At 66.2% G+C, this 48265-nt stretch carries 42 protein-coding genes (1 of these 42 only partly in view); 33 read left to right on the plus strand and 9 right to left on the minus strand.

Annotated elements, in window-relative coordinates; translation table 11 throughout:
- The 4 genes from CXQ90_RS11110 to CXQ90_RS11125 all read left to right on the plus strand — a co-directional run.
- Positions 1–344, plus strand: partial view of a DUF4118 domain-containing protein gene (locus CXQ90_RS11110; RefSeq protein ID WP_104139128.1) — the end only. It extends 1687 nt beyond the left edge of the window; only the last 344 of its 2031 coding nucleotides appear in the window; the start codon falls outside the window, past its left edge; the stop codon is at positions 342–344.
- On the plus strand, positions 341–1015 hold the full coding sequence (locus tag CXQ90_RS11115) for a response regulator (protein WP_104139130.1): 675 nt from the start codon (positions 341–343) through the stop codon (positions 1013–1015). The genes CXQ90_RS11110 and CXQ90_RS11115 overlap by 4 nt, the downstream gene beginning before the upstream one ends.
- 92 nt (positions 1016–1107) lie before the next feature.
- Positions 1108–1545, plus strand: a complete 438-nt coding sequence (locus tag CXQ90_RS11120) for a VOC family protein (RefSeq protein WP_104139131.1) — start codon at positions 1108–1110, stop codon at positions 1543–1545.
- A gap of 174 nt (positions 1546–1719) precedes the next feature.
- Complete coding sequence (locus CXQ90_RS11125) at positions 1720–2394, plus strand: hypothetical protein (protein ID WP_104139132.1); 675 nt, start codon at positions 1720–1722, stop codon at positions 2392–2394.
- A 31-nt stretch (positions 2395–2425) separates the two neighbouring features.
- Here CXQ90_RS11125 and CXQ90_RS11130 read toward each other — a convergent pair whose 3' ends face one another.
- A complete protein-coding gene (locus CXQ90_RS11130) occupies positions 2426–4822 on the minus strand; it encodes a phosphoketolase (protein ID WP_104139134.1) in 2397 nt (798 codons plus the stop codon).
- A 232-nt stretch (positions 4823–5054) separates the two neighbouring features.
- Here CXQ90_RS11130 and CXQ90_RS11135 point away from each other — a divergent pair, with 232 nt between their 5' ends.
- The 5 genes from CXQ90_RS11135 (at position 5055) to CXQ90_RS11155 (ending at position 8680) form a co-directional block, all read left to right on the plus strand.
- Positions 5055–5924, plus strand: coding sequence for a universal stress protein (locus tag CXQ90_RS11135; RefSeq protein ID WP_104139219.1), 870 nt, complete (start codon positions 5055–5057; stop codon positions 5922–5924).
- 15 nt (positions 5925–5939) lie between these two features.
- Positions 5940–6446: an HAD domain-containing protein gene (locus CXQ90_RS11140; RefSeq protein WP_104139135.1), complete on the plus strand. Its 507-nt coding sequence runs from the start codon at positions 5940–5942 to the stop codon at positions 6444–6446.
- A 164-nt stretch (positions 6447–6610) separates the two neighbouring features.
- Positions 6611–7846, plus strand: coding sequence for an inorganic phosphate transporter (locus CXQ90_RS11145; protein ID WP_104139137.1), 1236 nt, complete (start codon positions 6611–6613; stop codon positions 7844–7846).
- Complete coding sequence (locus CXQ90_RS11150; protein ID WP_104139138.1) at positions 7843–8064, plus strand: hypothetical protein; 222 nt, start codon at positions 7843–7845, stop codon at positions 8062–8064. The genes CXQ90_RS11145 and CXQ90_RS11150 overlap by 4 nt, the downstream gene beginning before the upstream one ends.
- A gap of 64 nt (positions 8065–8128) precedes the next feature.
- The gene (locus CXQ90_RS11155; RefSeq protein WP_104139140.1) at positions 8129–8680 is read left to right on the plus strand and encodes a dihydrofolate reductase family protein; all 552 of its coding nucleotides are present in this window, start codon (positions 8129–8131) and stop codon (positions 8678–8680) included.
- 69 nt (positions 8681–8749) lie between these two features.
- Here CXQ90_RS11155 and CXQ90_RS11160 read toward each other — a convergent pair whose 3' ends face one another.
- Positions 8750–9232: a hotdog fold thioesterase gene (locus CXQ90_RS11160; RefSeq protein WP_104139141.1), complete on the minus strand. Its 483-nt coding sequence runs from the start codon at positions 9230–9232 to the stop codon at positions 8750–8752.
- A gap of 19 nt (positions 9233–9251) precedes the next feature.
- On the opposite strand from CXQ90_RS11160, the gene polA reads away from it, so the two are divergent.
- The 3 genes from polA to rpsA all read left to right on the plus strand — a co-directional run bounded on the left by polA (position 9252) and on the right by rpsA (position 15168).
- A complete protein-coding gene (gene polA, locus CXQ90_RS11165; protein ID WP_258064492.1) occupies positions 9252–12053 on the plus strand; it encodes a DNA polymerase I in 2802 nt (933 codons plus the stop codon).
- Positions 12054–12173: 120 nt separating this feature from the next.
- On the plus strand, positions 12174–13463 hold the full coding sequence (locus CXQ90_RS11170; RefSeq protein WP_104139220.1) for a GNAT family N-acetyltransferase: 1290 nt from the start codon (positions 12174–12176) through the stop codon (positions 13461–13463).
- Positions 13464–13692: 229 nt separating this feature from the next.
- The gene (gene rpsA, locus CXQ90_RS11175; protein ID WP_104139144.1) at positions 13693–15168 is read left to right on the plus strand and encodes a 30S ribosomal protein S1; all 1476 of its coding nucleotides are present in this window, start codon (positions 13693–13695) and stop codon (positions 15166–15168) included.
- A 131-nt stretch (positions 15169–15299) separates the two neighbouring features.
- On the opposite strand, the gene CXQ90_RS11180 is transcribed toward rpsA, so the two are convergent.
- Together CXQ90_RS11180 and CXQ90_RS11185 are read right to left on the minus strand one after the other, a co-directional pair.
- On the minus strand, positions 15300–15866 hold the full coding sequence (locus CXQ90_RS11180; RefSeq protein ID WP_104139146.1) for a type 1 glutamine amidotransferase domain-containing protein: 567 nt from the start codon (positions 15864–15866) through the stop codon (positions 15300–15302).
- A gap of 103 nt (positions 15867–15969) precedes the next feature.
- Positions 15970–16674: a YigZ family protein gene (locus tag CXQ90_RS11185; protein ID WP_258064493.1), complete on the minus strand. Its 705-nt coding sequence runs from the start codon at positions 16672–16674 to the stop codon at positions 15970–15972.
- Between the two features lie 22 nt (positions 16675–16696).
- On the opposite strand from CXQ90_RS11185, the gene coaE reads away from it, so the two are divergent.
- The 4 genes from coaE to CXQ90_RS11205 all read left to right on the plus strand — a co-directional run bounded on the left by coaE (position 16697) and on the right by CXQ90_RS11205 (position 22852).
- Positions 16697–17950: a dephospho-CoA kinase gene (coaE, locus tag CXQ90_RS11190; protein ID WP_104139147.1), complete on the plus strand. Its 1254-nt coding sequence runs from the start codon at positions 16697–16699 to the stop codon at positions 17948–17950.
- A gap of 40 nt (positions 17951–17990) precedes the next feature.
- Entirely contained in the window at positions 17991–20090 is a 2100-nt protein-coding gene (uvrB, locus tag CXQ90_RS11195) for an excinuclease ABC subunit UvrB (RefSeq protein ID WP_104139149.1), read from the plus strand.
- Between the two features lie 259 nt (positions 20091–20349).
- Positions 20350–21375: a TerC family protein gene (locus CXQ90_RS11200; protein ID WP_104139150.1), complete on the plus strand. Its 1026-nt coding sequence runs from the start codon at positions 20350–20352 to the stop codon at positions 21373–21375.
- Positions 21376–21472: 97 nt separating this feature from the next.
- Positions 21473–22852 (plus strand): MFS transporter, encoded by a 1380-nt coding sequence (locus CXQ90_RS11205; RefSeq protein WP_104139152.1) that lies wholly within the window; start codon positions 21473–21475, stop codon positions 22850–22852.
- Between the two features lie 48 nt (positions 22853–22900).
- On the opposite strand, the gene CXQ90_RS11210 is transcribed toward CXQ90_RS11205, so the two are convergent.
- From CXQ90_RS11210 to CXQ90_RS11220, 3 genes are read right to left on the minus strand one after another with little or no spacing between them, the layout of a single operon-like run.
- Positions 22901–24181, minus strand: a complete 1281-nt coding sequence (locus CXQ90_RS11210) for an alpha/beta fold hydrolase (protein WP_104139223.1) — start codon at positions 24179–24181, stop codon at positions 22901–22903.
- 55 nt (positions 24182–24236) lie between these two features.
- Positions 24237–24737, minus strand: coding sequence for a GNAT family N-acetyltransferase (locus tag CXQ90_RS11215; RefSeq protein WP_104139153.1), 501 nt, complete (start codon positions 24735–24737; stop codon positions 24237–24239).
- 40 nt (positions 24738–24777) lie between these two features.
- On the minus strand, positions 24778–27324 hold the full coding sequence (locus tag CXQ90_RS11220; RefSeq protein ID WP_104139155.1) for an RNA helicase: 2547 nt from the start codon (positions 27322–27324) through the stop codon (positions 24778–24780).
- Positions 27325–27464: 140 nt separating this feature from the next.
- Between CXQ90_RS11220 and CXQ90_RS11225 the strand changes: the two genes are divergently transcribed.
- The 17 genes from CXQ90_RS11225 (at position 27465) to CXQ90_RS11305 (ending at position 47232) form a co-directional block, all read left to right on the plus strand.
- The gene (locus CXQ90_RS11225; RefSeq protein ID WP_104139156.1) at positions 27465–28241 is read left to right on the plus strand and encodes a trans-aconitate 2-methyltransferase; all 777 of its coding nucleotides are present in this window, start codon (positions 27465–27467) and stop codon (positions 28239–28241) included.
- Positions 28242–28465: 224 nt separating this feature from the next.
- On the plus strand, positions 28466–30328 hold the full coding sequence (locus CXQ90_RS11230) for an ABC transporter ATP-binding protein (protein WP_104139158.1): 1863 nt from the start codon (positions 28466–28468) through the stop codon (positions 30326–30328).
- Positions 30325–32184, plus strand: coding sequence for an ABC transporter ATP-binding protein (locus CXQ90_RS11235; protein WP_104139159.1), 1860 nt, complete (start codon positions 30325–30327; stop codon positions 32182–32184). The genes CXQ90_RS11230 and CXQ90_RS11235 overlap by 4 nt, the downstream gene beginning before the upstream one ends.
- Positions 32181–32561 carry a GntR family transcriptional regulator gene (locus CXQ90_RS11240; protein ID WP_104139161.1) on the plus strand — a complete coding sequence of 127 codons (381 nt, stop codon included), beginning with the start codon at positions 32181–32183 and terminating at the stop codon, positions 32559–32561. Before CXQ90_RS11235 ends, CXQ90_RS11240 begins: the two co-directional genes overlap by 4 nt.
- A gap of 47 nt (positions 32562–32608) precedes the next feature.
- Entirely contained in the window at positions 32609–35536 is a 2928-nt protein-coding gene (gene uvrA / locus CXQ90_RS11245) for an excinuclease ABC subunit UvrA (protein ID WP_104139162.1), read from the plus strand.
- Positions 35537–35655: 119 nt separating this feature from the next.
- The gene (locus CXQ90_RS11250; RefSeq protein WP_104139164.1) at positions 35656–36372 is read left to right on the plus strand and encodes an HAD hydrolase-like protein; all 717 of its coding nucleotides are present in this window, start codon (positions 35656–35658) and stop codon (positions 36370–36372) included.
- The gene (locus tag CXQ90_RS11255; RefSeq protein ID WP_104139165.1) at positions 36359–37027 is read left to right on the plus strand and encodes a 1-acyl-sn-glycerol-3-phosphate acyltransferase; all 669 of its coding nucleotides are present in this window, start codon (positions 36359–36361) and stop codon (positions 37025–37027) included. The genes CXQ90_RS11250 and CXQ90_RS11255 overlap by 14 nt, the downstream gene beginning before the upstream one ends.
- Positions 37028–37097: 70 nt before the next feature.
- Positions 37098–39140 (plus strand): excinuclease ABC subunit UvrC, encoded by a 2043-nt coding sequence (gene uvrC / locus CXQ90_RS11260; RefSeq protein WP_104139167.1) that lies wholly within the window; start codon positions 37098–37100, stop codon positions 39138–39140.
- Between the two features lie 113 nt (positions 39141–39253).
- Positions 39254–40177, plus strand: coding sequence for an RNase adapter RapZ (gene rapZ / locus CXQ90_RS11265; protein ID WP_104139168.1), 924 nt, complete (start codon positions 39254–39256; stop codon positions 40175–40177).
- Complete coding sequence (gene yvcK, locus CXQ90_RS11270; protein ID WP_104139170.1) at positions 40177–41190, plus strand: uridine diphosphate-N-acetylglucosamine-binding protein YvcK; 1014 nt, start codon at positions 40177–40179, stop codon at positions 41188–41190. Before rapZ ends, yvcK begins: the two co-directional genes overlap by 1 nt.
- Positions 41191–41199: 9 nt before the next feature.
- Complete coding sequence (gene whiA, locus CXQ90_RS11275) at positions 41200–42180, plus strand: DNA-binding protein WhiA (protein WP_056627051.1); 981 nt, start codon at positions 41200–41202, stop codon at positions 42178–42180.
- A 179-nt stretch (positions 42181–42359) separates the two neighbouring features.
- Complete coding sequence (locus tag CXQ90_RS11280; protein ID WP_104139171.1) at positions 42360–42983, plus strand: superoxide dismutase; 624 nt, start codon at positions 42360–42362, stop codon at positions 42981–42983.
- Positions 42984–43249: 266 nt separating this feature from the next.
- On the plus strand, positions 43250–44260 hold the full coding sequence (gene gap, locus CXQ90_RS11285; RefSeq protein WP_104139173.1) for a type I glyceraldehyde-3-phosphate dehydrogenase: 1011 nt from the start codon (positions 43250–43252) through the stop codon (positions 44258–44260).
- 10 nt (positions 44261–44270) lie between these two features.
- The gene (pgk, locus tag CXQ90_RS11290) at positions 44271–45497 is read left to right on the plus strand and encodes a phosphoglycerate kinase (protein ID WP_104139174.1); all 1227 of its coding nucleotides are present in this window, start codon (positions 44271–44273) and stop codon (positions 45495–45497) included.
- Between the two features lie 101 nt (positions 45498–45598).
- On the plus strand, positions 45599–46414 hold the full coding sequence (tpiA, locus tag CXQ90_RS11295; RefSeq protein ID WP_104139176.1) for a triose-phosphate isomerase: 816 nt from the start codon (positions 45599–45601) through the stop codon (positions 46412–46414).
- A 49-nt stretch (positions 46415–46463) separates the two neighbouring features.
- Complete coding sequence (gene secG / locus CXQ90_RS11300) at positions 46464–46721, plus strand: preprotein translocase subunit SecG (protein ID WP_104139177.1); 258 nt, start codon at positions 46464–46466, stop codon at positions 46719–46721.
- 133 nt (positions 46722–46854) lie between these two features.
- Positions 46855–47232, plus strand: coding sequence for an RNA polymerase-binding protein RbpA (locus tag CXQ90_RS11305; RefSeq protein ID WP_104139179.1), 378 nt, complete (start codon positions 46855–46857; stop codon positions 47230–47232).
- On the opposite strand, the gene pgl is transcribed toward CXQ90_RS11305, so the two are convergent.
- Positions 47203–48021 carry a 6-phosphogluconolactonase gene (pgl, locus tag CXQ90_RS11310; protein WP_104139180.1) on the minus strand — a complete coding sequence of 273 codons (819 nt, stop codon included), beginning with the start codon at positions 48019–48021 and terminating at the stop codon, positions 47203–47205. The genes CXQ90_RS11305 and pgl overlap by 30 nt on opposite strands.
- Positions 48011–48265, minus strand: a 255-nt coding sequence (locus CXQ90_RS11315) for an OpcA/G6PD domain-containing protein (protein WP_181038530.1), incomplete at its 5' end; no start/stop codon positions are given. The genes pgl and CXQ90_RS11315, both read right to left, overlap by 11 nt.

The following is a 48265-nucleotide window of genomic DNA, read 5'->3' on the forward strand; positions in this document are numbered from 1 at the left end:
AGCTGAGGATCATTGACCACGGAAGCGGCGTGCCGGCCAGCAACGTCGTGGCGATGTTCCGGCCGTTCCAGCGCCTCGACGACATTGCGCAATCCACCGGCGTGGGCTTGGGTCTGGCCGTTGCCAAGGGATTCGTCGCCGCGATGGGCGGGAGCCTGACGGCGCAGGAGACCCCCGGCGGCGGCCTGACCATGGTCATCCGGCTGCCGCTGTCGACCGGCAGCACTGCCGGCCCGGACCCGGAACCTCCTGGCTCCGCCGGCTCACTTTCCGCCGGCTCCGCCCGCTCCGGTGCTACGACCCGCAGTGGCGCAGCGGACCATCGTGCGGAGGCGGCCCCGTGACCGGCATCCTCGTTGTGGACGATGACCCCCACCTGCTCCGGGCCTTGAGGATCACCCTGCAGGCGCACGGGTACAGAGTGGACACCGCGCCGGACGGCCGCTCGGCCCTGTTGGCGGCCGCGCGCAACCCGCCCGGCCTGGTGGTCCTGGACCTCGGACTTCCCGACATGGACGGGGCAGCGGTGCTGACGGAACTCCGGCGCTGGAGTAGTGCCCCCGTGCTGGTGCTCTCGGCGCGGCACGGGTCTGCCGACAAAGTCGATGCCTTGGATGCCGGGGCGGACGACTACATCACCAAGCCGTTCGGTTTGGAGGAACTCCTGGCCAGGCTCCGTGCGCTCCTGCGCCGTGCTCCGGACGCCGACGAGTCATCCACGGTCACCACGGCCGAATTCACCGTGGACCTTGGCCAGCGCGTGGTTACCCGGAACGGCGAATCGGTGCGGCTGACCCCCACCGAGTGGAGCATTTTGGAACTTCTGGTCCGCAACCCCGGAAAGCTCATCACGCAGCAGCAGATCCTGTCGACGGTGTGGGGTCCCGCCTACGCGAAGGAAGCAAACTACCTGCGGGTCTATATCGCCCAGCTCCGCCGCAAACTGGAAGCCGACACCGGCAATCCCCGCCACCTGCTGACTGAGGCCGGAATCGGCTACCGTTTCCTGCCCTGAACCCTATGAAGGGTCCCCGGATTCGGGCAACATGTGTAGTGCGGTGCGCCAGACAAACGGCACCCAACAAGTTCAGCAAAGGAGAACCGATCGTGTCCACCCTGCTCAACCCGTACATCAGCTTCCGTGACAACGCCCGTGAGGCAATGAACTTCTACCAGTCTGTTTTTGGCGGCCAACTGACGCTGAGCACCTTCGGGGAGTTCCATGCCAGTGAGGACCCGGCCGAGGCGGACAAGATCATGCACGGGATGCTGACCTCGGACAGAGGCTTCATTCTCATGGGGGCTGACACTCCTAACTCCATGGACTACTCACCCGGAAACAACATCTCGGTATCGCTCAGCGGCGAGGACGAGGGCGAACTGCGCGGCTACTACGACAAGCTGTCCGGCGACGGCGGCACGGTCACCGTCCCGATGGAAGCGGCGCCGTGGGGCGACATCTTCGGCATGTGCACCGACAGATTCGGCATTACGTGGCTAGTGAACGTCAACGCCCAGGGCGGACAGGCAGCACCGGCTTCCTAGCGACGAAATGGGCATTGAAAGGTCCGCATCCGCTTCTGCGACCTCCACGTTGTTGAATCCGGCGCCACGCGCCAGGGAGTCGGCCCGGGCACGCACACCGTGCCCGGGCCGGTACCGTCCTGGCATGGCCGCCGCGCCCTTGAGGTGCTTGCCGGGCGGTGCGACTATGGACGGGTGCAGCCCATTCTCGACTTCGTAGGCCACTTCTGGTGGCTCATTTTCCCGTTGAGCGGAATTGTTGGCGGCTGGAGCAAGGCGTGGTCGAAGGCCGGCGAACGGCGGCACCAGCGCAGGGTGGAGCTTTACCGGCTCCGGAACCAGGCGCTGTCCGTTGAGCAGGCGGGCGAAGCCGAGGTTGCGGCGCTGCTGGCGGCCCACGATGACGTGAACCGCCGCTGGCTGGACTACGAGCTCGATGTGGGCAAGCTCATCGATTTTCCGGTCATGACGGATGTCCGGGAGCCCCTCACGGTGGCGTTTCTGCGCGCCAAGCGTGAAGCGGACGGGCTGCGGCCGGCAGGTCCCGCCGGCATACGCAGCAGGACGCGCTTGGATGAATACCGGGCCGCCGTGCGCAATTTCGAGGTCGCCTTCGACGTCGCTGAGCGGGAAGCCCGGCGCATCCGGGACAGCAACTTCTCGGCTGAGGAACGCCAGAAGCTGGCAACGGCGCGGAAGCTGCTGCGGATCGCCGAAGATGAGGCAGCCACTCCCGCCGAACGGCAGACAGCGTACAAACGCGCCCGGCACGAGCTCGAGGGCCTGATAGTCCTGCCCGAAGCGACCCGGGCGGCGCTCGAGGAGAAGGTGGCCCGGATGCTGGGGGCAGGTCCGCCGGCCGCGATGTGAACCGCGGCAGTCCGCGCAGTGACCCGCCGGCCTAGTCCGGCGGTGTCCAGACCCACTCACGGACCTCGGGGAGGTCCTCGAAGTGCTCGCGGATGTAGTCGGCATGGGCGTCGAGCTGCCGGTTGCAGTGGTCGGTGAGCGCTTCAGCGCCGGGAAGTTGCCGCGGCATCCGCCGCAGCGCCTCCAAGGCCAGGTGATAGCGGCTCATGCGGTTGACCACCACCATGTCGAACGGCGTGGTGGTGGTTCCCTGCTGGCTGTAGCCGCGGATGTGGAACCGTTCCGGGTTCGGGCGGCCGTGCAGCAGCTGGTGGAACGAGCGGGCGTAGCCGTGCCACGCCACAACCACATCGCAGCTGTCCGTGAACAACGAACTGAACGTCCCGTCGTCGAGACCGTGCGGGTGCGTGTCCCTTGGCGGAAGAACCATGGCGTCCATGACGTTGACCACCCGCACCCGCGCGTCGGGGACGTGCCGCTGAACGAGCCACGCGGCGGCCAGCGTCTCCTCTGTGGGAATGTCCCCGGCACAGGCAAGGACAATGTCCGGGTCGGCGGTGCCTCCCGTGTCCTCGTTCCCGGCCCAGTCCCAGCGGGATGCCCCGGCTTCGGCATGGGCGCGTGCTTCCTCAAGGGTGAGGTACTGGGGATGGGGCTGCTTGTCCACCACCACGAGGTTGACGTAGTCCGTGCTGAGCAGGACGTGCTCCGCCGCCGCCAGCAGGGTGTTGGTATCCGGCGGAAGGTAGATCCTGGTCACTTCACCCGAGAGGGAAAGCACGGTGTCGATCAGGCCCGGACCCTGATGGCTGAACCCGTTGTGGTCGTTTCGCCAGCAGGTTGACGTCAGCAGGATGTTCAGGCTCGGGACAGGCGAGCGCCATTCGAGCTCGCGGGCGTGCTGCAGCCACTTGGCATGCTGCACGGTCATGGATGCGCTGACCATAGCGAATGCCTCATAGCTGGCGAAGAACCCGTGCCTTCCGGTCAGCAGGTAGCCCTCCAGCCATCCCTGGCACAGGTGCTCGGAGAGTACCTCCATGACCCGCCCGTCTGCGGAGACATGATCATCAGCGGGGTCGCTGCCCCGCGGCGGGAGGAGAAGGCACCGGTCGGTGGCCTCGAACACGGCGCCCAGCCGGTTGCTGTTGGTCTCATCCGGGCAGAAGAGCCGGAACCGCGGGTTGTCCGCGGTGTCGCGGTACAGGTCCCGGAACAGCTCACCCAGCGGTTTGGTGGTCTCGCTGCTGGTGGAGCCGCGCTCGCCGGGGTGGACGGCATACTTGCCGAGGTCAGGGATTGCCAGCGGGACGGACGGCTGGCCGTTGGCCGGGGGCACCGCCCCCATTCGCAGCCGGCCCTCCGGCGCAAGGGCTGCCAGTTCCGGCACAAGCCGGCCGCCGTCGTCGAAAAGGGTTTCCGGTTGGTAGGAACGCAACCACTCTTCCAGCAGCGCCAGGTGCTCGGGATGGTCCTTGACACCGGAGAGTGGCACCTGGTGTGAGCGGAAGGTTCCCTCGACGGGGCTGCCGTCCACCGATTCCGGACCTGTCCAGCCCTTGGGTGTCCGCAGGATGATAGCCGGCCAGCGGGCAGCGTCCGCGGCGCCGCCGCTGCGGGCCCGCTCCTGGATTCCCCGGATCGCAGCATACGCTCCATCCATGGCCGAGGCCATCGCCCGGTGGACGTCAAGGGGCTGGTCTCCGGACACCGTAACGGGGTCCCAGCCGTGCGCTCGCAGGAGCACTTCCACGTCTTCGTCGGAGCGGCGGCCGAGCACCGTGGGCCCCGAAATCTTGTGTCCGTTGAGGTGCAGGATCGGCAGGACGGCGCCGTCCCGTGCCGGGTTGAGGAAGAACGGCGCCGCCCAGGACGCCGCCAGCGGCCCGGTTTCCGCTTCGCCGTCGCCAATCACGCAAGCGGCGATAAGCCCGGGGTTGTCCATGACCGCCCCGGTGGCGTGCATGAGCGAATAACCCAGCTCGCCGCCTTCATGGATGGATCCCGGCGTGGCAGGGCCCACGTGGCTGCCCACGCCGCCGGGAGTCGAAAATTGCCGTGCCAGCTGCCTCAGCCCGGCAACGTCCTGCCCGACGTCCGGATATATCTCGGAGTACGTGCCCTCGAGGTAGACGTTCGCCACCACGGACGGTCCGCCGTGCCCCGGGCCGGCGACGAACAAGACCTCTGCCGATGTCCGCCTGATCAGCCGGTTGAGGTGCACGTACACCAGGGACAGGCCCGGCCCGGTTCCCCAATGCCCCAGCAGCCTCGGCTTGATGTGGTCCGCCTTCAGCGGTTCCCGGAGCAGCGGATTCTCCTGAAGGTAGATCTGGGCAACGGTCAGGTAGTTCGCCGCATTCCAGTACCTGTTCAGCAGTTCAAGATCTTCGGCAGAGGTTGCCTGGCCCGCCGCGGTGTTGCCCATGCAAGTGCCTCTCGTCGGTACTGCTACAGCGCTGACGGGCACAGTCTACTTGGGAGGAACAGGAGCGCTCCCGGAATCCGCCTCGTGGTTGGAAGCACCGGGAGGGGAGCTCCGGGGCCCTTACCCCGGTACTTCGTGCGGAGGAGAATGGAGGTGTCACCGGCCTGTAGGCGGGCTGATCGGAACGGCGCGATGAAGCAAAACAATGCGATGGAGCAAGCAGGTCGCCGAAATGAACAAACCAATCGTCGTGGGCATCAACGGCTCGGCCAGCAGCGAGGCCGCAATGGCCTGGTCCCTCAACCGCGCATCCCGGCTCAGGCTTCCGGTGATCGCCATGCATGCCGTCGATGACCGGTGGGTGGCGCAGGAATTCCAGTATCACGAGCTGATCAAGGAATCCGCGCTGCAGCTGCTGCGGCAGGTGCAGCAGGACGCCGCCAAGCGGCAATCGGACGTCGACGTCGATATCCAGCTGCGGCACGGCGGCACTGCGGTGGCGCTCAAGGAGATGTCCAGGGACGCGTCCCTGCTGGTCATCGGGTCGCACCACAGGTACTGGGCGGACGGCGGACGCGTGACCGACCGGGCGCTGCAGATTGTCACCGCCTCGGACAGCCCCGTGGCGGTGATACCCAGCGTCCCGGCGACGGAACGGCGGGGAGTGGTTGTGGGCGTGGACGGCTCTGAGGAGTCGAGCCAGGCGGTTGCACTCGCGGCCGCCGAGGCCGACCGCGAAGGGGACGAACTGACAGCGGTCCTGGCCTTCCGGCATCCCGCCAGATGGACCCGGCGCGGACTGCCCTCCAGCAGAGTGGCCGAGGTCATGGAAGAGGAAGAGAAGGTTGTCCTGGCCGAAAGCGTGGCCGGGCTGGGGGACAGGTACCCGGACCTCGTGGTGCATCAGCGGCTCGAAAGCGATACCGACCCGGCCAAGGCACTCGTTGAGATCGCGGCGGACGCCCGGATGCTGGTGATCGGCAGCCGCGGCCGGGGCGGCTTCAGCAGGCTCCTGCTCGGTTCGACGGCGCACGCGGTCCTGACCCGCGTGCCGTGCCCCACGGTTGTCACCAGAGTCCGCAAGGCCCACCACGAGGAGTAGCGGACTGGAAACGCCGTGGGAAATGTCTCACTGTACCTGGACGTGGACGGCGTGGTGTGTCCGTTCGGTGCGACCGGCGGCACGCCGTGGGGGTCCGCCTGGCAGTACGCATACGCCGGAATGCTCGAGGTGGCGTACGCGGGGGAGCTCGTGGAGGCCCTGAACCGGCTTGCGCCGGTGTGGGGTCTGCGATGCGTGTGGCTGACCAGCTGGGAGGAACTGGCCCCGACCGTCCTGTGCCCGGTCACGGGACTCAACGGCAGCGGATGGCCTGTGCTCACCGCGGACGGCGCGGGAAGCGGGGCGGAGTGGTGGAAGCTGGAAGCAATCCAGGCCGACGTGAGCATCTCCGCGCCCGAGCGGATCATCTGGGTGGACGACCAGCTCGCCTACGAGGGCCGCGCACAGGCCTGGGCCCGGATCCTGGGAGCGCGGGCCCTGCTGGTGTCGCCGGATCCGCGGACCGGCCTGTCGCCGCAGGAGCTCGAGGCTATCCGGAGCTTCGCGCAAGGCCAGCCGTGACGACAGGTTTGACCTCATAGCCGAGCCGCGTACGATCTATAGGGTTTCAAGCCCGTTCCGCAGCTTTGCAACTCCCACCGCATGAACATTAGGTGAACTATGCTGTGCAAGGCGGGCCGGGGAAGTGGAACTGCTGAACGTCGACTCTGCAGATTGGGCAACAGGTGGATATCACCTTCATGGTGGCGCTGGTCATCGCGCTGGCACTATTTTTCGACTTCACGAACGGTTTTCATGACACCGCGAACGCGATGGCCACGCCCATCGCCACGGGTGCCATCAAGCCGAAGACTGCAGTTACCTTGGCGGCGATCCTGAACCTCGTGGGAGCGTTCCTGTCCACGGAAGTGGCCAAGACGGTTTCCGGCGGCATCATCCGCGAAGGCTCCGGCGGCGTCCAGATCACGCCGGACATCATCTTTGCCGGCCTCATGGGCGCCATTCTGTGGAACATGATCACCTGGCTGAAGGGGCTGCCCTCAAGTTCGTCGCACGCACTCTTCGGCGGTCTCATCGGCGCCGCGGTCGCCGGCATCGGGTTCAACTCCGTGAATCTGGAGACCCTCCTCCAGAAAGTCATCCTTCCGGCAGTCTTCGCCCCCCTCATCGCCGCGATCGTCGCCTACATCTGCACGCGCCTGGCCTATGCCCTGACCTCCCGGCACGATCCAGAGACCGGCACCAAGCTGACCCAGAAGCGAGGCGGCTTCCGCACCGGCCAGATCTTCACTTCCAGCCTCGTGGCCCTCGCCCACGGAACCAATGATGCCCAGAAGACCATGGGCATCATCACGCTGGTCCTCATTGCGGCCGGCACTCAGACCCCCGGTTCGGGCCCGCAGCTGTGGGTCATCGCCGCGTGTGCGTTCGCCATTGCCATCGGCACATATGCCGGCGGTTGGCGCATCATCCGGACAATGGGGGCGGGGCTCACCGAGGTGAAGCCCGCACAGGGCTTCGCGGCCGAGACCAGCACGGCGTCCGCCATCCTCGCTTCCTCGCACCTCGGCTTCGCGCTGTCCACCACGCAGGTGGCCTCCGGGTCCGTCATCGGATCGGGGCTGGGCCGGAGAGGTACGTCGGTCCGCTGGGGGATGGTCGGCAAGATTGCGCTCGGCTGGCTCTTCACCCTGCCCGCCGCAGGCATCGTGGGCGCCCTGACAGCCCTGCTCGTCAAGACGGGTGTTGTGGGCGTCGTCATCGCCGCCGTTGCAGGAACGGGCGCCGTGCTCTACATGTTCCTGGTGTCCCGCCAGTCCAAGGTGGGCCACCACAATGCCGTGGAAGTCGAGGAAGCCGGACAGGCCGTCCGCTTCGCGAAGAAGAAGGCCTTCGCCCGGGCGCGGGCCAGGGCAAACGAGTCAGCCAGGGCAAACGAGCCGAAGGATACAGAGCGATGAAGTGGTTGGAACTCCTCACCGTAGGCGGTGCCACCCTGGTGTCCGCGGTGACGGTAGTGGTCCTCTATTCACTCGGCGTCCGCCTCACCGCCATGGGCGGCGACCAGCGCGCCGCCGCGCCCGGGTGGCTCCGCTCCCTGGCCTACGCGTGCTTCGCCCTCTGCGGCCTCGCCGTGCTGTTCGGGTTGTACCTGATCATCCCGTACTTCAGCGGCTAGCCTGCCCCCGCAGGTCCTTAATTGACCTCTGGGAACAGGGAGGCGGAATCGCTAGGCTTTAGCCATGTCCAGTGTCCAGTACTACGTGGCGTCGTCCCTCGACGGGTTCATCGCCACCCCTGACGACGACCTTGCGTGGCTGCTGCAGTTCGACGGTTTCGAAGGCGGCAAGGAGAGCTACGACGCCTTCATGGCAGGCATCGGCTGCATCGTCATGGGCGGGACCACCTATCAGTGGCTGATGGACCACGAGCCCGGCAACTGGCCGTACCCCGACACGCCCTGCTGGGTCTTCACCCACCATGAGTTCAGGGCTCCGCCCGGGGCGGACGTCGCTTTCGTGCGCGGCGACGTCGGTGAGTTCGCCGACGACCTCAGGAGGGACGCAGCCGGCAAGAACATCTGGGTGGTGGGCGGCGGGGACCTTGCCGCCCAGTTCGCCGGCGCCGGGCTCCTGGACGAGCTGATCGTTTCGGTCATTCCGGTGGTGCTCGGGAACGGCAAGCGGCTGCTTCCGCTGGAAGGTCCGACGCCGCCGCTTGAGTTGGTGGAATCGCGCACCCAAGGGCGGGGAATCGTGGAGCTCCGGTACCGTTTCGGCGCCGGCTCAGGATAAGCGCCGTCCCAGGAATAGCGCCGTCCCGGATCAGCCGGGCTCTGCCGGACGGCTTTCCGCCGCCGGCGCTTACGCGCCGATGTCCCGGATGAGGTTGGTGATGCGCGCGGTCGAGAGCCGACGGCCCTGTTCGTCAGTCATGACGATTTCGTGCGTGGCGAGCGTGCGCCCCAGATGAATGGCCGTGCACGTCCCGGTCACGGTGCCCGCCGAGATGGCCCGGTGGTGGGTCGCGCCAACCTCGATGCCGAGCGCCTGGCGCCCGGTTCCGGCATGCATGCCTGCCGCAAAGGAGCCCAGCGTTTCCGCGAGGACCACATGGGCCCCGCCATGGAGGATTCCCGCCACCTGGGTGTTGCCTTCCACCGGCATGGTGGCCACCGTCCGCTCCGGACTCATTTCCAGGAAGCGGATGCCCATCTTCACCACCAGCGCCCCGATGCCGAATCCGCCGAGCCAGTCGTGGAGGTGTTCGGGGACTCCTGCAGCGACCAGCTCTTCCTTGAACCGCGCCTCGTCGGCGGACCGGTCGGGCGTGAAATTGTCCATCATGGCAACTAGGCTGGCACCTGTGAGTGAAACTACCAAACCGGCCCCTTTCCCGTCCGCAACCGAAACACTGGAGGAAGTTGCGGTCCAGTCACCGGCCAGCCGGTCGGTCTCGGCGACTGAGGCCCCGGTCATTCCCCTGACAGACCAGCCCCGCCTTCTGGTGCTTGACGGGCACTCCATGGCGTTCCGGGCCTTCTTCGCCCTGCCGGCGGACAAGTTCTCCACTGCCAACGGGCAGCACACCAACGCGATCCACGGATTCACGTCCATGCTGATCAACCTGATCAAGGAACAGAAGCCCACCCACATCGCCGTGGCCTTCGATGTCTCGGATGAAACCACCCACCGCAAGGCCGAGTACAGCGAGTACAAGGGCGGCCGGAACGAGACACCCCGGGAGATGAGCGGCCAGATCGACCTCATCGACAAAGTCATGCAGGCGTGGGGCATCAAGACCATCAAAATGCCGGGCTATGAAGCTGACGACGTCCTGGCAACACTCGCCGCCATGGGAGAAAAGGCCGGCTACGAGGTGCTCCTGGTGACCGGTGACCGTGACGCTTTCCAGCTCATCACCGACAACGTGTTTGTGCTGTACCCCAGGAAGGGAGTCAGCGACATTCCCCGGCTGGACGCGGCCGCCATCCAGGAGAAGTACTTTGTCACCCCGCCGCAGTACTCGGACCTCGCCGCCCTCGTGGGGGAGTCCGCGGACAACCTCCCGGGCGTTCCCGGCGTCGGCCCCAAGACGGCGGCCAAATGGATCAACCTGTATGGCGGGCTGGAGGGGGTTCTGGAGCACCTCGACGCTATCGGCGGCAAGGTAGGGGATGCCCTGCGCGAGAACGTCGAGGACGTCAAGCGCAACCGGAGGCTGAACCGGCTCCACACGGACCTGGACCTCCCCGTAACGCTGGACGAACTCGCGGAACCGAGGCCGGACGAGGCCGCCTTGGAGCAACTGTTCGACGACCTTGAATTCAAGACCATCCGCACCCGGCTCTTCGCCCTCTACGGCAGTGACGAAGTGGAACCCGCGGAGCGCGAGAGCATCGAGACGCCTGACTTCGTCACCCCCGCCGGTGCAACGGAGCTGAGCACCTTCCTGGCCGCAGGCGCGGGCCAGCGGTCCGCCGTCGCCGTCGACCTCGTTCCGGGACGGATCGGCGAGGACGCCGCCGCGCTGGCCATCGTCCGTGACGACGCCGCCGTCTACATCGACCTCGCCAGCCAGGACGCCGCAGCCGAAAACGTCCTTGCGGACTGGCTGCGGGACGGGCAATCACCGAAGGTGATGCACGGCTACAAGGCCGCCCTCAAGGCTCTGTCCAGCCGCGGCCTCGGCTTGGAAGGGGTGGTGGATGACACCTCAATCTCCGGCTACCTCATCCAGCCGGACCGCCGCACGTACGAGCTCGCCGAGCTGGCCCAGCACCACCTCAACATCAGCATCTCGCCCGAGACCGCGAAAGCGGGCCAGCTTGAGTTGTCGTTCGACGGCGACGACGCCGCCGCTGCGGGCGCGCTGGTCAGGGTGGCCGCCGTCGTGCAGGCCCTGAGCCGTTACTTCGAATCGGAACTGAAGGAACGAGAAGCCGCGGACCTGCTGGCCACGCTCGAGCTGCCCGTCAGCCGTGTCCTCGCGGACATGGAACTCGCGGGCATCGCCATCGACATGCCGCGCATGGACGAGCAGCTGGCGGACCTCGCCAAGGTGATCGACAACGCGCAGGAGCTTGCCTTCGCCGCGATTGGCCACGAGGTCAACCTCGGTTCGCCGAAGCAGCTGCAGGCCGTCCTGTTCGACGAACTCCAGCTGCCGAAGACCAAGAAGATCAAGTCCGGCTACACCACGGACGCCGCGTCGCTCAAGAACCTGCTGGAAAAGACGGGGCACGAATTCCTGGTCCAGCTGATGGCGCACCGCGAGTCGTCGAAGCTGCGCCAGATGCTGGAGTCGCTCAAGAAGTCGGTCGCGGAAGACGGCCGGATCCACACCACCTACGCGCAGAACGTGGCGGCCACCGGCCGGATCTCCTCCAACAACCCCAACCTGCAGAACATCCCCATCCGCAGCGAGGAAGGTCGGCGCGTCCGCGGCATCTTCGTGGTCAGCGAGGGCTATGACTGCCTGCTGTCCGCGGACTACTCTCAGATCGAAATGCGCATCATGGCCCACCTTTCGGGGGACGCCGGCCTGATCCAGGCCTACAAGGACGGTGAAGACCTCCACCGGTTCGTGGGCTCCAACATCTTCCATGTGCCCACCGACCAGGTGACCAGTGCGATGCGGTCCAAGGTCAAGGCGATGTCCTACGGACTCGCGTACGGTCTGACCTCGTTCGGCCTCTCCAAGCAGCTGGAGATCTCCGTCGACGAGGCACGGACCCTCATGAAGGACTACTTCGACCGGTTCGGCGCCGTGCGCGACTACCTCCGCGGCGTGGTGGACCAGGCCCGGATCGACGGCTACACCGCCACCATCGAGGGACGGCGCCGGTACCTGCCCGATCTCACCAGCACGGACCGCCAGCTGCGCGAGAACGCGGAGCGCATTGCCCTGAACTCGCCCATCCAGGGTTCCGCCGCGGATATCATCAAGCGCGCCATGCTCGGCGTCCATGACGAACTGGCCGCCCGCGGACTCAAGTCGAGGATGCTCCTGCAGGTCCACGATGAACTGGTGCTTGAGGTGGCCAAGGGCGAGCGCGAGGCCGTTGAGAAGCTCGTGACAGAGCAGATGGGTTCGGCCGCGGACCTCAGCGTTCCGCTGGACGTCCAGATCGGCGTCGGACCCAGCTGGTACGACGCCGGTCACTAGTCATATCCGGAAGCGCAGGGCGCCGTTCCAGGCGCCCTGCGTATGTCATTAATCCGGGTTCAAATCATCCGGTTTCATTCATTCGGGTTCCATTCATTCGGGTTCAAGGGGGAGCAGCACGTGGCAGACAGGTATGAGATCAGGCGCTTCAGGGCGGCGGACAAGGGCGAGCCCGGTTACGCCCAGGGCACGGACTGGATTCAGGCCGTGGGCTTCGGCTTCCACGACACCCGCCGGAATGACGAATTCGTGGACAAGATCATGGCCATGTACCGGCAGGATAACCGTGAGCTGACGGGCGTCTACCAGACGGGCCAGGTTGCACCGCATTCCCTGGCCGCCAACGTTCCCGTGGCCACGTTCGGCACACTGCGCAAGGACATGAACGTCGGCTACGGCCGTCAGCTCCGGACGCACATGGTGACGGCGGTGACCGTACGCGGCACGCACCGTCGCCAGGGCATCCTGCGCCGCATGATGACGGACGACCTCGCTGCGGTAAAGGCAGACGGTCTGGCGATGGCGGCCCTGACCGCATCGGAAGGCTCCATCTACGGCCGCTTCGGCTACGGCGTGGCAACGTTTGAGCGCAGCATCAAGGTGGACACCGGGCCGCGCTTCAGCCTGCGTCACCAGCCTGCCGGATCCGTGGAAAGCGCCGACCGGAAAGTGCTGCTCGAGCTCGCCCCTGCAGTGTTCGAACGCGTGCACCGGCACACACCGGGGTCGATCATCCGGCAGGACGCCTACCGGCAGAACGTCTCCGGCGCCGTCGGCCGCGACGGCAGCGAGGACCAGGCAATCCGGTGCGCCCTGCACTACGACGCCGCGGGCGCCGTGGACGGCTACGTCTCGTACAAGTTCGCCGGCTGGGACACCAAGCCGTACACCATGGAGATCGTGGACCTTGTGGCGGCGACGGACGCCGCCTACCTGGATCTGTGGCAGTTCCTCGGCAGCATCGACCTCGTGGACCGGATCAGCTGGCCGGACGCGCCGGTGGACGACCCCCTGACCTGGGCGCTGGGGGACCCGCGGTGCATTGAGTCATCGGACCACCGGGACATGCTCTGGCTGCGGATCCTGGACACCGCCACGGCCCTGGCTGCCCGGCGGTACTCCGCGGACGGTTCACTCGTGCTGGAGGTCGGGGACGCCCTTGGCTTTGCCGGTGGCACGTTTACCCTCGAGGTCAGCGGCGGGGAAGCACACGTCACCGAGGCTCCGGCGGGGTCGGAACCGGACCTGTCCCTGGACATCGCGGAACTCGGCTCCATCTATTTGGGGGCGGTTTGTCCCGTGACCCTGAAGGCCGCCGGCCGGGTCACCGAACACGCCCCGGGGGCGGCGCTGAAAGCGCGGCTCATGTTCGCCGTCGAACGCTCGCCGCACTGTCTGACGCATTTTTGACGGCGTTCCGGCAGGTCACAGGCCTTCAAGGTGGCCGCGGCGCTTTGACCGGCGTTGGCGAGTGCGACTAGAATGAACGGGCGTGTACTAGGTGCACGTATCTAAAATCCACAAAATCAGGATGACCCGGCAGATCCGCGTGATATGCCGTGCTTTGCGCCTGCGTTCCATAACGCGGGCGCGATGGTTTGCCTGACCGACTAACTATCCACAACGGAGCCCCTACTACATGACCATCACCTCCACCGAGAAGCCCGGTACCCCCGTAGTCGCCATTAACGACATCGGTACCGCTGAGGACTTCCTCGCAGCAGTCGACGCCACCATCAAGTACTTCAACGACGGAGATCTCGTCGAAGGTACCGTCGTCAAGGTCGACCGCGACGAAGTTCTGCTCGACATCGGTTACAAGACCGAAGGTGTCATCCCCTCCCGCGAGCTGTCCATCAAGCACGACGTTGATCCCGGAGACGTCGTCTCCGTTGGCGATCAGGTCGAAGCCCTGGTGCTCACCAAGGAAGACAAAGAAGGCCGCCTGATCCTCTCCAAGAAGCGTGCTCAGTACGAGCGCGCCTGGGGCGACATCGAGAAGGTCAAGGAAGAAGACGGTGTCGTCACCGGTACCGTCATCGAGGTTGTCAAGGGTGGTCTTATCCTCGACATCGGTCTGCGCGGCTTCCTGCCCGCATCCCTCGTCGAGATGCGCCGTGTGCGCGACCTTGCTCCGTACATCGGTCAGCAGATCGAAGCCAAGATCATCGAGCTGGACAAGAACCGCAACAACGTTGTGCTGTCCCGCCGTGCCTGGCTCGAGCAGACCCAGTCCGAGGTCCGCTCCACGTTCCTCAACAAGCTGGAAAAGGGCCAGGTCCGTCCCGGCGTCGTTTCCTCCATCGTCAACTTCGGTGCCTTCGTGGACCTGGGCGGCGTAGACGGCCTGGTTCACGTTTCCGAGCTGTCCTGGAAGCACATCGACCACCCGTCCGAGGTTGTCGAAGTTGGCCAGGAAGTCACCGTCGAGGTTCTCGAGGTCGACCTGGACCGCGAGCGCGTTTCCCTGTCGCTCAAGGCTACGCAGGAAGATCCGTGGCAGACCTTCGCCCGCACCCACGCCCTCGGCCAGGTTGTTCCGGGTAAGGTCACCAAGCTCGTTCCGTTCGGTGCGTTCGTTCGCGTCGAAGACGGCATCGAAGGCCTCGTTCACATCTCCGAGCTGGCTGTCCGCCACGTTGAGCTTGCTGAGCAGGTTGTCTCCGTTGGTGACGAGCTGTTCGTCAAGGTCATCGACATCGACCTCGAGCGCCGCCGCATCTCCCTCTCCCTCAAGCAGGCTAACGAGGGCGTTGACGCCGACAGCACCGAATTCGATCCGGCTCTCTACGGCATGGCCGCAGAGTACGACGAAGAGGGCAACTACAAGTACCCGGAGGGCTTCGACCCGGAGTCCAACGAGTGGCTTGAAGGCTACGAGAACCAGCGCGCAGCCTGGGAGCAGCAGTACGCTGACGCCCAGACCCGTTGGGAAGCTCACAAGAAGCAGGTTTCCCAGCATGCTGCCGACGACGCTGCAGCTGCAACGTCCGGTGACAGCGATTCCGGCACCACCAGCTACTCCTCGGAGCCCGCTGCAGCCGAGACCGGTGCAGGCACGCTTGCTTCGGACGAGGCTCTCGCGGCACTGCGCGAGAAGCTGACCGGCAACTAATTGCCGCAGCTGCTCCGGGAGTCCGCTCCCGGAGCCCAGGCAGTTGGTAGCTTGAAATAGCACGCAAAAGGTGGCCGTCCCCTCGGGGGCGGCCACCTTTTCGTTAAAGTCCGGCCTGCGCGGGCCCGCGGTCAGGCGGTCTGGCCCGCGTGCTCGCCCTCGGCGATCTCTTCCAGCAGTTTGTCGTTGAATGCTTCAAGGTCGGCCGGCTTCCGGCTCGTCACGAAGCCCTGGTCCACAACCACCTGCTCGTCCGTCCAGTTAGCGCCGGCGTTCCGGAGGTCCGTGGCGAGTGTGTGGTACGACGTGAGGTTCCGCCCCTTCACGACGCCCGCATCGATGAGGAGCCAGGGGCCGTGGCAGATGGCTGCCACCGGCTTGTGCTGCTCGAAGAAGCTCCGGGCAAACGCCTGGGCGTCCTTGTCCACCCTGAGATGGTCCGCGTTGACGACGCCGCCGGGGATCACCAAGGCGTGGAAGTCGGAAGCATTGGCCTCTGACAGGGTCAGGTCGACATCGAAGGTATCTCCCTTGTCCACGCCCTTGAATCCTTGGAGCTTCCCGCTCTTCGGGGCCACCAGGACAGGTTCGCCGCCGGCTTCCTTGACTGCATTCCACGGGCTAGTTAGCTCGACCTGCTCCACGCCGTCCGTCAGTACAAAGGCGACCCTCTTGCCTGCGATGTTGTGCTCTGACATTCGTCCTCCTTCTTTCCTGGTGTGGTGCCTTACAGCATCAACCCTAGAAAGCGGGAAAGTGATAAGCAAGCTGATAATTGCAACCGACACTACGGCCAGGCAGTCAGCGGTTCAGCGGAACGTCGATCCATTCCGTGCCCTCCGGCTGGAGGTCCGCGCTTCCGGCCGTCATGGCCGCCAGGCGTTCGGCGGCCTCCGCCAGGGTGTCCGGCGCGTCGGGCAGGGCGAGCCGCAGAACGGTGGAGCGGGGCTCGTAGCCGGTCTCGGCCATGACGTAGCCCGAACTGCGGAGATCGTTCTCGAGGCGCCCCGCCGCGGCGTGCGGCACCCGGACGGCGCAGATGCGCAGCCGCCTGCGCTGCACCAGGGGAGCGAGCTCCAGGGCGGCGGAGACCGACTCGGAGTAGGCGCGGACAAGGCCGCCGGCCCCCAGCAGGATCCCGCCGAAGTAGCGCACGACGACGGCACTGACGTCGCTGAGGTCCGTCACCCCGGGCGCGGTTTCCCGCCGGATCAGCGCTTCCAGCATGGGGATCCCGGCGGTGCCGGACGGTTCGCCGTCGTCGCTGGAACGCTGGACGTCCCGGTCCGGGCCCAGGACGAAGGCGGAGCAGTGATGCCGGGCGTCGCGGAATTCCCGCCGCAGGTCTGCCACCAGTGCCCGTGCGTCGTCTTCGTTGTCCGCGCGCCGTAGCACCGTGATGAACCTCGACCGCTTGATGTCCATCTCATGGCGGAAATCGGGCCCCGCGGCCAGGGAGGTGTAGGCCGATGTCCTGCTCTCCGGGGGATCTGACGCTTCTGCCACCGGTTCAGTTTAGTCTTGGGGAGTGCTGAAGATCGGGTTGACGGGCGGCATCGCCTCGGGGAAGTCCATGGTGGCCGCTCGCCTCAGGGAACTAGGGGCCGTGCTCGTTGATGCCGACGCCATCGCGCGTGACGTGGTGGAACCGGGCACTCCGGGCCTTGCCGCGGTCGTCCGCGCCTTCGGGCCGGAAATCCTCGACGCCGGCGGCCGGCTCGACCGGCCGCGGCTCGGCGCCGTCGTGTTTGGGGACCCGGCGGCGCGGGAAGAACTGAACGGAATCGTCCACCCGCTCGTCCGGGCGCAGGCAGCCGAAGTCATCGCGGCGGCCCCGCGGGACGCCGTCGTGGTCCAGGACATTCCGCTCCTCGTCGAGACCGGCCAGGAAAGTAGCTTCCACCTCGTCGTGGTGGTGGACGCGCCCGAAGCGACGCGGGTGCGGCGGATGGTCGAACACCGGGGGATGACGGAGGATGAGGCCCGCGCCCGGATGGCCGCGCAGGCGTCGCGGGACGTCCGGCTCGCAGCAGCCGATGTAGTGCTGGACAATTCCGGTACCCCGAAGGAGGTGCGGGACGCGGTGGGCCGGCTGTGGGAGGAACGGCTGCTGCCGTTTGCGCGGAATATCGGGGAAGCCCGTGTTGCCGACCGGTCCGGCGGGCCGGTGCTGGCGGAGCACGACCCCGGGTGGCGCCGCCAGGCGGCCCGGCTGTCCGCGCGGCTGAAACTGGCCGCTCCGGACGACATCCTGGCCGTTGACCACATAGGCTCGACGGCGGTGCCGGGGCTGGACGCGAAGAACGTCATCGACATGCAGCTTGCGGTCCGGGACCTGGACACCGCGGACAGGATCGCGCCCCTCCTTGCGCAGGCCGGCTTCCCGGCCTGGCCCGGAATCCTGCTGGACAGCCCTAAACCCGGACGCCCCGAGCCGGCCGCCTGGTCCAAGCGCCTGCACGGAAACGCCGATCCCGGACGGCCGGTCAACGTCCACGTCCGCGTCGCCGGCTCGCCGGGGTGGCGTTTCGCCCTGTGCTTCAGGGACTGGCTGATGGCGGAACCCCATGCGCTGGCGGCATACCTTGCCGAAAAGCGGCGGCTGGCTGCCCTGCATGCGGCGGAGCTGACCACAGCGGGGTACGCCGGCGCCAAAGAACCCTGGTTCACGGAGATCGCCTACCCGGGAATGGAACGGTGGGCCGGGAGCAGCGGCTGGCAGCCGCCGTCGTACGAATCTGGGAGCGTCCCCGGTGCCGGACCGGGTACCGCCCAAAGCTGAATCAGGAGTTCCTGTCAGTGGCCGGCGGTAGATTAGATACATGAGTCTTGCGCAGGAGATCAACCGCGTCGTTGCGCCCTTTGAGGTCATCAGCGAATTCAAGCCGGCCGGCGACCAGCCGGCGGCCATCGCCGAACTCACCGAGCGAATCAAGAACGGCGAGAAGGATGTGGTGCTCCTGGGCGCCACGGGTACCGGAAAGAGCGCGACCACCGCCTGGCTGATCGAGCAGGTCCAGCGGCCCACCCTGGTGATGGTCCAGAACAAAACCCTCGCCGCGCAGCTGGCCAACGAGTTCCGCGAACTGCTGCCTAACAACGCGGTGGAGTACTTCGTCTCCTACTACGACTACTACCAGCCCGAGGCCTACGTCGCCCAGACGGACACCTTCATTGAGAAGGACTCATCCGTCAACGAGGAAGTGGAACGGCTCCGGCACTCCGCCACCAACGCGCTGCTGACCCGCCGCGACGTGATCGTGGTGGCCACCGTCTCCTGCATTTATGGCCTCGGCACGCCGGAAGAGTACATCGCCGGCATGGTGACGCTCCGCAAGGGGGCGGAGATGAACCGCGACGACCTTCTCCGGAAATTCGTCTCCATGCAGTACACCCGCAACGACATGGACTTCCACCGCGGCACGTTCCGCGTCCGCGGCGACACCGTGGAAATCATTCCCATGTACGAAGAACTCGCCATCCGGATCGAGTTCTTCGGCGACGAGATCGAGAACATCTACACGCTGCACCCGCTCACCGGGGAGGTCATCCGGGACGAGACCGAGATGTACGTCTTCCCGGCCTCGCACTACGTGGCCGGCCCGGAACGCATGAGCCGGGCGATCAAGAGAATCGAAGACGAACTGGCCGAGCGGCTCGCCGTGCTGGAAGGCCAGAACAAGCTGGTCGAGGCCCAGCGGCTCCGGATGCGCACCACGTACGACCTCGAAATGATGCAGCAGATGGGCTTCTGCAACGGCATCGAGAACTATTCGTCGCACATCGACGGCCGCGCCCGCGGAACCGCGCCGCACTGCCTCATCGACTACTTCCCGGACGACTTCCTGCTGGTGATTGATGAATCCCACGTCACCGTGCCGCAGATCGGCGCCATGTACGAGGGCGACATGTCGCGCAAGCGGAACCTTGTGGACCACGGCTTCCGGCTGCCCTCTGCGATGGACAACCGCCCGCTGAAATGGGACGAGTTCCAGGACCGCGTGGGCCAGGCCGTCTACTTGTCCGCCACCCCGGGCAAGTACGAGCTCGGCAAGGCGGACGGTTTCGTCCAGCAGATCATCCGTCCCACCGGCCTCATCGATCCCGAAGTCGTGGTCAAGCCCACCAAGGGCCAGATCGACGACCTCCTGGGTGAGATCCGGAACCGCACCGACAAGAACGAACGCGTCCTGGTCACCACGCTCACCAAGCGGATGGCCGAGGACCTCACGGACTACCTGCTGGGGCACGGCGTCAAAGTGGAGTACCTGCACTCGGACGTGGACACCCTGCGCCGTGTGGAGCTGCTTCGTGAACTGCGGATGGGAACGTTCGACGTCCTGGTTGGCATCAACCTGCTCCGTGAGGGCCTGGACCTTCCCGAGGTGTCCCTCGTGAGCATCCTCGACGCCGACAAGGAAGGCTTCCTTAGGTCGTCCACGTCGCTGATCCAGACCATCGGCCGTGCGGCCAGGAACGTGTCCGGCGAGGTGCACATGTACGCGGACCGGATCACCGACTCCATGGCGCATGCCATCGACGAAACCAACCGGCGCCGCGCCATCCAGGTCGCCTACAACACCGCGAACGGCGTGGACCCGCAGCCGCTGCGGAAGAAGATCGCCGACATCACCGACCAACTTGCCAAGGAGGACGCCGACACGCAGGAACTGCTGAACAACAACCGCCTGGCGAAGGGCGGCAAACGGGGCAAGTCGGCGGCCAAGGGTGCGGCCACGGTGCGGGCGGACGGGCTCGCGGCCGCCCCCGCCGAGGACCTGGTGGGGCTCATCGAACAGCTGACGGAGCAGATGCACGGCGCCGCATCCGAGCTGCAGTTCGAGCTGGCCGCCCGCCTCCGCGACGAAGTGAGCGAGCTGAAAAAGGAACTCCGCCAGATGCACGCAGCCGGGCACGCCTGAGGCTGACGCGGCCGCACACCCTGAGTGTGACGCAGCACCCATGCCCGAGTGTGACGCGGCCGGCACGTCGTGGACGCGGGCAGCGCCGCGTCTAAGGTAAAGTTGAGGTCACGTAGGGGAGTATCCCAAGCGCTACGGACGTCAACACGCAAGGCACAGATGCCTTGCCGGGCGTAGCGGGCAACCAATTCAGCACCAAGTGCACAGGTTCGCCGGAGAGACTTACACCAGTTTTCTGTACCCTGCGAAAGGTAACTCTGTGCAACTTCCCGTCTGGTTTGAGGTCGGCTCGTTCGTCGTCCTCGGCATCATCCTCCTGATGGACCTGCTTCTGGTGCTGCGGCGCCCCCACGAGCCCTCCATGAGGGAAGCCGGCCTTTGGGTTGCCTTCTACGTGGCGCTGGCCCTCGTGTTTGCCGGTGCCATGTTCATGTTTGCCGGCGCTGAGTACGGCGGCCAGTTCGTCGCAGGCTGGGTGACGGAATACAGCCTCAGCATCGACAACCTCTTCGTCTTCATCATCATCATGGCGCGCTTCTCGGTGCCCCGTAAGTACCAGCAGGAAGTGCTGATGGTGGGCATCATCATCGCGCTGATCCTGCGCGGCATCTTCATCCTGCTCGGTGCCATCGTGATCGAGCAGTTCAGCTGGGTCTTCTACATCTTCGGCGCGTTCCTGCTCTGGACCGCCTGGAAGCAGGCCCAGGATGAGGGCGAAGACGAGGAAGACAAGGAGAACGCGATCATCGCGAAGCTCCGCAAGGTCATCCCCATGTCGGAGAAGTTCGACGGCGGCAAGCTGCGCACCACGGTCGACGGCAAGAAGGTCTTCACCCCCATGCTGGTCGTCTTTGTCACCATCGGCATGACGGACCTGCTGTTCGCCGTGGACTCCATTCCGGCCATCTTCGGCCTGACCCAGAGCGCGTTCATCGTCTTCACCGCGAACATCTTTGCGCTGATGGGCCTCCGCCAGCTGTACTTCCTGCTCGGCGGGCTGATGAACCGCCTCGTGTACCTCAAGCACGCGCTGTCCATCATCCTGGCGTTCATCGGCGTGAAGCTGGTCCTGCACGCCATGCACGTCAACGAGCTTCCGTTCATCAACGGCGGGCACCACATCGAGTGGGCGCCGGAGATCCCCACCTACGTCTCCCTCGCGGTCATCGTGGGCACCATCATCATCGCCGTAATCGCCAGCCTGGTCAGCTCGGGCGCGCAGAAGGCAAAGCTGGACGCCCGCCTCGAGGAGGACGCCCGGAAGAGCCTGAGCGACGTCGACTAAGCGTTCCGCTTTTCACTGGCAACCCCGGTCACTCTGTGGCCGGGGTTGCCGCTTTTAACCCGTGCTTACCGCGCCCCTCGCGGACTATGCTCGGAGGATGGCGACCACTTCCCGGGCGGAGCCGGACCAGGCGCAGGTACAGCGGCGTACCGTGATGCTCCTGGGCGCCGCACAGCTCCTCAGCGGAATCGGCACGGGAGCAACCGTCTCCATCGGCTCCCTGCTGGCCGTCGACCTGACCGGTTCCGAGTCATGGGCCGGTTCAGTCGCCACGATGATGACCCTCGCCGCCGCCCTTGCTGCGCTGCCTTTGGCCTCCCTCGCCGAACGCCGCGGACGCCGGGTGGGCCTGGCCACAGGACTTGCGGCAGCCCTCGTGGGCGCCTTGCTGATCGTCGGGGCCGTGGTCTCCGGAATCTTTGTCTTCCTGGCCGTCGGCGCGGCCGGTGTCGGCGTCGGTACGGCCGCCAACCTGCAGGCCCGGTTCGCCGCCGTCGACCTCGCTGACCCGGAACACCGCGGCCGATCGCTGTCCGCCGTCGTCTGGGCCATCACGATCGGAGCCGTCGCCGGGCCCAACCTCATCCAGCCGGGCGCCGTCGTGGGCCAGACGCTGGGGCTGCCGCCCATCGCCGGACCGTTCGTGATCTCTGCGGCGGGACTGCTGCTGGCCACTGTCCTGTTGGTCGTCGGGCTCCGCCCCGACCCGCTGCTCTTCGCCCGTCGGCTTGCGGCGACCGGGGCGGTAGCCGGACCAGCAGCAAGCCCGCCCGCGGGTCCTCCGCGGCTCGGCGGATCACTGAGCAGGGGCCTGCACGCCATCCGGCATTCACCTGCCGCCATCCTGGCAATGGCCGCCGTCGTCGGGGCCCACGCAGTGATGGTGGGCGTGATGTCCATGACGCCGCTCCACCTGCAGGCGCTCGTCGCGGGCCCCGGCGGCGCCCACGGCAGCCACACAGCCGCCAGCGACGCCCTGGTCATCATCGGCTTCACCATCTCGCTGCACATCGCTGGAATGTTTGCGCTCTCGCCCGTACTGGGCTGGCTGACGGACAAGATGGGCAGGCTGCAGACCATCGCCCTGGGCCTCGGCACCATCGTTTCGGCCGTTCTGGTGGCCGGCTATGGGCAGGGCTCGGCCGGGGCCGTTGCCGTGGGGCTGGTGCTCCTCGGCGTCGGCTGGTCCGCTGCGACCATCGCCGGGTCGACCCTCCTGGCGGAAAGCGTGGACCAGGACGACCGGGTGGTGGTCCAGGGTGTCTCGGACATGCTGATGGGGGCGGCAGGTGCTGCCGGCGGCGCGGTGTCGGGCCTGGTCCTCAGCTGGGCCGGATACCTGGGCCTCAACCTGGCCGCAGGCGTGCTCGGCGCCGGGGTCCTGGCCGCCGCGGTCTTCGTGCTGGTGACCGGGCGTCAGCCTGCCGCCGGGGGTCGGCCCGCCCCGAGCACCGGCCGCGCCGCACCTCCGGACTGACGGCGGCCCGCCCGGCAGTCCGGGTTGCGCTGCCCCGCGGGCGGCGGGTCAGTGCCTGACTGACCGGACCATGCCCAGGAGGCGGCCGAAGATCGCTTCGCCGTCGTCGGCAATGCCGTCGTGATGGAAATCCCCGGATTCCCACGCCTGGAGTCCCCGAACTGCCGCGGCGGTCTCGAGGGAGAGCCCGTGCTCCACGTAGATGTCGTCGTGATAGACCGCGGCGGCAGCCGGGACCGTATTGGCGGCCAGCTGCGCCGGATCGTAGAGCGGTTTCCAGTCAGACTTGGCCGCCAGCAGCTCGGCCACGTCCTTGAGCGGGCGAAGCGCGGTGTCCTGGTCGAAGTACCACGGGTAGACCATTTCGCCGGTCAGCAGCACGTCGGAGGCCTCCGGGCTGAATTCGGGAAACTCCGCCAGGACGCGCCAGGCCGCCCAGTCTGTCGCCGTGCCCTGGCCGTAGATGGATTCGTGCATCAGCGCGTAGAGGGGATTGGCTGCCCGCGAAACCAGCGAGCGGACCTGTTCCAGAAACGCGTCGGACAGCCGCACGCCGCGGGCCGTCTCCACGAAGGCGTCCTCAAGCAGGTTGTGCAGCGCGTCCACCCGCGTGTTCCCGCCGAGGTACGAGCCGACCATCTGGAACCGTTCCACCGTGAGGCGTTCGCCGCCGGGTAGGTACTCTTCGGTGATGCGGAGGTGGTGGGCGATCCGGTTCACGGTCTCCCGGTCTTCCGGATACCAGCCGAAGTACTGGGCATTGCGGGTAGCCACGCGTTTGAAGGTCTCGCGGTAGACCCTGTCAGCGGGTCCGTTGAGCGGGGCCAGGCCGCCGGTGATCAGGACCTCCCTGAGCCCGGCGGGTGCGAAGGACAGGTACGTGAGCGCGCAAAAGCCGCCGTAGCTCTGCCCGTAGATGCTCCACGGCTCCGAACCGAGGGCCTGGCGGATCAGCTCGGCGTCAGCCACGATCGAATCGGCCCGGAAGTGCTCGAGGTAGCGTGCCTGGGCGGCCGCGTCTCCGCGCGCCGGAAGCGTGTTGCGGTCGACGGGGGAGGACAACCCGGTGCCCCGCTGGTCCAGCATGAGAATCCGAAAATCCTTGGCCGCGGCCTTGCTCCAGCCGCCCAGTGCGGTGAACCGGTTGCCGCGGCCGCCGGGGCCGCCCTGCAGGTACAGGAGCCACGGCAGGTCCGCCGCGTCGGCTTCGCTGTGCTCTGCGGACACGTACTCCCGGGCGAACACCGTGATGGTCTCCCCGGGGGTGTCGGCGTCCGGCGACGCGAAGTGGTCCAGCGGGACCGTGAAGTAGTGCTCTGCCGTGCGCATGCCACGGAACTCGTGCCTGGCCCGGACGGTGTGGAATGCCGCGTCCACGGCGGCCTCAGCCACGGACGCCCGCCTCGGCCCGGGTTCCGAACGCGGCAAGCGCCGGGCCGGTGAGCCGGAACGTGGACCATTCCTCCATCGGGAGTGCGCCCAGCTTCCGGTAGAAGTTGATCGACGGCTCGTTCCAATCCAGGACGCTCCACTCCACGCGCGCATAACCGCGTTCGACGGCGGTTGCCGCTAAATGCTGCAGAAGGGCCTTTCCGTGGCCCTCGCCGCGCGCGTCAGGCGTGACGTAGAGATCCTCCAGGTAGATGCCGTGGACGCCTTCCCATGTCGAGTAGTTCAGGAACCACAGCGCGAAGCCCTGGACCTCGCCGGCGTCGTTCTCGGCCATGTTGGCGAACACCCGCGGGTGGTCGCCGAAAAGCACTTCCGTGAGCATTTCCGGCGTGTTCCGGACGGCGTCCGGCTCCTTTTCATAGATGGCCAGTTCGTGGATCATCTGCAGGATTGCCGGGACATCGGACGGAGTTGCGGGACGGATTACGCTCATGTTCCGAGCTTACTTGGTCGTTCCGGGGCGGGCCTGGCGGTCAGAGCCGGTTAACGTCAGTCACCCGGACCACGGCGGTGCCGGTTTCGTCCGAGGTGGCAAGATCAACCTCGGCCGAGATGCCCCAGTCGTGGTTGCCCGCGGGGTCCTCAAAGATCTGGCGGACCTTCCACAAATCCGGGCCCTCGGTGATCATCAGCAGTCCCGGCCCGCGGGCGTCGGGGCCGGTGCCGATGTCGTCGTGTTCGTCGAAGTAGTCGTCCAGCACGTCTTCCCAGCGGTCCGCGTCCCAGCCTGCATCGCCGTCGAGCTCGCCCAGCGCGGCGGCGTCCTCGTCCGCGAAAAGCTCCACGCGCCGGAACATCTCGTTCCGGACCATGACCCGGAACGCCCGGATGTTCGATGTCAGCGACGGCGGCGGGGGAGGCGGGGCATCATGGGGAGTCGGCGCCGCCCCGGACGTCAGTTCCTCCCACTCGTCCAGCAGGCTCGAATCGACCTGGCGCACCAGTTCGCCCAGCCAGGCTATGAGGTCCTCAAGGTCCTCACGGAGGGCGTCCTGCGGAACCGTCTGCCGCAGGGCCTTGAAGCCGTCGGCGAGGTAGCGGAGCACGATGCCTTCGGAGCGGGCCAGGCCGTAGAACTGGACGAATTCGCCGAAGTTCATGGCCCGTTCGTACATGTCCCGGATGATCGACTTCGGGGCAAGCTCGAAGTCGCCCACCCACGGCGCGGCCTTGCGGTACACCTCGAAGGCCTCGGTGAGGATCTCGCCGAGCGGCTGCGGGTAGGTGACTTCATCGAGCATGGCCATGCGCTGGTCGTACTCGATGCCGTCGGCCTTCATCGCCGCGATGGCTTCGCCGCGGGCCTTCTTCTGTTGGGCCGAGAGGATCTGCCGAGGCTTTTCCAGCGTCGCTTCGATGACCGAGACCACGTCCAGGGCATACGACGGCGATTCCGGGTCCAGGAGTTCCAGGGCGGCCAACGCAAACGGGGAGAGCGGCTGGTTAAGGGCGAAGTTGGCCTGCAGGTGAACGGTGAGCCGCACGGTGCGCCCGTCCGCATGCTGCTCGGCGGCCGGGATGCGTTCCACCACTTCGGCGGCGAGGAGTTCGCGGTAGACGGACAGCGCCTTCTTCATGAGCCGGAGCTGGGAAGACCGCGGTTCATGGTTTTCGGTGAGCAGGCGCCGGGCGGCCGCGAATGGGTCACCGGGCCGTTCCATCAGGTTCATGAGCATCGCGTGGGTCACCGTGAAGCTTGATGTCAGGGGTTCCGGAACGGATTCCACAAGGCGGTTGTAGGTGGGCTCTCCCCAGGAGACGAATCCTTCCGGCGGCCTCTTCTTGACCACCTGGCGCAGTTTCTTCTGGTCGTCGCCGAACTTGGCGGTGGCCTTGGCCATCGCCTTGGCGTTTTCCACCACATGGTCGGGTGCCTGGACCACCACCGTGCCGGCGGTGTCGTAGCCGGCGCGTCCGGCCCGACCGGCGATCTGGTGGAATTCGCGGGAGTTGAGCAGGCGGGTGCGCACGCCGTCGTACTTGCTGAGTGCGGTGAGCAGGACGGTCCGGATGGGAACGTTGATCCCCACCCCCAGGGTGTCGGTGCCGCAGATGACCTTCAGGAGGCCCGCCTGCGCGAGCTGCTCCACGAGCCGGCGGTACTTCGGCAGCATGCCGGCGTGGTGCACGCCGATCCCGTGCCGGACCAGGCGGTTGAGCGTCTTCCCGAAGCCGGCGGCGAAGCGGAAATTCGCGATGAGCTCGGCGATTTTGTCCTTCTCCTCGCGGCTGCAGACGTTGATGCTCATCAGCGTCTGGGCACGCTCTATGGCTTCGGCCTGGCTGAAGTGCACCACGTAGACCGGAGCCTGCTTGGTGGACAGCAGTTCCTCGAGCGTCTCGTGCACGGGGGTCTGGTGGTAGTAGTAGTGCAGCGGGATGGGCCGCTCGGCGGAGCTGACCGTCGTGGTCGGCCGGCCGGTGAGTTCGGTCATGCCGGCCTCGAAGCGGCTGACGTCGCCGAGGGTCGCGGACATCAGCAGGAACTGGGCCTGCGGCAGTTCCAGCAGCGGAACCTGCCACGCCCAGCCGCGCTGGGGATCGGAATAGAAGTGGAACTCATCCATAATGACCGTGCCGAGTTCCGCCGCGGCGCCTTCGCGCAGTGCGATGTTGGCGAGGATCTCCGCCGTGCAGCAGATGATCGGGGCGTCCTGGTTCACCCCCGAATCGCCGGTGATCATCCCCACGTTCTCCGCTCCGAAGATCTCGCACAGGGCAAAGAACTTCTCCGAGACCAGGGCCTTGATGGGGGCGGTGTAGTAGCTCCGTTCCCCGCGGGCCATGGCCTGGAAATGTGCGGCGATGGCCACCAGTGATTTGCCGGATCCCGTGGGTGTCGCCAGAATCACGTTGGCGCCGGACGCCAGTTCCATGATGGCTTCGTCCTGGGCGGCATAGAGCGCAAGCCCCCGGCTTTCCGTCCACTCCACGAACCGCATGTACAGCGTGTCGGGGTCGTTGCCCGTTCCGGTGGTGATCCGTGTGGCCGGGGCGGGGAGCTGTTCAACGAGTTTCATTGCCTTCCAGCTTAGTGCCAGCACCTCCAGGGCGTGCGTTCGGACCGGCCCCGCACTAGGCTCGCAATATCCGAACCCTGGCGCAGGCCCGGCCGCGTGCGCCGCGCCAGGTGAAACCTTTCCGACCAACCGGAGGCCAAGTGCAGTGGGATCCCGCCAAATACGTCCAGTTTGGTGACTACCGGCAGCGCCCGTTCTTTGACCTGACCGCCCGCATTGAGGCTGAGGCGCCGCGGGAGGTCGTTGACCTGGGGTGCGGCCCCGGCAACCTGACGGCGACGCTCGCCGCGCGCTGGCCCGGCGCCCGTGTCATCGGACTGGACTCCTCGCCAGACATGCTCGCCACGGCGAGCGCGCACGCGCAGGGCGAACCGGGGCTGGAATACCGGCTCGGCGACATCGCCTCGTGGGCACCGTCGCCGGAGACCGGTGTCGTTGTCAGTAACGCCGCGCTGCAGTGGGTCCCTGGACACCAGGAAATGCTCGCCCGCTGGCTGAAGGAGCTGACGCCGGGGGCGTGGTTCGCGCTGCAGGTGCCGGGCAATTTCACCGCCGCGTCCCACACCCTGATGCGGGAGCTCGCGGAGTCGGCGCCCTGGGCTGCCAAGCTCGGCAGCGTCCTCCGCCATGACGAGGCCGTGGCCACACCTGCCGGTTACCTTGAGATCATGCTCGACGCCGGATGCGCGGCCGACGCTTGGGAGACCACCTACCAGCAGGTACTTTCCGGTGAAAACGCCGTCCTGGAATGGGTGCGGGGCGCCGGTCTCCGCCCGGTGCTGGCTACTCTGTCGCCGGAGGACGCCGCCGTGTTCGAAGCCGAATACGCGGCCCTCCTCGCCGAGGCCTACCCTGCGTCCGAGTACGGGACGGTCTACCCGTTCCGGCGGATCTTCGCCGTGGCATGCAAACTATAGGCCGGGCTACCAGCCGGGCCCGCCGGACTCTCTAGCCGGTTCGCCCGGCCGGACCGCCCGGCCGGGCCTCCTGGCGCCCCGTCCGGGAGGGCTCACGACACTGGGCGCACGCGCCACGCCTCGGGCACCACATCCGGATCGAAGTGATGTGGCTTACAATGACGGAGCGGCTATGGGGGCGGTCAAGAAGGCTCCTGGTCGGTCCTATCGATGGAGGAGGCGCGGTGCTTCTTGGCCTGATGATCCGACTCCTCGGAGAGCACAGGGCCGCAGTCTGGACCATCATTGTCCTGCAGGTGGTGCAGACGGCAGGGAACCTACTGCTCCCCACCCTGAACGCCAGCATCATCGACGACGGCATCCTCGCACGCCAGACCGACGTGATCGTTCGCCTCGGCGGATGGATGATGGCCCTGACCGCCGTGCAGGCGGGTGCCGCCCTTGGCGCGGGCTACCTTGGCGCCGTGGTGGCCATGAGGATCGGGCACCGGCTGAGGCAGGAGCTGTTCGACAGGGTCCAGGCCATGTCGTCCCAGGAAGTAGGCTCCTTTGGCGCCCCGAGCCTCGTCACCCGGACCACGAATGACGTCCAGCAAATCCAGACCTTCGCCGTGCTGGTGTTCACCATGCTCGCCGCGGCCCCCGTCATGGGCATCGGAGGAATTATCCTGGCAATCCAGCAGGACGCCACCCTGTCCGGCATCGTCATTGTGATTGTGCCTCTGCTGGTGCTCATCATGTACGTCATCGTCCGCCGCCTCATTCCGCTGTACCGGCAAGGGCAGGCCCTCATCGACGGCATTACGCGGATTTTGCGCGAGCAGATTATCGGGGCCAATGTCATCAGGGCGTTCGTCCGGCAGAAGCACGAGGCATCCCGCTTCGCCGAGGCGAACCAAAAGCTGACGGGCAACAATCTCCAGTCGGCGCTACTGGTGGCCGGCATGCTTCCCATCATCATGATCGTGGTGAACCTCTCTTCGGTTGCCGTGGTCTGGTTCGGCGGCCACCTCATTCAAAGCGGGCAGATGCAGGTGGGAGCCCTCACCGCCTTCATCGCCTACATTCTGCAGATCCTGCTCGCCATCATGATGGCGATGTACGTTTTCATGACCGCGCCCCGTGCGGCCGTCTGCGCCGAGCGCATCCAGGAAGTGCTCGACGTCGTTCCGGCGCCTGCCGTGCGCGGGCATGCCGGCTCCGGCCGGCACGCCTCGACCGCCGGCGCAGTCTCTCCGCGGTCACCGTCGTCGCCGTCGCCGTCGCCTCCGGCGGACCGCCCGGATGAGGACACCCGTACCGGGAATCGCTTCGGCGGACATGCCGGTGACGGAACGGTTCCCGTCGGAACTGTGGAGTTCCGGCGTGTCTCGTTTGCCTATCCGGGGGCGGAATCGCCCGTGCTGGCCGATATCTCCTTCACGGCGCGCCCCGGCACCACCACGGCCATCATCGGTTCGACCGGCAGCGGCAAGACCACGCTGCTGAACCTCCTGCCCCGGTTCCTGGACGCCACGGCGGGCGAGGTTCGGTTCGGCGGGAGGGACGTCCGGAACCTGTCCGCCGTGCACCTGCGGGCCCGGATTGCCGTGGTGCCGCAGCACTCCTACCTGTTTTCGGGCACCGTGGCCGGGAACCTCAGGATGGCGGCGCCCGACGCCACCGACGACGACCTGTGGCAGGTTCTCCGGATGGCGCAGGCGGACGACTTCGTCAGCAGCCTTCCGGGCGGGCTGTATGCCGCCGTCGTTCAGGGCGGAACGGGACTTTCAGGAGGCCAGCGGCAGCGGCTTTGCATCGCCCGCGCGGCGCTGCGGAAGGCGGACCTCTTCCTGTTCGACGACAGCTTCTCGGCGTTGGACTACGCCACCGAAGCCGCCGTCCGGCACGCCCTGGGGCCCGCCCTGGAGGCAGCCACCGTGATCATCATCGCCGAGCGGATCCCCACCATCATGCACGCCGACCAGATCCTGGTCCTGAACGATGGTCGGCTGGTGGCCCAAGGCACTCATGCCGAACTGCTGAGCACTTCGCCGGCCTACCGGGAGATTGCCGAGTTGCAGCTCGCCCTGGACGAGCAGCCATGAGGGGCGCGCACCTCGCTGAGAGAAAAGCGGGCACATTCCTTCCGGCGGCCACCCGACTGATCGGACTGCTGCACCCCGTCAGGGGCCGGATGCTCATCGCCGTTGCCTCCACCTGCGGGTTCGCGGCGCTGAACGTGGCGGCACCCAAACTCCTCGGTGACGCCACCGACGTCGTCGTCGAGCCCTTGGTGGGCGGTACCTTCGACGAGGGCAGGCTGGCCGGGCTGCTGCTGGTGGTGGCGCTCATGTACCTCGGCACGTCACTCTTCAACTGGGTTCAGGGAGCCCTGACTGCCACCGCGGTGCAGCGGCTGGTGTTCGGGCTCCGCTCCGCCGTCGAGGAGAAACTCCACCGGCTGCCGTCGGCGCATTTCCAGGAGCAGACCAGGGGGGACGTGCTCAGCCGGGCCACCAACGACGTCGACAACATCTCCCAGGCCCTCAACCAGCTGCTGACGCAGCTCATCATGTCCGTGCTGATGCTGTGCGGCTCGCTGGCCATGATGCTCTGGATCTCCCCGCTGCTCGCCGCCATCGCCCTCCTGTCGGTTCCGATATCCACCCTGATCACGGTCTGGATAGCCCGCCAGTCGCAGGTCTATTTCGCGGCGCAGTGGGCGTCCACCGGGGACCTGAACGCGCACATCGAGGAATTCGTCACCGGCCATGAGGTGATCAAGGCTTTTGGGCAGCAGGATGCCGCGGCGGCGACCTTCGGGCGCAGCAACGACCGGCTGGCCCGCACCAGCGCGCGCGCCCAGTACGTGTCCGGGGCCGTGCAGCCGCTCATGGTGTTCGTGGCGAACCTCAACTACGTGGCCGTGGCCGTGGTGGGGGCCCTCCAGGTGGCCGCGGGGGCCATGACCATTGGCGGCATCCAGGCGTTCATCCAGTTCAGCAGGCTTTTCACCCAGCCCATGGGCCAGATCGGCGGGATGCTCACGCTGATGCAGTCCTGTGCCGCGTCGGCGGAACGCGTCTTTTCCCTCCTGGACGCGGCAGAGATCCCGCGCGAGGACCCCGCGCAGGTCCGGCAGCCAAGCCTCCGCGGCCGGATCGAGTTCGAAGACGTGACGTTTGGCTACACCCCGGGGGTCAAGGCGGTCAGCGGGCTGTCCTTCTCCGTCCGCCCGGGCGAGACCGTCGCCATCGTGGGGCACACCGGGGCGGGCAAGACCACCGTGGTCAACCTGCTCATGCGCTTCTACGAGCTGGATTCAGGCCGCATCACCATTGACGGCACGGACATCGCCTCGGTGCCGCTGGATTCACTGCGCTCGAACTTCGGCGTAGTGCTGCAGGATGTCTGGCTGTTCAGCGGCACCATCAGCGAAAACATCGAGTATGGCGCGCCCGGGGCCAGCGACGCCGAAATCGTGGCCGCCGCCGAGGCCAGCCACGTGGATCACTTTGTCCGTTCCCTGCCGGGCGGTTACTCCACCGTGCTGGGCAACGACGGTGACTCCCTGAGCCAGGGGCAGCGGCAGCTCATCACCATCGCCCGTGCGCAGCTTGCGGGCCGCAGCGTCCTGATCCTGGATGAAGCCACGAGCTCGGTGGACACCCGGACGGAGCTGCAGATCAGGCTGGCGATGAGCAGGCTCAGGCAGGGAAGAACCAGCTTCGTTATTGCGCACCGTTTGTCCACGGTGCGTGACGCTGATCTAATCTTGGTCATGGATCACGGACGCATCGTTGAACAGGGAACCCACCGCAGCCTGCTGTCCGTGGACGGATACTACCGGCGTCTCTACAACGCCCAGTTCCGCGGCATAGACCGGGAACAGGGGACGGGACGCCACGCTGCCGGCCAGCGCGGCACCGGCGAGCACGGCGTGCGGGAGCCCGGCCTGTGAGCGCCGGTGAAGCCTTCCCTGGGCAGTGGAAACCCAACCACGGCAGCTCCGTGGCGCTGTACGAGCAGTTGCGGCTGCACATCATCGAGCAGGCCGACCAGGGAAAGATTGCCCCGGGAACCCGGCTGCCCGCCGTTAGGAACCTCGCCGGGGTTCTCGGCGTTGCCCCGCATACGGTCGCCCGAGCGTACAAAGAGCTCGAGGCCGCCGGCGTCGTGGCCACCAAGGGCAGGAACGGCACGGTGGTCTGCGCCCGCGACGAGCGGTGGGGCGTGTTGTCGGAGGCTGCCGCGGAATATGCCGCCGCAGCGAAATCCCAGGGCGCCACGTTCGCGGAGGCTGTCCACCTGCTGGCGGCGGCCTACGATGCCGGCTAGCGGGGCCCGCATGGATATTCGAAGAAGTTTTCGATTAGCATTAGTCCGTGCCTAAAGCCGTAGCTGAAGAAACAGCCGTTGATGCCCACTCCGCCGTCGTGCCGCTGAACCACCCTAAACCCACGCGCCCGGATCTCTCCCGCCTGGTCGTCAAGGGAGCGCGCGAACACAACCTGCGCAACGTCGACCTCGATCTTCCACGCGACGCCATGATCGTCTTCACCGGGCTGTCCGGTTCGGGCAAGTCGTCCCTCGCTTTTGACACCATCTTCGCCGAGGGCCAGCGCCGCTACGTTGAGTCCCTCTCTGCCTATGCCCGGCAGTTCCTGGGGCAGGTGGACAAGCCCGACGTCGATTTCATCGAAGGCCTTTCGCCCGCGGTCTCGATCGACCAGAAGTCCACGAGCAAGAATCCGCGCTCAACGGTCGGCACCATCACCGAAATATACGACTACATGCGCCTCCTGTGGGCACGTGTGGGCCGCCCGCACTGCCCTGTGTGCGGGGAGCCGGTCATCAAGCAGACGCCGCAGCAGATCGTGGACCAGCTCCTGGAACTGGAGGACGGCACACGCTTCCAGGTCCTCGCGCCCGTAGTGCGGGGCCGCAAGGGCGAATTCGTGGACCTCTTCAAGGAACTGACCGCGAAGGGTTACTCACGTGCCCGGGTGGACGGCGAGCTCATCCAGCTCAGCGATCCCCCCAAGCTCGGTAAGCAGTTCAAGCACACCATCGAGGTGGTGGTGGACCGGCTGGTGGTCAAGGAGGGGATCAGCCAGCGCCTGACGGACTCCATCGAAACGGCCCTTGGCCTTGCCGAGGGGCGGGTGCTCGCCGACTTCGTTGATCTGGATGCGGACGATCCGGGCCGCCTGCGTGCTTTTTCCGAGAATCTTGCCTGCCCCAATGAGCATCCCCTGGCCATCGACGAAATCGAGCCGAGGTCGTTCTCGTTCAACAACCCCTTCGGCGCCTGCTCCGCCTGCTCCGGCATTGGCACAAAGCTCGAGGTTGACGAGGACCTCATCATCCCCAACCCCGAGCTCTCGCTGGCTGAAGGCGCCATAGCTCCGTGGTCGCTCGGCACGGCCACCACGGAATACTGGAACCGGCTGCTTGACGGACTGGCCAAGGAGCTGGGCTTCTCCATGGACACCCCGTGGGAAAAACTGACGGTCGACGTCCGCCAGACCGTCCTCCATGGAAAGGACCACAAGGTTGTGGTCCAGTACCGCAACAGGTTTGGCCGGGAGCGTAAGTACAGCACCGGATTCGAGGGCGCCATTCAGTACGTGCACCGCAAGCACGGCGAAACGGACTCCGACTGGGCCCGCGACCGCTACGAGGAATACATGCGGCAGGTGCCATGCCCCGCCTGCAACGGCGCACGCCTGAACCCGGCCTCGCTATCGGTCCTCATCAACGGCAAATCGATCGCAGAGGTGGCGGCGTTGCCCATGCGGGACTGTGCCGAGTTCCTCAACAACCTGGTACTGACCGGACGCGAGGCGCAGATCGCCCACCAGGTCCTCAAGGAAATCCAGGCCCGGCTGACCTTCCTGTTGGACGTCGGACTGGAATACCTGAACCTGGAACGCCCGTCCGCCACGTTGTCCGGCGGTGAGGCGCAGCGCATCCGGCTCGCCACCCAGATCGGCTCCGGCCTCGTGGGTGTTCTCTACGTCCTCGATGAGCCCTCCATCGGCCTGCACCAGAGGGACAACCGCCGGCTCATCGAAACCCTCACCCGGTTGAGGGACATGGGCAACACGCTCATTGTCGTCGAGCACGACGAAGACACCATCCACGAAGCGGACTGGGTCGTGGACATCGGGCCGGGGGCGGGGGAGCACGGCGGTCAGGTGGTCCACTCCGGTTCCTACCAGGCCCTCCTCGAGAACACGGAATCGCTCACTGGCGACTACCTTTCGGGGCGCAAGAAGATCGACATCCCCAAGAAGCGCCGCAAGTACGACAAAAAACGTGAGCTGAAAGTCGTCGGCGCGCGCGAAAACAACCTCATCAACGTCGACGCCGCGTTCCCCCTCGGACTGTTCACGGCCGTGACAGGGGTCAGCGGTTCCGGCAAATCCACGCTGGTCAACGAGATCCTCTATAAGGTCCTGGCCAACAAGCTCAACGGAGCCAAGCAGGTGGCCGGGCGGCACCGCACGGTCCAGGGGCTGGAACACCTGGACAAGGTGGTCCACGTGGACCAGAGCCCGATCGGGCGCACCCCGCGCTCCAACCCGGCAACCTACACCGGCGTGTTCGACAACATCCGCAAGCTCTTCGCGGAAACCACCGAGGCCAAGGTCCGCGGCTACCTTCCCGGCCGCTTCTCCTTCAACGTCAAGGGCGGCAGGTGCGAGGCCTGTTCCGGTGACGGCACCCTGAAGATCGAGATGAACTTCCTGCCCGACGTCTACGTTCCGTGCGAGGTATGCCACGGTGCGCGGTACAACCGCGAGACACTCGAGGTGCACTACAAGGGCAAGACCATCGCGGACGTCCTGAACATGCCCATTGAAGAGGGTGCAGAGTTCTTCGCGGCCTTCTCACCGATCGCCCGCCACCTGAACACGCTGGTGGACGTCGGACTGGGGTACGTCCGCCTGGGACAGCCGGCCACCACACTGTCCGGCGGCGAAGCCCAGCGCGTCAAGCTTGCCGCCGAGCTCCAGAAGCGTTCGAACGGGCGCAGCGTCTACGTGCTTGACGAGCCCACCACGGGACTGCACTTCGAGGACATCCGCAAGCTGCTGATGGTGCTCCAGGGCCTCGTGGACAAGGGCAACACCGTCATCACCATCGAACACAACCTGGACGTCATCAAGAGTGCGGACTGGGTCGTGGACCTGGGACCTGATGGCGGTTCCGGCGGCGGGCGGATCGTGGCGTCGGGCACGCCGGAGCAGCTTGCCAAGTCCAAGGAGAGTCACACCGCCTCGTTCCTGGCCGAAATTCTGGGGTAGCAGCCGCGGGGTTCCGGTCCGTCGCGTGCGACAGGACGGAGGGTCCCGCGCCTGCCAGGAAGTATTCCGCGATCGGCATGTGAATTTGTGCAGGCGTGCTCTCGTGAGAAACTAAGCCGGTGACTTCAACAACAGTGCCCGTGATCTTCGACCTGGACGGCACTCTTGTCGATCCGGCCGGCGGGATAACAGACGGAATTGCCGCGGCTCTCACTGAATTCGGTATTCCTGTCCCAAGCCAGGATCTCCTGGACGCCATGGTCGGGCCAAAGCTGAGTGATTCGCTGCTGACCATCGCACGCGTTCCGCCGGCCATGCTGAAGAGCGTCATCCGCAGCTACCGGATGCGCTACATGGACAGCGGCATCGCGCAGAGCCGCCTTTACCCCGGCATTGTCGAGCTCCTGGACGGCTACGTCGCTGCCGGCCGCCCCATCGCGGTGGCCACGCAGAAACCGGAAAACATGGCCCACCTCCTCCTGGTGCACCACAGGATTGCTGACCGTTTCCGCTTCATCAGGGGCTCCTCGGTGGACGAGACCGCAGCAGCCGCAGGACCCGTCGGGAAGACCGGGATCATCGCGGCCGCACTGGCCGACCTCCGCACCCAGCACGCCATCATGGTGGGGGACAGGGCGCAGGACGTGGCAGGCGCCATCGCCAACGGTATTGACTGCATCGGCGTCAGCTGGGGCTTTGCGCCCGACGGCGAACTGGAACAAGCGGGGGCCGTGGCCGTGGTCTCCGACACTGTGACCCTGCGCAGCAAAATCGAGGAGCTGGAAGCAGTCCGCGCCGCAGCACTGAGCGAGGTGCGCAACGATGGAGCTGTTTGACGGAATTCGCTGGACCACGCGCGGACTCATTTCGGGAACGTGCCGGCCAACGGTGATCGGACTGGAGAACGTCCCCAAGGAGGGCCCGTTCATCGTGGCCCCCAACCATCTCTCTTTTCTTGACAGCGTGATCGTGCAGGCCCTCATGCCTCGCCCCGTCGCCTTCTTCGCCAAGGCCGAGTACTTCACCACGAAGGGCGTCAAAGGACGCATCATGAAGTCCTTCTTTGAAGCGGTGGGATCGATTCCCGTCGAACGCGGTGAGCAGGCAGCCAGCGTTCAGGCGCTGAAGACCCTCCTGGACATTCTGGAGGACGGGCGGGGAATCGGAATCTATCCCGAGGGCACTCGCTCCCGCGACGGTATCCTCTACCGGGGCCGGACCGGCGTAGGCTGGCTTGCCCTCACCACAGGCGCACCGGTGATCCCGGTCGGGCTGATCGGCACCGAGAAGCTGCAGCCCGCAGGCCGCAACGCGGTCAAGCCCCAGCACTTCACCATGAAGGTCGGCGAGCCGCTCTACTTCGACAAGACCGGGCCGGACCACTCGCTGCCGGCACGCCGCCAGGTCACCGACCGCATCATGGATGCCATCGCCGAACTCAGCGGGCAGGAACGCTCCACCAGCTACAACCAGAGCAAGACCATCGAGTAGAACGCTGGCCGGCGGGGCGTGCCCGGGGCGCGTGGCATTCGGCCGGCTGCCGGCTCAGTAGACTGGAACCGTGGCAGATCCAACGAGTTACCGGCCCCAGACGGGTGAGATTCCGACCAATCCGGGCGTCTACAGGTTCAGGGATCCTCACGGGCGGGTCGTCTACGTCGGCAAGGCCAAGAACCTCCGCTCGCGCCTGAACTCCTACTTCGCCAACCCTGCCGGGCTGCTGCCCAAGACCCACGCCATGGTCCACGCGGCCAGCAGCGTTGAGTGGACCGTAGTTGGCAGCGAGCTGGAATCCCTCCAGCTGGAATACACCTGGATCAAGGAATTCAAGCCGCGGTTCAACGTGGTTTTCCGGGATGACAAGACCTACCCCTACCTGGCCGTCACCATGGGGGAGAAGCTGCCGCGGGTGCAGGTCATGCGCGGCGAGCGGAAGAAGGGCACGCGCTACTTCGGCCCCTACACCGCAGGCGCCATCCGGGAAACCATGGACACCCTGCTCCGGGTCTTTCCCGTGCGCAGCTGCAGCGCCGGCGTGCTCAAACGCGCCCAGGCCAGCGGCCGGCCGTGCCTGCTGGGCTACATCGACAAGTGCTCGGCCCCGTGCGTCGGGCGTGTCACTCCCGAGGAACACCGTGCCCTGGCCGAAGACTTCTGCGCCTTCATGGGTGGCGAGGCCAAGCGGTTTATCAGCCGGCTGGAGAAGGAGATGGCGGCTGCCGTCGCGGAACTGGACTACGAACGGGCCGCCAGGCTCCGCGACGATATTGCCGCCCTCCGCAAGGTCTTCGAGCGGAACGCCGTGGTGCTGGCGGAGGACACGGACGCCGACGTCTTCGCGCTGTACGAGGACGAACTCGAAGCGGCGGTCCAGGTTTTCCATGTCCGCGCCGGCCGCGTCAAAGGCCAGCGCGGATGGGTGGTCGAAAAGGTGGAGGACGCCACCACCCCTGACCTGGTGGAGCACCTGCTCCAGCAGGTCTACGGCGAAGACGGCGACACCCAGGGGCGGCTTCCCCGGGAGGTGCTCGTGCCGGTGGAGCCCAGCAACGCCCAGGACCTGGCCGTGTGGCTGGGCGGCCTCCGCGGTGCGAAAGTCGATATCCGGGTTCCGCAGCGAGGCGACAAAGCCGCCCTGATGTCCACGGTCCGGGAAAACGCCGAACACGCCCTCCGGCTGCACAAGACACGCCGCGCGGGCGACCTCACCGTCAGGTCCCAGGCCCTGCAGGAACTTCAGGAGGCACTGGAACTGCCGGTTCCGCTGCTGCGCATCGAATGCTATGACGTCTCCCACGTCCAGGGGACCAACGTGGTGGCGTCGATGGTGGTGGTGGAAGACGGCCTGCCGAAAAAATCCGACTACCGGAAGTTCTCCATCACCGGCGCAGCGGCAACCGATGACACCGCCGCCATGCATGACGTCCTGACTCGGCGCTTCCGGCACTATTTGGTGGACAAAACCGCACAGGTGGAAGCTTCCGAACTGGCGTCCCCGGCGCCGAACCCGGCGGCGGAAGCGGCCGACGCCGACGCTGCCGCAGGTGGGGACACCACCATCGCAGACACCACCACTCCCACCCCGCGGGCTAAATTCGCCTACCCGCCTAACCTCGTGGTGGTGGACGGCGGCAAGCCGCAGGTCAATGCCGCCGCCCGCGCCCTGGCCGAGCTGGGGGTCGATGACGTCTATGTCGTAGGCCTGGCCAAGCGGCTTGAGGAGGTGTGGCTCCCGGACAGCGACTTCCCGGTCATCCTGCCTCGCTCCTCGCAGGGCCTGTACATGCTGCAGCGCATCCGTGACGAGGCCCACCGCTTCGCCATCTCGTTCCACCGGCAGAAGCGCGGCAAGGCCATGACAGTCTCCGCCCTGGACAGCGTGCCGGGCCTTGGCGAGTCCAAGCGGAAGGCCCTGCTGGCGCAGTTCGGATCAGTCCGGAAAATCAAGGCCGCCACCGCCGAGGAGCTCATGTCGGCCAAGGGCATCGGGCCGGCGCTGGCCGCTTCGATCGTTGCCCACTTCAGCGCGGAGGGAGCCGGCGGCGCGGCCGACGATGCCCTGCCGGCCATCAACATGACCACCGGAGAAGTCCTCGAGACTTAGCTAGCGTCCTGAATGTTAGCTAGGGTAAGTACGGAATCCCACCTGCGCCGAGGCATGCGCAGCACCCGGGACACAGCACACACGAAGCAACACCAGGAATGGGGCTGGATTTAATGGCAGAGTCGACGGCGGAACCCGGCGCGGACGAGGACGCATTGACGCCCGTCAAGCCCGCCGAAGCGGAAATGCTCGTGGTGACGGGAATGTCCGGCGCCGGCCGCAGCACCGCCTCCGACGCCCTCGAGGACCACGGCTGGTACGTCGTGGAAAACCTGCCCCCGCAGATGCTGAGCACGCTCGCCGAGCTGGTGTCCCACGCCCCGCAGTCCATCCCCAGGCTCGCCGTCGTCATGGACGTGCGCAGCAAGGCGCTGTTCGCGGACATTCGGGCCGCCCTCGGCGCCCTCGCCGCAAGCGGCGTTACGTTCCGCGTGCTGTTCCTCGACGCAAGCGACGACGTCCTGGTCCGCCGCTTCGAGCAGGGAAGGCGCCCGCACCCGCTACAGGGCGGCGGCCGGATCCTGGACGGAATCGCCGCGGAGCGCGAACTCCTGAAGGAACTGCGGGACTCCTCGGACCTCGTCTTGGACACGACGGCGTTCAATGTGCACGGGCTGGCCACTGCTGTCACAGAGCTCTTCTCGGAAACCGGTCCGGTGGCGCTGCGGCTTAACGTCATGAGCTTCGGCTTCAAATACGGCCTGCCCGTGGACGCGAACTACGTGGCTGACGTCCGGTTCATTCCCAACCCCCACTGGGTCCCCAAACTTCGCCCGCATACAGGCATGGACCAGGACGTGAGCGACTACGTCCTCCAGGCCGAGGGCGTGCCAAGTTTCGTCGAACGCTACGTCCTTGCCCTGGAGCCGGTCCTGGACGGGTACCGGCGGGAGAACAAGCACTACGCCACCATCGCTGTGGGCTGCACCGGCGGAAAGCACCGTTCGGTGGCGGTCGCCGTCGAGCTGTCCAAGAAACTTGCGCAGTATCCGCGCGTTACGGTGACCACGACGCACCGGGATCTGGGCCGCGAGTAATGGGCATGCTAACCGGCCCACTGCCACTGGTTCCGCCGGCCGGCCTGGCCGGCTCCCAGCAGGCCAAGGGCCCCTCAGTGGTGGCCCTCGGCGGCGGCCACGGCCTCTCGGCGTCGCTGTCGGCGCTTCGGCTGCTGACCTCCGAACTGACGGCGATTGTCACCGTTGCGGACGACGGCGGATCCTCCGGCCGTCTCCGCGAGGAGTACGGTGTCCTCCCGCCGGGCGATCTCCGCATGGCCCTCTCCGCGCTCTGCGACGACACCGACTGGGGACGCACCTGGCGCGACGTCATGCAGCACCGGTTCCGGTCCGAGCGGGGCAGCGGCTCGCTGGACGACCACGCCATGGGAAACCTGCTCATCGTCACGCTCTGGGAGCTGCTGGGTGACGCGGTGTCCGGGCTGAAGTGGGCCGGTGCACTGCTGGGAGCCCGCGGCCAGGTCCTGCCGATGTCGACGGTGCCGCTGACCATCGAGGGCGATGTGCGGGTTTCCGCCCCTGACGGCAGCAACACGCTCACCACCATCAGGGGGCAGGCGCGGTGTGCGGTGGCCGGCACGCTCGAGAGCGTCAGGCTCCTCCCTGAGCACGCGCCGGCGTGCGTTGAGGCGCTGACGGCGATTGAACTCGCCGACTGGGTGGTGCTGGGCCCGGGCTCCTGGTACACCTCTGTCCTCCCGCACCTGCTGCTGCCTGAGATGCGGCAGGCCCTGTGTGACACGCCCGCCAAGAGGTGCCTCACCATGAACCTCGCCATGGACACCAAGGAAACGTCCGGGATGTCCGCGGCCGACCACCTGCACGTCCTGCGGGAATACGCGCCCGAGTTCGGCGCGGACGTGGTGCTGGCGGATCCCGCCTCGGTTTCGGATCTGCGCGAATTTGAGAAGGCCGCAGGGATGATCGGAGCCGAGGTTGTCTTGGGTAAAGTAGGGGCTTCGGGTCGGCGTCCGGTCCACGACCCCCTGCGGCTGGCTACGGCTTACCAGGATATTTTTGGGAACAGTTAGGAAGGTGCCATGGCACTGACAGCATCAGTCAAGGAAGAACTGTCCCGCCTGGACATAAAGAAGTCGTCGGTCCGGAAAGCTGAGGTGTCGGCAATGCTCCGCTTCGCCGGAGGGCTGCACATCATCTCGGGACGGATCGTCATCGAAGCCGAGGTGGACCTGGCCTCCACGGCACGGCGGCTGCGGGCCGCGATCGCCGAAGTCTACGGACACCAGAGCGAAATCATCGTCGTTTCCGGCAGCGGGCTTCGCCGAGGGAACCGCTATGTGGTGCGGGTGGTCCGGGACGGCGAGGCATTGGCACGGCAGACCGGCCTCCTAGACACCCGCGGCCGACCGGTGCGCGGGCTGCCCTCGGTGGTGGTCAACGGCTCTGCCGCCGACGCCGAGGCCGTGTGGCGCGGTGCCTTCCTGGCGCACGGATCCCTCACGGAACCCGGCCGCTCCTCGTCCATGGAAGTCACGTGTCCGGGACCCGAGTCGGCACTGGCCCTCGTCGGCGCCGCCAGACGGCTCGGCATCCAGGCCAAGGCCCGCGAAGTCAGGGGTGTGGACCGCGTGGTGATCCGGGACGGCGACACCATCGCCGCGCTGCTTACCAGGATGGGAGCCCATGACGCCCTGATGGTCTGGGAGGAACGCCGCATGCGGAAGGAAGTCCGTGCCACAGCCAACCGCCTCGCGAACTTCGACGACGCCAACCTGCGCCGCTCGGCGCAGGCGGCGGTGGCCGCAGGAGCGCGTGTCGACCGCGCCCTGGAAATCCTCGGCGACGACGTCCCGGAGCACCTGAAGTACGCCGGGGAGCTCAGGGTGGCCCACAAACAGGCCAGCCTCGACGAACTCGGCCGGCTCGCCGATCCGCCCATGACCAAGGACGCCATCGCCGGCCGCATCCGGCGCCTGCTGGCGATGGCGGACAAACGCGCCACTGATCTCGGCATTCCCGGCACGGACGCCAATGTGACGCCGGAAATGCTGGACGAGTAAATGCGCCCCTAGAATCAAGACCAGGTGGCGGAAATACCTTGGGCGGCCCGGGAGTTACGGCTCGTGGAGGGTGGTCCGCGGAGGGCCCGCCACCGCAGACTTCCGGGTGACCCGTCATCCGGATGCACAATCCGAGAGTTACCGAACCGGACAAACTGTCCACGACATTGGAGGATTTTGTGACCGAGTACGTTCTGCCCGAACTCAGCTACGACTACGCAGCACTGGAGCCCCACATCTCAGCGAGGATCATGGAGCTGCACCACAGCAAGCACCACGCTGCCTACGTGACGGGGGCAAACAACGCCCTGGCCCAGCTCGCCGAAGCCCGCGACAAGGGCGACTTCGCCAACATCAACCGGCTTTCCAAGGACCTGGCCTTCCACACCGGCGGTCACATCAACCACTCCGTGTTCTGGAACAACCTCTCGCCGGACGGCGGCGACAAGCCGGAAGGCGAGCTGGCTGCGGCCATCGACGACGCCTTCGGCTCCTTCGACGCCTTTCGTGCCCAGTTCTCCGCAGCCGCCCTCGGCCTGCAGGGTTCAGGCTGGGGCTTCCTCGCCTACGAACCCATCGGCGGAAACCTGGTCATCGAGCAGCTCTACGACCAGCAGGGCAACGTCGCACTGGGCACCACCCCGCTGCTGATGCTTGACATGTGGGAGCACGCCTTCTACCTCGACTACGTCAACGTCAAGGCTGACTACGTCAAGGCATTCTGGAACATCGTCAACTGGGCTGACGTTGCACAGCGCTTCGCAGCAGCCCGCGCCAACGCCACCGGACTGATTACACTCTGACAGTGTGATGCGTCGTACACGCACCAGTAACAAACTTCACATTCGGCGGCTTTAGGGCCGAATCGTGGACGGTCCGCCCCCGCACTTGCGGGGGCGGACCTTCTTAAACGTAAGATGGATCACGGAAGGCGGTTAGCCTTCAGCAATGTGGCTGGTCGCCCTCCGATCTGGTAATCATCTCTGCCCAATGGCGTGCGGGATCTGTTAGTTGGCTTGAACGCCCGCTCAACTAGTTGTGCTTCACAAGCACCAAGGAGACTGAAAAAGTGACCACCCGTATTGGTATTAACGGCTTTGGCCGCATCGGCCGTAACTACTTCCGCGCAGCGCTTGCACAGGGTGCGGACCTGGAGATCGTTGCCGTCAACGACCTCACCAGCCCCGAGGCCCTGGCCCACCTGCTGAAGTACGACTCCGTCGGCGGCCGCCTGACGGAAACCGTTGAGGTCAAAGAGGGCAACCTGGTCGTCAACGGCAACGCCATCAAGGTTCTTGCCGAGCGCGATCCGGCCAACCTGCCTTGGGGCGAGCTCGGCGTGGACATCGTCATCGAGTCCACCGGCTTCTTCACCAAGGCCGCCGCTGCCAAGAAGCACATCGAAGCGGGAGCCAAGAAGGTTCTGATCTCTGCTCCGGCATCCGACGAGGACATCACCATCGTGATGGGCGTGAACCACGAGCTGTACGACCCCGCCGCTCACCACATCATCTCTAACGCTTCCTGCACCACCAACTGCCTGGGCCCGCTGGCCAAGGTCATCAACGACGCCTTCGGCATCGAGCGTGGCCTCATGACCACCGTCCACGCCTACACCGCGGACCAGAACCTGCAGGACGGCCCGCACAACGATCTCCGCCGTGCACGCGCCGCCGCCATCAACATGGTTCCCACGTCCACCGGTGCGGCCAAGGCCATCGGCCTGGTGCTCCCGGAACTCAAGGGCAAGCTGGATGGCTACGCCATCCGCGTACCGGTCCCCACCGGCTCCGCCACCGACCTCACCGTCACCGTTTCCCGCGAGACCACGGTCGAAGAGGTCAACGCCGCGCTGAAGAAGGCATCCGAGTCGGACGAGTTCCAGGGCATCCTGACCTACACGGACGCCCCCATCGTCTCCTCGGACATCGTCGGCGACCCCGCCTCGTCGATCTTCGACTCCGGATTGACGAAGGTCATCGGCAACCAGGTCAAGGTTGTTTCCTGGTATGACAACGAATGGGGCTACTCCAACCGCCTGGTAGACCTCACGGAGCTCGTCGCAGCAAAGCTGGGCTAGGGTTAGCTTCATGACATTTCACACCCTCAACGAACTGATCGCTGAAGGTGTCCGCGGGCGGTACATTCTGGTCAGAAGTGACCTGAATGTGCCGCTCGACGGCTCTACAGTGACGGATGACGGCCGCATCAGGGCCTCACTGCCGGTACTGGGAAAGCTCACGGACGCCGGTGCCCGCGTGCTGGTAACAGCCCACCTGGGCCGCCCCAAGGGCGCCCCGGAAGACAAATACTCGCTCCAGCCAGCCGTCACGCGCCTGGCTGAGCTGGCCTCCTTTCCGGTATCCCTCGCCCAAGACATCGTGGGACCGTCGGCCAAGGAGCTCGCCGCTTCGCTGCAGGACGGCCAGGCTCTGGTGCTCGAGAACGTGCGCTTCGACGCCCGCGAGACGAGCAAGGACGACGCCGAACGCGGTGCGTTTGCTGACGAACTGGTGGCTTTGACCGGAGAAAACGGTGCCTTTGTCGACGACGCTTTCGGTGCGGTGCACCGCAAGCACGCCAGCGTCTACGACGTCGCCACCCGGCTTCCGTCGTACCAGGGCGACCTCGTGCATACGGAGGTGGAGGTGCTCCGCAAACTGACGGCAGACACCCAGCGCCCCTATGTCGTGGTGCTCGGCGGCTCGAAGGTTTCCGACAAGCTCGCCGTCATCAACAACCTGATCGGCAAGGCTGACACCATCCTCGTGGGCGGCGGCATGCTGTTCACCTTCCTCGCGGCCGAGGGCCACAAAGTGGCCGGCAGCCTGCTGGAAGAGGACCAGATCCCCGTGGTTCAGGATTACCTGAAGCGCGCCGCCGACGCCGGCACGGAATTCGTGGTGCCCACCGATGTTGTGGTGGCAGCGAAATTCGCCGCAGACGCGGACCACGAGACGGTCAGGGCAGAGGCCATCGAAAGCAGCCGGTTCGGTGCGCAGGGCATCGGCCTGGACATCGGCCCGGAGTCCGCGCAGGCGTTCGCCGAGCAGATCAAGGGCGCCAAGACGGTGTTCTGGAACGGCCCCATGGGCGTGTTCGAATTCGAGGCGTTCTCGGCCGGCACGCGTGCCGTGGCGCAGGCGCTGACGGAGACGGACGCTTTCACGGTAGTGGGCGGCGGAGACTCGGCCGCTGCCGTGCGGACGCTCGGTTTCTCGGACGACCAGTTCGGGCACATTTCCACCGGCGGCGGCGCCAGCCTGGAGTACCTTGAAGGCAAGGAGCTCCCGGGCCTGAGCGTTCTGGACCGCTAGAAGCACACCAGCCGGCAGGCGCCTTTCTTCCGCACGGGGAAAGGCGCCGTGCCGGCTGTTCACATGACAAGCACTTTTGACCTGCACTTTTTGGAGAACACGTGACAACGTCAACTAACGGCACCTTTGACCGCACCCCTCTCATTGCGGGCAACTGGAAGATGAACATGGACCACGTCCAGGGCATCACCCTCCTGCAGAAGCTGGCCTGGACCCTGTCCGACGCCAAGCACGACTACAGCCGCGTGGAGGTAGTAGTGTTCCCGCCCTTCACCGATCTTCGCGGCGTCCAGACGCTGGTGCAGGGCGACGAACTCGACATCGCCTACGGCGGGCAGGACCTGTCCCAGTTCGACTCCGGCGCCTACACGGGTGACATTTCGGGGCAGTTCCTGAACAAGCTCGGGTGCAAGTTCGTCCTGGTGGGGCACAGCGAACGCCGCACCGTCCACAACGAGTCCGACGACGTTCTCAACGCCAAGGTCCAGGCCGCCTTCCGTCACGGTGTCACCCCGATGCTGTGCGTCGGCGAGGGCCTCGAAATCCGCCAGGCCGGCACCCACGTCCAGCACACTCTGGGCCAGCTCCGGGCCGGTGTTGAGGGACTCAGCGCCGAGCAGGCTGCAGAACTCGTGGTCGCCTACGAGCCCGTCTGGGCCATTGGAACCGGTGAAGTTGCCGGTCCCGAGGATGCGCAGGAAATGTGCGCTGCCATCCGCGCGGAACTGGCCACCCTCTTCGGAGCCGACGTCGCCGCCAAGACACGCTTGCTCTACGGCGGTTCGGTCAAGGCCGGCAACGCAGCAGCCATCCTCAAGGAACGCGACGTTGACGGCGTGCTCGTGGGCGGTGCCAGCCTCGATCCGGCTGAGTTTGCTAATATTGTCAGGTTCGAGAGTCACCTTGTGACGGACTAGTCCGGACACTGGCAAGACTCCCGCATTTCCTACCCTTCGAAAGGCCGTCGTGGACGTTCTTCATGTCATTCTGCAGATCCTCCTGGGCATCACCAGCCTGCTGCTGACGCTGCTCATCCTGCTCCACAAGGGACGTGGCGGCGGTCTGTCGGACATGTTCGGTGGCGGAATGAGTTCCGGCCTGAGCTCATCGGGTGTCGCGGAAAAGAACCTGAACAGGTTCACTGTCATCCTGGGCATCACCTGGGGCGCCGTCATCATCGCGCTCGGCCTGGTGATGCGCTTTACGGGTGTGGCTGACTCCTAAGCCTGAAAGGCCCGGGCAGGTCCGGAATTGTTTCCGACTTGCCCGGGCCTTTACCCTGCCACCGTCGGCAACTCCGCACTAAACTGGCTGTTGAACCTAACGGCAGCGTCGCCATTAGAAGCGAGGAGTTCCCATGGTGCATTCCACTTCAGGATTCCGGGGCACCCGTGTGGGTGTCACACAGGGGGCCGGATTGAAGAACCAGGGCGATGACCCGCTCGGTGAGCGGCTGCCGCGTATTTGTGTTTCCTATTGGTGCGCCATGGGACATGAGACGCGGCCTGTTTTCGTTAAGCTGCCCGAAGAAGAGATTCCTACTACGTGGGATTGCCGGCGGTGCGGCAGGCCGGCGTCGCGGAATCCGGGCGTAGCGCCGGCGACGGAGACGGAAGAAGACGGCTTCAAGACCCACCTGGAATACGTTAAAGAAAGACGCTCCAGCCAGGACGCCGAGGACGTCCTGGCTGGAGCGTTGCGACGGCTACGAGCCAGCAGGAGCCTTCCGGACTAGCTGCTGGGGCACGCGCGCGGCGGCATTTTCGTCGATCAACCAAAGCGTGCGTGAGCGTCCGGCAGGTCCGGCTGCGGGAACTTGAACCGGGTTGGCGCCGGCCAGGGCCAGGCCCACTGCGCCAGCCTTGTCCTCACCTGCCACCACCATCCATACCTCAGCGGCTGTATTAATTGCCGGAAGCGTCAGCGAGATCCGCTCGGGCGGCGGCTTGGGGGAGTTGCGCACTCCCACAACCGTCCGCTCCTTTTCGCGGATGCCGCCCTGCTCCGGAAACAGGGACGCGACGTGAGCGTCCGGTCCCACACCCAGCAGGACGACGTCGAAACGGGGAAGGGTGCCCGGATTCTCCGGCCTGTCATCAGAGGTGTCCGCGGCGTGTTCGGCAGCCGCGGCCTCGCCAAGCCGACGCGCGTAGTCCTCGGCTGCCTGCTCAGGGCTCTCGAAGTCGTCGGCCGAGCCGGGCTCGTGGATCCGCTCCGGATCGACGTCGATGTGCTTCAACAGCGCTTCGTGCGCCTGGACCGCGTTGCGGTCCGGGTCCTTGGAGCCGACGAAACGTTCGTCGCCCCACCAGAAGTTCACCTTTGCCCAGTCGACGGCGGGCGCGGCAGGAGAGTCCGCCACAGCCTTGAGCGTGCCGATGCCCACCGTGCCCCCGGTCAGCACCACCGTGGCCTCACCGAATCGGTCCTGGACATCCACAAGTTTGGTGATCAGGCGGGCCGCAATGGCGGCCATGAGTACGGAAGAGTCTGGATGGATGCTTACTCTGGGGTCAGCGCTCACTGGGTCGGACACTCCTTAGATTGGTACGTGGCAGTCCAATAGTAATCACTTCGCCGAACACTTCGTCGGGATCCAGCCGGCGCAATTCTTCGGCGAGGCAGTCCCGCAGGCTGCGGCGGGGCAGCGAAATCCGCTGCGCGGGCTGGCCCGGCTGGGTCAGTTCGGCGACGGACAGCCCGGGGCGGAACAGCTGGACATCGCCGCTGGACCTGCTGAGCCGGACCCGCCGGATGCCCGTCCCGGC

The sequence above is a fragment of the Arthrobacter sp. ZGTC131 genome (assembly GCF_002929275.1).
GTDB lineage: Bacteria > Actinomycetota > Actinomycetes > Actinomycetales > Micrococcaceae > Arthrobacter.

Coding starts and splice junctions, on each gene's coding strand:
- CXQ90_RS11215 (WP_104139153.1), bottom strand. CDS start 24,737: ATGAGCGTAATCCGTCCCGCAACTCCGTCCGATGTCCCGGCAATCCTG.
- CXQ90_RS11160 (WP_104139141.1), bottom strand. CDS start 9,232: ATGATGGACAATTTCACGCCCGACCGGTCCGCCGACGAGGCGCGGTTC.
- CXQ90_RS11305 (WP_104139179.1), top strand. CDS start 46,855: ATGGTGCATTCCACTTCAGGATTCCGGGGCACCCGTGTGGGTGTCACA.
- CXQ90_RS11235 (WP_104139159.1), top strand. CDS start 30,325: ATGAGGGGCGCGCACCTCGCTGAGAGAAAAGCGGGCACATTCCTTCCG.
- pgk (WP_104139174.1), top strand. CDS start 44,271: ATGACATTTCACACCCTCAACGAACTGATCGCTGAAGGTGTCCGCGGG.
- whiA (WP_056627051.1), top strand. CDS start 41,200: ATGGCACTGACAGCATCAGTCAAGGAAGAACTGTCCCGCCTGGACATA.
- CXQ90_RS11150 (WP_104139138.1), top strand. CDS start 7,843: ATGAAGTGGTTGGAACTCCTCACCGTAGGCGGTGCCACCCTGGTGTCC.
- CXQ90_RS11180 (WP_104139146.1), bottom strand. CDS start 15,866: ATGTCAGAGCACAACATCGCAGGCAAGAGGGTCGCCTTTGTACTGACG.
- CXQ90_RS11205 (WP_104139152.1), top strand. CDS start 21,473: ATGGCGACCACTTCCCGGGCGGAGCCGGACCAGGCGCAGGTACAGCGG.
- rapZ (WP_104139168.1), top strand. CDS start 39,254: ATGGCAGAGTCGACGGCGGAACCCGGCGCGGACGAGGACGCATTGACG.
- CXQ90_RS11155 (WP_104139140.1), top strand. CDS start 8,129: ATGTCCAGTGTCCAGTACTACGTGGCGTCGTCCCTCGACGGGTTCATC.
- CXQ90_RS11130 (WP_104139134.1), bottom strand. CDS start 4,822: ATGGGCAACACCGCGGCGGGCCAGGCAACCTCTGCCGAAGATCTTGAA.
- rpsA (WP_104139144.1), top strand. CDS start 13,693: ATGACCATCACCTCCACCGAGAAGCCCGGTACCCCCGTAGTCGCCATT.
- yvcK (WP_104139170.1), top strand. CDS start 40,177: ATGGGCATGCTAACCGGCCCACTGCCACTGGTTCCGCCGGCCGGCCTG.
- CXQ90_RS11255 (WP_104139165.1), top strand. CDS start 36,359: ATGGAGCTGTTTGACGGAATTCGCTGGACCACGCGCGGACTCATTTCG.
- CXQ90_RS11135 (WP_104139219.1), top strand. CDS start 5,055: ATGAACAAACCAATCGTCGTGGGCATCAACGGCTCGGCCAGCAGCGAG.
- uvrB (WP_104139149.1), top strand. CDS start 17,991: ATGAGTCTTGCGCAGGAGATCAACCGCGTCGTTGCGCCCTTTGAGGTC.
- CXQ90_RS11210 (WP_104139223.1), bottom strand. CDS start 24,181: ATGCGCACGGCAGAGCACTACTTCACGGTCCCGCTGGACCACTTCGCG.
- CXQ90_RS11220 (WP_104139155.1), bottom strand. CDS start 27,324: ATGAAACTCGTTGAACAGCTCCCCGCCCCGGCCACACGGATCACCACC.